The 54,388-nt window shown below is 74.6% G+C and carries 55 protein-coding genes and 1 riboswitch (1 of these 56 cut by a window edge); of the genes, 20 read left to right on the top strand and 35 right to left on the bottom strand.

Translation table 11 applies throughout. The features are described from left to right. The 5 genes from AB0C87_RS40500 to AB0C87_RS40480 form a co-directional block, all read right to left on the bottom strand. Positions 1–1,147, bottom strand: the 5' portion of a protein-coding gene (locus tag AB0C87_RS40500; RefSeq protein ID WP_360581841.1) for an MFS transporter. It extends 278 nt beyond the left edge of the window; only the first 1,147 of its 1,425 coding nucleotides appear in the window; its start codon is at positions 1,145–1,147; its stop codon lies off the left edge, out of view. A 169-nt stretch (positions 1,148–1,316) separates the two neighbouring features. Then, positions 1,317–2,567: a cytochrome P450 gene (locus AB0C87_RS40495; protein ID WP_360581840.1), complete on the bottom strand. Its 1,251-nt coding sequence runs from the start codon at positions 2,565–2,567 to the stop codon at positions 1,317–1,319. Between the two features lie 119 nt (positions 2,568–2,686). After that, the gene (locus AB0C87_RS40490; RefSeq protein WP_353835307.1) at positions 2,687–3,874 is read right to left on the bottom strand and encodes a CoA transferase; all 1,188 of its coding nucleotides are present in this window, start codon (positions 3,872–3,874) and stop codon (positions 2,687–2,689) included. A 197-nt stretch (positions 3,875–4,071) separates the two neighbouring features. Beyond that, positions 4,072–4,575 carry an SAV_6107 family HEPN domain-containing protein gene (locus tag AB0C87_RS40485; RefSeq protein WP_089312401.1) on the bottom strand — a complete coding sequence of 168 codons (504 nt, stop codon included), beginning with the start codon at positions 4,573–4,575 and terminating at the stop codon, positions 4,072–4,074. A gap of 260 nt (positions 4,576–4,835) precedes the next feature. Next, entirely contained in the window at positions 4,836–5,627 is a 792-nt protein-coding gene (locus AB0C87_RS40480; protein ID WP_360581839.1) for a L,D-transpeptidase family protein, read from the bottom strand. A gap of 23 nt (positions 5,628–5,650) precedes the next feature. On the opposite strand from AB0C87_RS40480, the gene AB0C87_RS40475 reads away from it, so the two are divergent. The 5 genes from AB0C87_RS40475 to AB0C87_RS40455 are packed head-to-tail and all read left to right on the top strand — an operon-like array spanning position 5,651 to position 8,353. After that, positions 5,651–6,115 (top strand): YbaK/EbsC family protein, encoded by a 465-nt coding sequence (locus tag AB0C87_RS40475; protein WP_345184773.1) that lies wholly within the window; start codon positions 5,651–5,653, stop codon positions 6,113–6,115. Positions 6,116–6,146: 31 nt separating this feature from the next. After that, positions 6,147–6,497 (top strand): arsenate reductase family protein, encoded by a 351-nt coding sequence (locus tag AB0C87_RS40470; protein ID WP_345184775.1) that lies wholly within the window; start codon positions 6,147–6,149, stop codon positions 6,495–6,497. A gap of 58 nt (positions 6,498–6,555) precedes the next feature. Continuing rightward, the gene (locus AB0C87_RS40465; RefSeq protein ID WP_360581838.1) at positions 6,556–7,398 is read left to right on the top strand and encodes a hypothetical protein; all 843 of its coding nucleotides are present in this window, start codon (positions 6,556–6,558) and stop codon (positions 7,396–7,398) included. 9 nt (positions 7,399–7,407) lie between these two features. Further along, positions 7,408–7,740 (top strand): hypothetical protein, encoded by a 333-nt coding sequence (locus AB0C87_RS40460; protein WP_345184780.1) that lies wholly within the window; start codon positions 7,408–7,410, stop codon positions 7,738–7,740. A gap of 10 nt (positions 7,741–7,750) precedes the next feature. Then, on the top strand, positions 7,751–8,353 hold the full coding sequence (locus tag AB0C87_RS40455) for a GNAT family N-acetyltransferase (protein ID WP_360581837.1): 603 nt from the start codon (positions 7,751–7,753) through the stop codon (positions 8,351–8,353). Here the strand turns inward: AB0C87_RS40455 and metF are convergent. Next, a complete protein-coding gene (gene metF / locus AB0C87_RS40450; protein ID WP_345184784.1) occupies positions 8,290–9,225 on the bottom strand; it encodes a methylenetetrahydrofolate reductase [NAD(P)H] in 936 nt (311 codons plus the stop codon). The two genes, AB0C87_RS40455 and metF, sit on opposite strands and share 64 nt — an antisense overlap. A 179-nt stretch (positions 9,226–9,404) precedes the next feature. On the opposite strand from metF, the gene AB0C87_RS40445 reads away from it, so the two are divergent. From AB0C87_RS40445 to AB0C87_RS40430, 4 genes are all read left to right on the top strand, one after another. Further along, positions 9,405–10,457 (top strand): polyprenyl synthetase family protein, encoded by a 1,053-nt coding sequence (locus AB0C87_RS40445; RefSeq protein ID WP_360581836.1) that lies wholly within the window; start codon positions 9,405–9,407, stop codon positions 10,455–10,457. A gap of 93 nt (positions 10,458–10,550) precedes the next feature. Further along, positions 10,551–11,123: a carboxymuconolactone decarboxylase family protein gene (locus AB0C87_RS40440; RefSeq protein ID WP_360581835.1), complete on the top strand. Its 573-nt coding sequence runs from the start codon at positions 10,551–10,553 to the stop codon at positions 11,121–11,123. Further along, a complete protein-coding gene (locus AB0C87_RS40435) occupies positions 11,120–13,282 on the top strand; it encodes a glycoside hydrolase family 3 C-terminal domain-containing protein (RefSeq protein ID WP_360581834.1) in 2,163 nt (720 codons plus the stop codon). Before AB0C87_RS40440 ends, AB0C87_RS40435 begins: the two co-directional genes overlap by 4 nt. 91 nt (positions 13,283–13,373) lie before the next feature. Continuing rightward, the gene (locus tag AB0C87_RS40430; RefSeq protein ID WP_353834751.1) at positions 13,374–14,462 is read left to right on the top strand and encodes a protein kinase; all 1,089 of its coding nucleotides are present in this window, start codon (positions 13,374–13,376) and stop codon (positions 14,460–14,462) included. A gap of 13 nt (positions 14,463–14,475) precedes the next feature. On the opposite strand, the gene AB0C87_RS40425 is transcribed toward AB0C87_RS40430, so the two are convergent. From AB0C87_RS40425 to AB0C87_RS40410, 4 genes are all read right to left on the bottom strand, one after another. After that, positions 14,476–14,634 carry a hypothetical protein gene (locus tag AB0C87_RS40425; protein WP_345185945.1) on the bottom strand — a complete coding sequence of 53 codons (159 nt, stop codon included), beginning with the start codon at positions 14,632–14,634 and terminating at the stop codon, positions 14,476–14,478. Positions 14,635–14,681: 47 nt separating this feature from the next. Beyond that, a complete protein-coding gene (thiE, locus tag AB0C87_RS40420; protein WP_345185941.1) occupies positions 14,682–15,368 on the bottom strand; it encodes a thiamine phosphate synthase in 687 nt (228 codons plus the stop codon). 108 nt (positions 15,369–15,476) lie between these two features. Then, positions 15,477–15,851: a helix-turn-helix domain-containing protein gene (locus AB0C87_RS40415; protein ID WP_185023485.1), complete on the bottom strand. Its 375-nt coding sequence runs from the start codon at positions 15,849–15,851 to the stop codon at positions 15,477–15,479. A gap of 58 nt (positions 15,852–15,909) precedes the next feature. Then, the gene (locus tag AB0C87_RS40410) at positions 15,910–17,145 is read right to left on the bottom strand and encodes an FAD-dependent oxidoreductase (protein WP_360581833.1); all 1,236 of its coding nucleotides are present in this window, start codon (positions 17,143–17,145) and stop codon (positions 15,910–15,912) included. Between the two features lie 105 nt (positions 17,146–17,250). Next, a riboswitch (TPP riboswitch) is annotated at positions 17,251–17,364 on the top strand. Here AB0C87_RS40410 and thiO point away from each other — a divergent pair. The 6 genes from thiO to AB0C87_RS40380 all read left to right on the top strand — a co-directional run bounded on the left by thiO (position 17,354) and on the right by AB0C87_RS40380 (position 23,395). After that, positions 17,354–18,481, top strand: a complete 1,128-nt coding sequence (thiO, locus tag AB0C87_RS40405) for a glycine oxidase ThiO (protein ID WP_360581832.1) — start codon at positions 17,354–17,356, stop codon at positions 18,479–18,481. It overlaps the preceding riboswitch by 11 nt. Then, positions 18,478–18,678 (top strand): sulfur carrier protein ThiS, encoded by a 201-nt coding sequence (thiS, locus tag AB0C87_RS40400; RefSeq protein WP_345185930.1) that lies wholly within the window; start codon positions 18,478–18,480, stop codon positions 18,676–18,678. Before thiO ends, thiS begins: the two co-directional genes overlap by 4 nt. A gap of 2 nt (positions 18,679–18,680) precedes the next feature. After that, on the top strand, positions 18,681–19,457 hold the full coding sequence (locus tag AB0C87_RS40395; protein ID WP_360581831.1) for a thiazole synthase: 777 nt from the start codon (positions 18,681–18,683) through the stop codon (positions 19,455–19,457). A 135-nt stretch (positions 19,458–19,592) separates the two neighbouring features. Beyond that, positions 19,593–20,567: an EamA family transporter gene (locus AB0C87_RS40390; protein ID WP_353834747.1), complete on the top strand. Its 975-nt coding sequence runs from the start codon at positions 19,593–19,595 to the stop codon at positions 20,565–20,567. 33 nt (positions 20,568–20,600) lie between these two features. Next, on the top strand, positions 20,601–22,523 hold the full coding sequence (pknB, locus tag AB0C87_RS40385; RefSeq protein ID WP_345185920.1) for a Stk1 family PASTA domain-containing Ser/Thr kinase: 1,923 nt from the start codon (positions 20,601–20,603) through the stop codon (positions 22,521–22,523). A gap of 20 nt (positions 22,524–22,543) precedes the next feature. Continuing rightward, on the top strand, positions 22,544–23,395 hold the full coding sequence (locus AB0C87_RS40380; protein ID WP_345185917.1) for a deoxyribonuclease IV: 852 nt from the start codon (positions 22,544–22,546) through the stop codon (positions 23,393–23,395). 718 nt (positions 23,396–24,113) lie between these two features. On the opposite strand, the gene AB0C87_RS40375 is transcribed toward AB0C87_RS40380, so the two are convergent. The 5 genes from AB0C87_RS40375 to AB0C87_RS40355 form a co-directional block, all read right to left on the bottom strand. Beyond that, on the bottom strand, positions 24,114–25,817 hold the full coding sequence (locus AB0C87_RS40375; RefSeq protein WP_360581830.1) for a cation acetate symporter: 1,704 nt from the start codon (positions 25,815–25,817) through the stop codon (positions 24,114–24,116). Next, positions 25,814–26,275, bottom strand: coding sequence for a hypothetical protein (locus AB0C87_RS40370; protein WP_360581829.1), 462 nt, complete (start codon positions 26,273–26,275; stop codon positions 25,814–25,816). Before AB0C87_RS40370 ends, AB0C87_RS40375 begins: the two co-directional genes overlap by 4 nt. Then, entirely contained in the window at positions 26,272–27,063 is a 792-nt protein-coding gene (locus AB0C87_RS40365; protein WP_360581828.1) for a LytTR family DNA-binding domain-containing protein, read from the bottom strand. Before AB0C87_RS40365 ends, AB0C87_RS40370 begins: the two co-directional genes overlap by 4 nt. A 77-nt stretch (positions 27,064–27,140) precedes the next feature. Further along, positions 27,141–28,475, bottom strand: a complete 1,335-nt coding sequence (locus AB0C87_RS40360) for a histidine kinase (protein WP_360581827.1) — start codon at positions 28,473–28,475, stop codon at positions 27,141–27,143. Between the two features lie 124 nt (positions 28,476–28,599). After that, the gene (locus AB0C87_RS40355) at positions 28,600–29,223 is read right to left on the bottom strand and encodes a molybdopterin-dependent oxidoreductase (RefSeq protein WP_353834743.1); all 624 of its coding nucleotides are present in this window, start codon (positions 29,221–29,223) and stop codon (positions 28,600–28,602) included. 257 nt (positions 29,224–29,480) lie between these two features. Between AB0C87_RS40355 and aroF the strand changes: the two genes are divergently transcribed. The 3 genes from aroF to AB0C87_RS40340 all read left to right on the top strand — a co-directional run bounded on the left by aroF (position 29,481) and on the right by AB0C87_RS40340 (position 32,686). Next, complete coding sequence (gene aroF / locus AB0C87_RS40350; RefSeq protein WP_360581843.1) at positions 29,481–30,527, top strand: 3-deoxy-7-phosphoheptulonate synthase; 1,047 nt, start codon at positions 29,481–29,483, stop codon at positions 30,525–30,527. A gap of 226 nt (positions 30,528–30,753) precedes the next feature. Next, complete coding sequence (locus AB0C87_RS40345) at positions 30,754–31,743, top strand: EamA family transporter (protein WP_345185899.1); 990 nt, start codon at positions 30,754–30,756, stop codon at positions 31,741–31,743. Positions 31,744–31,783: 40 nt separating this feature from the next. Then, a complete protein-coding gene (locus tag AB0C87_RS40340) occupies positions 31,784–32,686 on the top strand; it encodes a DUF5954 family protein (RefSeq protein WP_345185896.1) in 903 nt (300 codons plus the stop codon). 29 nt (positions 32,687–32,715) lie between these two features. On the opposite strand, the gene thiI is transcribed toward AB0C87_RS40340, so the two are convergent. The 8 genes from thiI to AB0C87_RS40300 form a co-directional block, all read right to left on the bottom strand. Next, on the bottom strand, positions 32,716–33,960 hold the full coding sequence (thiI, locus tag AB0C87_RS40335) for a tRNA uracil 4-sulfurtransferase ThiI (protein WP_345185894.1): 1,245 nt from the start codon (positions 33,958–33,960) through the stop codon (positions 32,716–32,718). A 104-nt stretch (positions 33,961–34,064) separates the two neighbouring features. Next, positions 34,065–35,090 carry a 6-phosphofructokinase gene (locus AB0C87_RS40330; RefSeq protein ID WP_345185891.1) on the bottom strand — a complete coding sequence of 342 codons (1,026 nt, stop codon included), beginning with the start codon at positions 35,088–35,090 and terminating at the stop codon, positions 34,065–34,067. A gap of 167 nt (positions 35,091–35,257) precedes the next feature. Next, entirely contained in the window at positions 35,258–35,752 is a 495-nt protein-coding gene (locus tag AB0C87_RS40325) for a hypothetical protein (protein ID WP_360581826.1), read from the bottom strand. Between the two features lie 11 nt (positions 35,753–35,763). Then, entirely contained in the window at positions 35,764–36,573 is an 810-nt protein-coding gene (locus AB0C87_RS40320; RefSeq protein ID WP_353834741.1) for a DUF692 family multinuclear iron-containing protein, read from the bottom strand. Position 36,574: 1 nt separating this feature from the next. After that, complete coding sequence (locus AB0C87_RS40315) at positions 36,575–37,561, bottom strand: TIGR04222 domain-containing membrane protein (RefSeq protein WP_360581825.1); 987 nt, start codon at positions 37,559–37,561, stop codon at positions 36,575–36,577. A gap of 69 nt (positions 37,562–37,630) precedes the next feature. Next, on the bottom strand, positions 37,631–38,269 hold the full coding sequence (locus tag AB0C87_RS40310; RefSeq protein ID WP_345185954.1) for a response regulator transcription factor: 639 nt from the start codon (positions 38,267–38,269) through the stop codon (positions 37,631–37,633). A gap of 35 nt (positions 38,270–38,304) precedes the next feature. Beyond that, positions 38,305–39,486: a DUF5931 domain-containing protein gene (locus AB0C87_RS40305; protein WP_360581824.1), complete on the bottom strand. Its 1,182-nt coding sequence runs from the start codon at positions 39,484–39,486 to the stop codon at positions 38,305–38,307. Next, complete coding sequence (locus AB0C87_RS40300) at positions 39,473–40,210, bottom strand: lysophospholipid acyltransferase family protein (RefSeq protein ID WP_345185877.1); 738 nt, start codon at positions 40,208–40,210, stop codon at positions 39,473–39,475. The genes AB0C87_RS40305 and AB0C87_RS40300 overlap by 14 nt, the downstream gene beginning before the upstream one ends. 368 nt (positions 40,211–40,578) lie before the next feature. Here AB0C87_RS40300 and AB0C87_RS40295 point away from each other — a divergent pair, with 368 nt between their 5' ends. Then, positions 40,579–41,454: a hypothetical protein gene (locus AB0C87_RS40295; RefSeq protein ID WP_345185876.1), complete on the top strand. Its 876-nt coding sequence runs from the start codon at positions 40,579–40,581 to the stop codon at positions 41,452–41,454. Here the strand turns inward: AB0C87_RS40295 and AB0C87_RS40290 are convergent. The 6 genes from AB0C87_RS40290 to AB0C87_RS40265 form a co-directional block, all read right to left on the bottom strand. Continuing rightward, complete coding sequence (locus tag AB0C87_RS40290; RefSeq protein ID WP_345185875.1) at positions 41,451–42,146, bottom strand: endonuclease/exonuclease/phosphatase family protein; 696 nt, start codon at positions 42,144–42,146, stop codon at positions 41,451–41,453. The two genes, AB0C87_RS40295 and AB0C87_RS40290, sit on opposite strands and share 4 nt — an antisense overlap. A 2-nt stretch (positions 42,147–42,148) precedes the next feature. After that, positions 42,149–43,117 carry an ROK family glucokinase gene (locus AB0C87_RS40285; protein WP_179842911.1) on the bottom strand — a complete coding sequence of 323 codons (969 nt, stop codon included), beginning with the start codon at positions 43,115–43,117 and terminating at the stop codon, positions 42,149–42,151. Positions 43,118–43,166: 49 nt separating this feature from the next. Continuing rightward, on the bottom strand, positions 43,167–43,673 hold the full coding sequence (locus AB0C87_RS40280) for a hypothetical protein (RefSeq protein WP_345185872.1): 507 nt from the start codon (positions 43,671–43,673) through the stop codon (positions 43,167–43,169). 76 nt (positions 43,674–43,749) lie between these two features. After that, positions 43,750–44,184: an SRPBCC family protein gene (locus AB0C87_RS40275; protein WP_345185869.1), complete on the bottom strand. Its 435-nt coding sequence runs from the start codon at positions 44,182–44,184 to the stop codon at positions 43,750–43,752. Positions 44,185–44,246: 62 nt separating this feature from the next. Then, complete coding sequence (locus AB0C87_RS40270; RefSeq protein WP_345185865.1) at positions 44,247–45,014, bottom strand: metallophosphoesterase; 768 nt, start codon at positions 45,012–45,014, stop codon at positions 44,247–44,249. Between the two features lie 99 nt (positions 45,015–45,113). After that, complete coding sequence (locus AB0C87_RS40265) at positions 45,114–45,809, bottom strand: copper homeostasis protein CutC (protein ID WP_353835503.1); 696 nt, start codon at positions 45,807–45,809, stop codon at positions 45,114–45,116. A gap of 235 nt (positions 45,810–46,044) precedes the next feature. Between AB0C87_RS40265 and AB0C87_RS40260 the strand changes: the two genes are divergently transcribed. Beyond that, positions 46,045–47,835: a long-chain fatty acid--CoA ligase gene (locus AB0C87_RS40260; protein WP_360581823.1), complete on the top strand. Its 1,791-nt coding sequence runs from the start codon at positions 46,045–46,047 to the stop codon at positions 47,833–47,835. Between the two features lie 19 nt (positions 47,836–47,854). Here AB0C87_RS40260 and AB0C87_RS40255 read toward each other — a convergent pair whose 3' ends face one another. The 6 genes from AB0C87_RS40255 to AB0C87_RS40230 all read right to left on the bottom strand — a co-directional run. After that, the gene (locus tag AB0C87_RS40255; protein ID WP_360581822.1) at positions 47,855–48,541 is read right to left on the bottom strand and encodes an NAD(P)H-binding protein; all 687 of its coding nucleotides are present in this window, start codon (positions 48,539–48,541) and stop codon (positions 47,855–47,857) included. 70 nt (positions 48,542–48,611) lie between these two features. Then, on the bottom strand, positions 48,612–49,913 hold the full coding sequence (locus AB0C87_RS40250) for a DUF1996 domain-containing protein (protein ID WP_360581821.1): 1,302 nt from the start codon (positions 49,911–49,913) through the stop codon (positions 48,612–48,614). Positions 49,914–49,943: 30 nt separating this feature from the next. Beyond that, the gene (locus tag AB0C87_RS40245) at positions 49,944–50,576 is read right to left on the bottom strand and encodes a DUF4142 domain-containing protein (protein ID WP_345185837.1); all 633 of its coding nucleotides are present in this window, start codon (positions 50,574–50,576) and stop codon (positions 49,944–49,946) included. 127 nt (positions 50,577–50,703) lie between these two features. Continuing rightward, positions 50,704–52,215, bottom strand: coding sequence for a ferredoxin (locus tag AB0C87_RS40240; RefSeq protein WP_360581820.1), 1,512 nt, complete (start codon positions 52,213–52,215; stop codon positions 50,704–50,706). Next, positions 52,212–53,078: a hypothetical protein gene (locus AB0C87_RS40235; protein ID WP_360581819.1), complete on the bottom strand. Its 867-nt coding sequence runs from the start codon at positions 53,076–53,078 to the stop codon at positions 52,212–52,214. The genes AB0C87_RS40240 and AB0C87_RS40235 overlap by 4 nt, the downstream gene beginning before the upstream one ends. 46 nt (positions 53,079–53,124) lie before the next feature. Beyond that, positions 53,125–54,388: hypothetical protein (locus AB0C87_RS40230; RefSeq protein WP_360581818.1), on the bottom strand; the 1,264-nt coding region annotated here is incomplete at its 5' end.

Here is a 54,388-nt window from a genome sequence, read left to right as displayed (position 1 = left end):
TCGCCACGGCGGCGTAGGCGAAGCCGAGGCCGATGCCCCGCGCCAGGCCGCCCACGTAGAGCTGCCACATGGCGCCGTGCTCGACCGCCACGAACGCGTAGCCGAGGCCGGTCGTCGCCGCGCCGCCGAGCAGCACCGCGCGGGAGCCGACGCGCCGGTCGAGCAGGCCCGCCGTCATGCCCGCGACGGTCATGCCGACGCTGGCGGGGAGCTGGAGCAGCGCCGCCTGCGTGGCCGTCCCGCCGAAGCCGTACCCGGTGCCCTCCGGGAGCTGGACGAGCAGGGGGAACAGCAGCCCGCCCGCCATCAGGGCGTAGCCGGACAGGAGCGAGGCGGCGTTCGCCGTCCACACCCCGCGCACCCGCATGAGGCGCAGGTCGATCAGGGGCTCGCGGACGCGGCCCTCCACCCACAGCCAGGCGCCGGCCGCCGCGAGCGCGAGCGCGAGGAGCCCGAGGACGCCGGGGGACGTCCAGCCCCAGTCCATCCCCTCGGTGAGGGCGGTGAGCGCGGCCACCAGCCAGGCGGCGAAGAGGGCGGCGCCCCACCAGTCGACCCGCGCCGCCGGGCGCGGGCCCTCGCCGCGGTGCCCGGCCGGAACGATCCACCAGGCCAGGACGACGCCGGGCACCAGCCCGACGACCGGCACCCACAGCAGCCAGCGCCAGCCGAGCAGGTCGATGATCGGCCCTGCCAGGCACCACGACACGGCGCCGCCGAGGCCGAGCATGGACGACATGAGCCCGACGGCCGGGGCCCGCCGGGCGGGCGGCAGGACGTCCCGGATGATCGTGTACGCCAGCGGGAAGACGCCGCCGCCGACGCCGGACAGGACGCGCCCGGCGAGCATGACCGGCACCGTCCCGGCCAGCGCCGCGACGAGCGTCCCGGCGGTGGCGACGGCGAGCACGGCGAGCAGCACGCGCCGCGCCCCGTACAGGTCGCCGAGCCGCCCGACCACCGGCGTGGCCACGGCCGCGGACAGCGTCATCGCCGTGAGCGCCCACGCCGCGCCCGCCGGGGTCGTGTGCAGGCCGTGCTGGATCTGCGGCAGCGCGGGCGTCACCACGGCCATCGAGAGCGAGTAGGCCATCACACCGAGGAAGGCCAGCAGGGGGACCAGCCCGCGCCCGCCCCGCCCCGTCACCGCGTCCTCCCGAAGTTCGCCCCCCTAACAATCTCATAGTGGGACGAACCACCCCGCTCCCCCCTGCGGGGATCCGGTTCGGTCACGGAAGGGAAGGCGGCCGCCTCCAGGACGGACACGATCGTTCGCATGCCCGCCCTCCACCGCCGTGCCGGACGCGGGAAGGCCGTCAGTCCGCGGGCGAGGACCAGGCGACCGGGAGGGCGGAGGGCCCGTTGATGACGTGGCCCGGCTTGCGGGTGATCTCGTCCGACGGCACCGCCAGCCGCAGGGACGGCAGCTCGCGGGTGAGCAGCGCGACGGCCGTCTCCACCTCCATGTGCCCGAGGTGGCGCCCGATGCAGTGGTGCGGGCCGTAGCCGAAGGACAGGTGCCGGTTCGGGGTGCGGCCGAAGTCCATGCGGTGCGGGTCGGTGAAGACGCGCGGGTCGCAGTTCGCGGCGTCGTGGGACGGAATGACCAGGTCTCCGGGCGCGAGCCGCTCGCCGCTCGGCAGCGTCACCTCGCGGGTGACCCGGCGCGGCAGGTCGTCCGCCGCGGTCGTGGAGAACAGGCGCTCCAGCTCGGTGACCGCGCCGGGGACGGCCTCGGGATGCGCGCTGAGGTAGCCGTAGGCGGTCTCGTGGTCCTCGTAGGGGTGGGTGAGCAGGACGTGGATCTGCGTGCCGATGCTGCTCGCCACGGTCTCCCAGCCGCCGAGCACCAGCGTCATCGGCAGCTTGACCTGGCGGTCGAACGGCAGGCCCGCGGCGCCCTCGGCGACCTGGGACAGCAGATCCTCGGACGGGTCGCGCCGCCGCTCCTCCACGAGGCCGCTGAGGTAGCCGACCATCGCCGTCTGCGCCTCGGCCGCGTCGACGCGGGTCTGGGCGCTCGTGCCGAGGAACGCGTCGCCCCAGGCGTGGAAGCGCAGCCGGTCCTCCTTGGGCAGCCCCATCATGTCGCAGATCAGGTCGAGCGAGAACGGCAGCGCGAAGGCCGTGACGAGGTCGGCGGGCTCCTCGCCCGCGAGCATCGCCGTCAGCTGCGCGGCCGCCCGCTCCTGCGCCTTGCGCCGCAGCCGCTCGGTGGCCTGCGGCGAGAACCAGTCCTTGACGGCGCCGCGGACGGCCGCGTGGTTCTCCATGTCCAGGCCCAGCATCGTCCCTTCGAGGTCGACGGCGTCGGCGTCGAGGGCCGCCTCCCGGGAGAACGCCTCCTGGTTGCGCAGCACCTGCTCGACGTCGTGGTAGCGGGTGACGAGCTTGGCCGTGGTGCCGTCGTGGCGCCGCACCTCGGCGACGCCGGTGCCGGTCTCGCGGATCTCGTGGTAGCGCGGGTTCTTGTGCAGCCCCGGCCGGTTGACGCCGTCGGCGTCGCTGTCGAGCGGATGCGGGATGCGGGCGGGTGCGGACTGCTCCGGGGCGGCGTCGAGGGCCATCCGGCGGATCCCTTCGTCGTACGGACGCGGCGGGGCTCGATGGCCGGACCGTCAACGGCAGGCCAGCCGAAACCCACGGTTCGGAATGCCTGCCAGAAGGATTTCCACGATCGTCCGCGTCACAAACCCATGATCGTCCCGTTGCCGCGCAGGGCCTCGACGCGCTCGGGGGGCAGGCCCAGGACGTCCCGGAGCACCTCGTCCGTGTGCTCGCCGAGGGTGGGCGCGGGAACCGGCGGCGGCGAGGACCCACCGAACCGCACGGGCGAGCCCGGGGCCAGGTGGAGGCCCACGCCCGGCTGGTCGAGCGGCGCCATGAGCGGCTCGTCGCGCAGTCCGGCGGCCACCTCCGCGAAGTCGCGGTAGCGGGACCACAGGACGGACGTGCGCTCCAGCCCGTCCGCGACCTGCTCGCAGGTGCGGGAGGCGAACCACGACGCGAGCACGCCTCCCAGCGCCTCGCGGTGGCCGTAGCGGTCGCCGGCGCGGCGGAAGTCGGCGCCCAGGGCGCGTTCGAGGGCTCCGACCACCTCGCCGAGGCCGGTCGCCTCGACCAGGTCGCGCCAGTGCCGGGCCGTGAGGACCGCCACCATGACCCGTCCGTCGGCCGTGGCGAAGTCGCGCCCGAAGTCGCCGAAGAGGTGGTTGCCGAGCCGCGCCCGGGGCTCGCCGAGCTGGGCCTCCGCGAGGTACCCGAGGTTCCCCGCGGTGGCCAGGGCGACGTCCCGCAACGCGACCCGGATCTGCCGGCCCTCGCCGGTGCGCAGCCGGTGCCGCTCCGCCGCCAGCAGCCCGACGGCCATGTAGAGGCCGCACGCCACGTCCCACGCGGGCAGCGCGTGGTTGACGGGGGCCTCCTGACCGGCCGGACCCGTGATCGACGGGAAGCCCGTGGCGGCGTTCACCGTGTAGTCGACGGCGTTGCCGCCCTCCCGGGTCCCCTGCAGCCGGACGTGGATCAGGTCGGGCCGCGCGGCCCTCAGCTCCTCGTAGGACAGCCCCGGCCGCGGCGGCGCGTTGGTCAGGACCGCCCCGCCGTGCGCGACGAGTCCGGCGACCAGCTCGCGGCCCTCGGGCGAGCGCAGGTCGACGGCGACCGACCGCTTGCCCTTGTTCAGCCCGGCCCAGTACAGGCTGCGGCCGGACGGCGCGAGCGGCCACCGGTCGATGTCGGGCCCGCCGCCGATCTGGTCGACGCGGATGACGTCCGCGCCGAGCTGCGCCAGGGTCATCCCGCCCAGCGGCGTCGCGACGAAGCTGGACAGCTCGATGACGCGCATCCCGTCCAGCGGCAGTAGGTCGGACATCCGGCCATGTCTACCAACCGCCCTCCGCCGTGCCGCGACCGGGGTGAGACCGCGCCGGAGGGGCCGGCTCGGGGGTTGCGGACCCTCCGGCGCGATCGGTCCGGCCGCCGGAGGGGGGACGCGGCCTCCCATGGCGGGGCGGCGCCCCCGGCCTCCGGCGGGGCCGGCCCGGGGAGGGGGACGGCCTCCGGGGTGGCTCAGCCGGCCTCGGGGACGGGCAGCGTGGGCTGCCCGTCGACGCCGAGGGTGTCCTCGACGAGGGTGACGAAGACCTCGGCGTCGTGCAGCAGCTCCTCCGCGTCGCGCGGGGTGACGGCGCGCGGCAGGCCCGCCTCGGCGGCGGCGCGCTTGTCGGCGCCGGCGGCGAAGAAGGCGGCCCACTCCCGCAGCGCGGGCTCGGCCTCGGGCAGCAGCACCCAGACGCTGCGCGGACGGCCGCGGCGATGGGTCTCCAGAGGCTCCTTGGACGCCAGGACCGCGGCGGCCGCGCGCAGCGCCGCCAGGTGGGCGCACACGTAGCGGACGGCCGGCGAGGTGGCCTCGGCCGCCTCGGCGAGGCCCATGCGGGCGGCGTGCAACTGCCCGACGGCCGTGTGCGCCGGGCGCGGCGCGGGCATCGGGCGGTGGCGTGGGCGAGGACTGGGGGACGGGACGGACTGGGCTGCGGAGTGGACTCCGCGTGCGGTCATCGTTCCGGACATCTCTGCCTCCTTCCGGGGCTCGGGCCGGCCGGGCGGAGAGCTTCCCCTCTCTCCGCCCGGCCGTCGGCCCCGCCGAAACACCGCGATCGGCGGGACGTCGCCCTGGCGCGGGCCGCGAGTCCCGCACCACATCGAACATAAGTTCGATGCGCTTCACAGTAAACCGCCCTGACGGCGATTCGTCAACGTGTTCGAACGCGTGTCGTATCCCGCAGGTCAGCGGGGTTGACAGCGGCCCGGACGCGGCGCTCGCGGGGAGGCTAGCGAGCCCGCCTGACGTGCACGGGGACGCCCGTGCCGACGAGGTCGGGGAAGTACTCGGCGATGTGCATCGGCATGCGGACGCAGCCGTGCGAGGCGGGGTGCAGGGGCACGTCCAGGGCGCCGTGGAAGGCGATGCCGCCGTTGAAGTAGATGGGGTTGTAGAGCTGCCCCAGGGGCGAGGTCTCCCAGCCGGAGGCACGGCGTCCGGTCCGGAAGTCGCCCGTGCCGGTCGTGGCGTAGCGGCAGCGCGCGACGGTGGCGCCCCGGTCCTTGGCACAGTAGTACTCCCCCGACCCTGACGACACGTGCGTGATGAGCCGCGGCCTTCCGTCCTTGTAGAGGACGAGGTACTGGCGCTTCAGATCCACGTCGACGCGGTTCCTCTCACGCTTCTTGGCAACCGGCCGAGGCTCCTTGGGGGCGTCCAGGGCCTTCCAGAACGAGGCGGAGAGCGTGCTCTTCTGCTTGAGGCGGTTCACCGCCTGGAACGCCCACACGGCCGTCTGCGTGGACGGCCCGTACCTCCCGTCGGCCTTTCCCGGGTCGTAGTGCAGTGCCTTGAGGCGCTGCTGGAGCGCCTTGACGTCGGGCCCCTTGGCACCCGGTTTCAGCTTGCGGTGCGTGGGACTCGGTTTGGGCGTCGCCGGCGCCTTCGACGGCGTCGCCTTCGTCTTCGTCCCCTCCGACGGGGCGGGAGCCGCCGCGTCGATGTCGTCGCAGCCCGTCAGGACGACGGCCGCGATCAGCAGAACCGCGCTCTTCCGCACGTCGATCGCTCTCCCTCGCATGCGCTGACCTTAAAGTTCTACCCATGCATCCGAATGCCGAAATCGTCGCGAAGGCTCTGCTCGACCTGGGCGCGACGGGAGCGATCGTCGAACTGCCCGACTCCGCGAGGACGGCGCAGGCCGCGGCGGAGCAGCTGGGCTGCGAGGTCGGCGCGATCGCCAACAGCCTGGTGTTCGACGCCGACGGGTCCCCGCTGCTGGTGATGACCAGCGGCGCGCACCGCGTCGACACGGTGAAGGTCGCGGCGCTGGTGGGCGCGGCGAAGGTGCGGCGGGCGTCGCCGGAGTTCGTCCGGGAGGCGACCGGCCAGCCGATCGGGGGCGTCGCGCCGGTCGGCCATCCGGAGCCGATCCGCACGCTGGTGGACGTCTGGCTGGACAGGCACGACGAGGTGTGGGCGGCGGGCGGGCACCCGCACACCGTCTTCCCGACGTCGTACGGCGAACTGCTGAGGATCACCGGCGGGACCCCCGCCGAGGTCGAGTGACGGCAGGCGAGGCAGGGGAAGGGGTGGAGTGATGGAACTGTGGCACAACCCGCGCTGCTCGAAGAGCCGCGCCGCCAAGACCGCGCTGGACGAGGCGGGCGTGGAGTACACCGAGCGCCGCTACCTGGACGAGCCGCCCACGGCGCGGGAGCTGGACGAGGTCCTCGCCCGCATCGGCGCCGAGCCGTGGGACGTGGCGCGGCTGAACGAGCCCGTCGCCAGGGAGCTCGGGCTCAAGGACCTCGCACGCGACCGGGCCCGCTGGATCGAGATCATGGTCGCGAACCCGGTGCTGATCCAGCGTCCGATCGTCGTGACGGACGCGAGCGCCGTCGTGGCGCGCGATGCCGAATCGGTGCGCAAGGCCCTCGACAGCCAGTGACACTGGTGTGATTCTGGGGAGTCGGGAAACGGCGCAGGGGCCGAGCACCGGAGGGGTGATGGCGACGCAGATGCGGACGGGTCCGGCGGCGCGCGACCCGCAGTTCCGGGGAATCGACCCGCCCGCGCTCAACCAGGTCATCAGGCAGCTCCAGGACGCGCAGAACGCGATCCAGGGGTGGCTGAACGGCCATCGCCCGCCGCCCGGCGTCTCCGCGGCCGGGTACCGGCAGGCCGACGAGGTGGCGCGGTGGGCCGCCGAGCAGCTCGGGATGCTGACGCGCCGGTACAACTTCGCGGTCACCCATCCCTCCCCCGGCGGAGGCATCGACATTCCGCCGGCGCCCACCCCGGCCCCGGTGCCGCGGAAGACCGGCGGCGGCCCGGCGGGGGCGCCGCGGCCGGTGAAGGCGCCGCCGCACCGGTCCCCGCCCGCGAAGGCGGCCCCGCAGCCGACCCCGCACGGCGCCGGCGACATCGGCAACTTCCCCGACCGGCCCGCCGCCGCCCGGGCCGCCAGGGCCGACGCGCTGGCCATGGCCGCGTCCGTCCAGCACGGCCGTCCCGTCCCGGACACGGTCTGGAAGCACCTGGAGGCCAACGCCGGCGACCCCGACTACACCGAGAAGCTGTACGAGCGGCTCGGCCCGGCGGCCGCCGCGGAGCTGCTGAAGGCCGCCCAGGGCGACAGGGCGCGGCTGGCGGCCGTGCGGCAGTCCCTCGGCACGTCCAGCCACCATCTGACGATGGACGTGAAGTGGCTGCGCGCCTTCCTGGCCGAGGCCGACCGCGCCGGGGTCCGTCCCGTCGCCGTCCAGGTGCTCCTGGGCGCCGACATGAGCGGCCGCACGCGCGAGGCCCTCGCCCGGCTCGACCTGCACCCGTCCACCGCCACCGCCTGAGAGGTCGCCATGGCCGCTCCACCGCCTCCCGGCAGCCTGCCCCCGCCGATCACGGGCGCCGCGTCGGCCCGGCTGTCGCCCGCCGAGCAGCCCAACCCGGAGTACCAGCAGCTCTACCAGGCGTACTCGGACGCCTACGGCAGCATCGACCGGCTCCGGCAGGCGCTGGACGGGCCCGTGAAGACCCTCGGCGGCACGGACGCGTGGCTCGGCCCGGAGGCGCGCGAGTGGGGCGGGCAGCTCGACGCCAACCGCGGCACGCTGCGGAAGGCCGCCGACCGGATCCTCTGGGACCTCTACGATCGGCTCTCCGCGACCCAGCGGACCATCGCGCGGGTCTAGTCTCTGTCGGGTGAGGGACCCGAAGCTGCGCGAGATCGACGAACGCGCCTTCCTACGCAGGCTGAGCCCCATGCTGGACGTGTACGCGGCCGCGATGGAACCGCCGAACGAGCAGCTCCCGGGCCGGCACACCATCATGGAGCGCCATTCCTCGTATCCGGGGTTCCGCGCGTTCGTGGTCGAGCGGCGCGGGGCGCTGCCCGTCATGCCGGCGCCCGTCCAGGGGTTCGCCTACGGTTTCCACGGGGCGCGCGGCCAGTGGTGGCACGACGTCGTCTACCAGGCGCTGTCGGACCGCGAGGGGCCCGAGCACGCCGACGCGTGGCTGGAGGACGCCTTCGAGGTCGCCGAACTGCACGTCCATCCGCAGGTGCAGGGCAGGGGTCTCGGCCGGGGGCTGCTCAACGCGCTGTGCGACGGGCGGCCGGAGCGGACGGTCGTGCTGTCGACGCTCGACAGGACGCCGGACACCCCGGCGCGCCACCTCTACCGTTCGGTCGGCCTGGTCGACCTGCTGGCCGACTTCGAGTTCCCGGGCGGCGGGCCCCGCTACGCGGTGATGGGCGGGCGGCTGCCCCTCGCGCCGTACCCGGCGCCGTCCAGCAGCGAGTAGACCTCGCGCGTCGCCGTCGACTTGTTGAACGTGATGAAGTGGATGCCCGGCGCGTCCTGCTCCAGCAGCTCGCCGCACAGCTCGGCGGCGTGCTCGATGCCGAGCCGGCGGACGGCCTCCGGGTCGCCCGCGACGGCCTCGAAGCGGGCCCTGACCTCGGGCGGGAACGGCGCGCCCGACAGCTGCTCGGACCGCTCGATCGTGCTGAGCTGAGTGACCGGCATGATGCCGGGCAGGATCGGCACGTCGCAGCCGGCCGCCTCGACGCGGTCGCGCAGCCGGAAGTAGTCCTCGGCGCGGAAGAACATCTGGGTGATCGCGTAGTCGGCGCCGGCGCGGCACTTGTCCACGAAGTGGCGGGTGTCGCTCTCGATGTCGCGCGAGCGCGGGTGCTTGTAGGGGAACGCGGCCACGCCGACGCAGAAGTCGCCGTAGGAGCGGATCATCCGGACCAGCTCGGCGGCGTACTCGACGCCCTCCGGGTGCTTGACCCACTCCCCCATCGGGTCGCCGGGCGGGTCGCCGCGCAGCGCCAGGACGTTGCGGACGCCGGCTGCGGCGAACCGGCCGATCAGGTTGCGCAGCTCCGCCTGGGAGTGGTTCACGGCGGTGAAGTGCGCGACCGGCGTGAGGGTGGTGTCGGTGGCGATGCGCTCGACGATGTCGACGGTCGTGTCGCGGGTGCCGCCGCCCGCGCCGTAGGTGACCGACACGAACGTCGGGTGCAGGGACTCCAGCTCGCGGATCGTACGCCACAGGTTCCGCGCGCCCTTGTCGGTCTTGGGCGGGAAGAACTCGAACGAGAACGAGCGCTCGCCCGAGGCGAGCAGTTCTCGGACGGTCGGGGGCCTGTGGGGGCGTACGGGTCGCATTCCCCAAGCCTACAGAAGCGCGCCGGAGGGGACCGGCCCGGCGGGGAAGGGCGGCCGGCCGCCGATCCGCGTGATGCTCGCCACACCCGGCATGCGTTATGTACGCATTTCCGAAGATCTTATGACATCTCACGTTCGCGATGGAGGGTGGAAAGCACCCAGGTGGATACGATCTCGGCATGTCGACCACCCGGATCCGCAAGGAGGTCGACGAGGCGCTGCTGGCCTTCGTCGACCGCCGGCGCCCCGCGCTGCGCGCCATCAGCGAGGACCTCGCACCGCTGCTGTCGGCCCTGGACGCCCTGCTCGGCGGCGGCAAGCGGCTGCGTCCCGCCTTCTGCTACTGGGGGTGGCGCGCGGCGGGCGGCGAGGACGGGCCCGGCATCGTGGCCGCCGCCGCGTCCCTGGAGCTGCTCCAGGCGAGCGCGCTGATCCACGACGACGTGATGGACTCCAGCGACACCCGGCGCGGCCAGCCGTCCGCCCACCGGCGGTTCGAGGCGCTGCACCGCGCCCAGGCGTGGCCGGGCGACGCCGAGGCCTTCGGCGGCGGCGCCGCCATCCTGCTCGGCGACCTGTGCCTGGCCTGGTCGGGCGAGATGTTCGAGACCTCCGGGCTGGACGGTGCGAGCAGGTCGCGCGGCCGGGAGGTCTACGACCTGATGCGCACCGAGGTCATGTGCGGCCAGTACCTCGACATGCTGGAGGGCGCGCGCCGCCAGGCGAACGTCGCGACGGCGCTGCGCGTGGTGGAGTACAAGAGCGCCAAGTACACGATCGAGCGCCCGCTGCACCTCGGCGCGGCCCTGGCCGGAGCCCGCCCCGACGTGGCGGCCGCGCTCACCGGCTACGGCCTGCCGCTCGGCATCGCCTTCCAGCTCCGCGACGACGTGCTCGGCGTGTTCGGCGACCCGGCCGAGACCGGCAAGCCCGCGGGCGACGACCTGCGCGAGGGCAAGCGGACCGTCCTGGTCGCGCTCGCCCTGGAACGCGCCTCCGCGAGCCAGGCCGCGGCGCTGGAGCGCCGTCTCGGCGACCCGGAGCTGGACCGTCCCGGCGTGGACGAGCTGCGCGCCGTCATCGAGGAGACCGGGGGCCTCGCCGCGTGCGAGGCCATGATCGAGCGCTACCTGCGCGAGGCGGAGCAGGCCCTGGAGACGGCCCCGATCACCGACGGCGCCCGGGAGGCGCTGGCGGAGCTCGCGGTGGCGGCCACCACGCGCAACACCTGACCCGCCCGGCTCCCGCGTCCCCCGTGACACGATCCGGCCAAGTTTTCCCGGCGCACTAGAACTTTCCCACTGATCGGTGGCAGAAATGTCGCCATGTGCGCCGACACCCCAGGAGACCGCGTCCCGCGCTTCGACCCGCTCCCGGAGGAGGAGTGGGACGACGTCGTCCGGGCCGTGACCGACACGATCGGGCCCCTGAACGTCATCACCACGCTCGCCCGGCACCCGGAGCTGTTCCGGTCGTGGATCGGGTTCGGCTCCATGCTGCTGATGAACGGGACGCTGGGCGCCCGCGACCGCGAGCTGGCGATCCTGCGCACGGCGCACCACCGGTCGTGCGCGTACGAGTGGGACCACCACCGGCGGGTCGCGCTCGACGCGGGGCTCACCGAGGAGGAGATCGCCGCGCTCCGCGAGGACCCGGACCGGCACGGCTGGAGCGACGACGACCGCATGGTCCTGGCCGCCGCGGACGAGCTGCACGAGCGCGGCACGATCAGCGACGCCGCGTGGACGGAGCTGGCCACGCGCTTCGGGGAGCGCGAGCTGATCGAGCTGGTGATGCTCATCGGCCACTACCACATGGTCGCCTTCGCCCTGAACACCCTGCGGGTCCAGAACGAGGACGGAGATCACGGCGCCCGGGGGGAAGGGGCGGGCGGATGAGGCCGGGACGCGGGCCGGCGGGGGCGCTCGCGGCCGTCTCCGCGCTGGCGCTGACGGCGGCGCCGGCGACCGTGCTCGCGGCGTCCGCGCCCGGCGAGGCGCGGGCGGCGGCGGGGCGCTGCGGCGATCCGGCCCTGCGCCCCTGGTGCGACGCCGCGCTCGCGCCCGACCGGCGCGCGGCGCTGCTGCTGCCGCGCATGACGGTCGACGAGAAGATCTCGATGCTGGCGTCGGACGATCCGTTCGGCGGGCCGCTCGGCGGCTTCTCCGAGAACGCGCACGCCGACACCGCCGACGGGATCGAGCGGCTCGGCATCCCCCCGGTCCGCATGGCCGACGGCCCGGCCGGCGTCCGGCAGGGCAGGGCGACGGCGCTGCCCGCGCCGATCGCGCTCGCGGCCGCCTTCGACCCGCGGGCGGCCCGGCTGTACGGCGGGACGGTCGCGTGGGAGGCCAGGCACCGCGGGAACGACCTGGTCTTCGGCCCGACCGTGGACGTCCTGCGCACGCCCCGCAACGGCCGGACGTTCGAGGGCTTCGGCGAAGACCCCTACCTGTCGGCGACCCTCGGCGTGCCGTGGATCCAGGGTGCCCAGGCGCAGGGCGTGATGACCTCGGTCAAGCACATGGCCGTCTACACGCAGGAGACCGACCGGCTGTCGCTCGGCATGAACGTCGACCCGCGCACGCTCCGCGAGATCTACCTGCCGCCGTTCGAGGCCGCGGTGAAGGACGCGGGCGCCGCGACGGTGATGTGCGGGTTCGGCAGGCTGAACGGCCGGTGGGCCTGCCAGGACGGCGCCGTCCTCAACGGGATCCTGCGGTCGGAGTGGGGGTTCACGGGGTTCGTCCCGTCCGACCACACCGCCGCGCAGGACGCCGCCGGCGCCGCCGAAGGCGGGCTGGACATGGAGCTGCCCTTCGGCATGAAGTACAACGCCTTCCTGCTGAAGGCCGCCCTCGCCCAGAAGAAGGTCTCGCCGGCCGCCGTCGACGCGCACGTGCGCAACATCCTGCGGACGATGTTCAGGTTCGGGGTGTTCGACCGGCAGGCCTACCCCAACGACCTCAGCCGCGCCGACCGGACGGCGAGCCGCGACGCCGCCCGGGTCATCGAGGAGGGCGGGATCACGCTGCTGAAGAACGACGGCGTCCTCCCGCTCCGGGCCCCGAGGTCGATCGCGCTGATCGGGCGGGCCGCCCGGCAGAGCCCGAGCGGCTTCGGCTCGGCGAAGGTCGTCCCGTTCGCGACCGTGAGCGCGCAGGACGGCCTCTCCCGCCGCGCGGGCTCCGGAACCCAGGTGACGTACCACGACGGCGACGACCACGCGGGCGCCGCCGCCACGGCCCGCGCCGCCGACCTCGCCATCGTGTTCGCGACCGACAGCCAGGGCGAGTTCTTCGACAAGTCGTGCCTGACGCTGCGCTGCGGCGAGCCGCTCAGAGGCGATCAGGACGGGCTGATCTCCGAGGTCGCCAAGGCCAACCCCAACACGGTCGTCGTGCTGAACACGGGCGGACCCGTGCTGACGCCCTGGGCCGGGCAGGTGAGGGGCATTCTCGAAGCCTGGTACCCCGGCCAGGAGGGAGGGGACGCCCTGGCGCGCGTCCTGTACGGGGACGTGGATCCCGGCGGACGGCTTCCGGTGACGTTCCCCGTCGACGAGAACGACGCGCCCGCGTCCGGGAACCCGGTGCAGTACCCCGGCCTCAACGGGAGCACCACGTTCTCCGAAGGGGTCATGGTCGGCTACCGGCATTACGACGCGAAGGGCATCGCGCCCCGTTTCCCGTTCGGGCACGGCCTGTCCTACACCACGTTCGCCTACAGCGGACTGGTCGCGACCAGCAAGTCCGTGCGGGTGACGGTCACCAACACCGGGCGCCGCGCCGGCGTGGCCGTGCCGCAGCTGTACATCGGCATGCCGTCGCCGGGCGCGGAGGTCCCGCAACCGCCCAGGCAGCTCAAGGGATACGCCAAGGTCGCCCTCGCTCCCGGGCGGAGCGCGAAGGTGACGTTCCCGCTGTCGTCGCGCTCCTTCGCCTACTGGAACCAGAAGGCGAAGGCCTGGAAGGTCGCCGACGGCTGCTACAAGATCATGGTGGGCGAGTCGTCCCGGCGGATCGCCGGCTCCACCGCGCTCGGGACGTGCCGCTGACGGCGAAGATCGCAGTTCCCCTGCCCCTCGTCCCGATTACACGGTACAAAGGGGGAGATCTTCGTCCGCCCCCGCCGAGTCGGAGTCCTCAGTGCCGCACGACACCTCCCGCGGGAGGACGGATCCCCATCCCCCGCGTTCCTCCTCGAACCGCCCCGCCCGCGCCGCCCGCGCCGGGCAGCCCCACGGCGCCCACGCCGGCCGCCCGGCCAAGCCGCACCCCGGGCCGGGCCGCGTCCCGGCCCGTCCCGCGCACGGCCGCGACCACCGGTCCGGCGCCCCGCTCGGCCCCGACGACCCGCGCGGCCTCGGCGGCTACACGCTGGTCGGGCGGCTCGGCGAGGGCGGCCAGGGCGTCGTCTACCTCGGCCGCGACGGCGACGGGGAGCTCGTCACCGTCAAGCTGCTGCGCGGCGGCGTGGCGGCCGGGCAGCGGGCGCGCAGCCGCTTCGCCAAGGAGGCGGACGCGGCCCTGCGGGTGTCCGGGCGGCACACCGCGCGCGTCCTGGACGCCGACATGACCGGCGACCGCCCCTACATCGTCAGCGAGTTCGTCGAGGGGCCCTCGCTCCAGCACGTCGTCGCCGACCGCGGCCCGCTCTCCGCGCCGCGGCTCCGCAAGCTCGCGCTGCGCACCGCCGCCGCGCTGGCGGCGATCCACCGCGCCGGGATCGTGCACCGCGACTTCAAGCCCGGCAACGTGCTGCTCGGCCCGGACGGCGCCAAGGTCATCGACTTCGGCATCGCCCGCACCGCCGACGCGACCCCGCTGACCACCGGCCCGGTCGGGACGCCCGCCTACATGGCGCCCGAGCAGATCGAGGACGAGCCGGTCGGGCCGCCCGCCGACGTGTTCGCGTGGGGCGCCTCGATGGTGTTCGCCGCGACGGGGCGCCCGCCGTTCGGCACGGGGCCGAGCGCGGCCGTCATGCGGCGCGTGACGTCGCGCAAGCCCGACCTCGGCGACATGGAGGGCCCGCTGCGCGACCTCGCGGCCCGCTGCCTGGACAAGAACCCCGCCGCGCGCCCGACCGCGTCGCAGATCGTCCGGGCGCTGCGCGAGGGCCAGGCCCCGGCGCCGAAGCCGCGCCCGACGCGGATCCCGCGCTACCGGTGGCGGATGATGGTCGCGCTCGGCGGCGTCGTGGCCGCCGGGTTCCTCCTCGGCGTCCTCACCTGACCCGCACCGCCGCTCACCAGTGCGGCGGGCGGTCCTCCAGCAGGCGCGCGTCGTCGTCGCCGGCGCGCCACTCGCCCCACCCGGTGTCGGTGTCGTCGGACGTCTGGTCCGGCAGGACGTCGAGGTCGTCGTCGAGGTCGACCACGCGGTCGTCGTCGGGTCCCACGTTCATGGTCTCCATTGTCGGCGACGGGACGGCGGACCGCACCGTGATCCGCGTCAAACCGCGCCGAGCGGCCGGGCCGCCAGGCGCCGCGCGAACCGCGCGGCGGCGGCGCCCGGGTCGTCGGCCTCGGTGATCGCCCGGACCACCACGACGCGTTCCGCGCCCGCCGCGAGGACCTCGTCCAGGTTGCCGAGGTCGATGCCGCCGATCGCGAACCACGGCCGCGCGACGCGCTGCGCCGCGACGTACTCCAGCAGCTTCGGGCCGGGGGCGGCCCGGCCGGGCTTGGTCGGCGTGGGCCACACCGGGCCCGCGCAGAAGTAGTCGGCGCCGGGCTCGGCGGCCGCCGCCGACGCCTGCTCGCCCGAGTGCGTCGACCGGCCGATCAGCATGTCGCCGCCCACGATCGCGCGGGCGGCGGGCACCGGCAGGTCGTCCTGGCCGAGGTGCAGCACGTCGGCGCCGACCGCGTGCGCGATGTCGGCCCGGTCGTTGACGGCCAGCAGCGCCCCGTGCCGCTCGCACGCCGCCCGGAACACCTCCAGGTAGGCGGTCTCCTGGCGGGCCTCCAGGCCCTTCTGGCGGAGCTGGACGATGTCGACTCCGCCCGCGAGCACGGCGTCGAGGAAGGCCGGCAGGTCTCCCTGGCGCTCCCGCGCGTCCGTGCAGAGGTAGAGGCGGGCGCGGCTCAGCCGGGCGCGCAGCGCGACGGCGCGCTCGGTGGGGAGGTGCCTGGACACGGCCGGGGAACGTCCTTTCCACAGATGATCACGAAATCGCGCGCGCGGTCACCCGCCGCGCGCGACCCCGCGATCGTGTCACGTGCGTCTCACGCCGCCGGCGGCGGCCTAGAAGGCGAGCGCCTGGGCGCGGCGGCGGACCTCGGTCCCCCGGTTCTCGGTGAGCGCGTCCACGGGCGTTCCCGGCAGCGTGTCGTCGGCCGTGAACAGCCACCGGATGGTCTCGGCGTCGTCGAAGCCGGCGTCCGACAGGAGCGTCAGCGTGCCGGGCAGTCCCTTGATGACCTGGCCGTCCTTGATGAAGGCCGCGGGCACCATCGGCTCCCCGCCCCGGCGCACCGCGAGGATGCGGTGCTCGTGGATGAGCTGCTTGATCCGGTTGGGCTTGATCCCGAGCCTGTCGGCGGTCTCCCGGAGGGTGAGCCACTCGCCGGCCAGGGCGTCGGTGCGGGGGTCCAGTGCGCTGTCAACGGTTGCGTGCATCTGCGTCACGCCCCCTTGCTACCACGCCTTCGGAAGACTCAAACCCGCTGCGCAGCCGTTACGTCCCCTCTGATCGCTCTGCGCGAACAGCCTGCCGCACGGGGACGTCCGGGTCGGCGATCGCCTCCGGATCCACCGGCGTCCCCGCGGCGATCACGCGCCTCGCCTGTACCAGGTCGCGGGGCCGGCCGACGGTGAGGATCGCGTCGAGGCGGTCTCCGGTCAGCCACGCCACCGCCCACCTGGGATCGGACGGGTCGCCCCTGCGCACGAGCCGCTCGGACGCGGAGTGGTCGCCCGCGTACTGGACCATGCGCCCGAACTGCTCCGACCAGAAGTACGGGGCGGCGTCGTACACGGCGTCCTGCCCGAGGAGAGCCGCGGCGGCGACCTCGGGGGCGTTCAGCGCGGCGTCCCAGTGCTCGACGAGCAGCCTGCGCCCGTAGCGGTGCGACCACCAGGCGGCGCAGTCGCCGACCGCCACGACGTCGGGCCGCAGCGCGCCCGGGATCTCCTCTCCCATGTAGGTCCGGAAGGAGCCGTCGGTGACGACCCCGCGCTCCAGCAGCAGCCCGGAGCCCTCCAGCCACGACAGGACGGGCCGGACCCCGACGCCGACGACCACCTCGTCGGCGTCGACGCGGCCGCCCCCGGCGAGGACGAGGCCGCCGTCGCGCACCTCCGCGACCTTCACCCCGGTCCGCAGCTCGACGCCGGCCTCGGCGTACCAGGGGGCGGTGAGCGCGCCGACCTCGGGCCCGATCGCGCCCGCCAGCGGGGTGTCGGCCGCCTCCACGACGGTGACCGCGCAGCCCCGGCGGGCCGCGGCGGTCGCGACCTCGGCGCCGATCCAGCCCGCGCCGACGATCACGATCCGGGCGCCCGCGGTGAGCCGGGCGCGCAGGTCGCGGGCCTCGTCGATGGTGCGCAGCACGTGCTGCCGCCCCTCCCCGGGCAGCGTGATCGGAGCGGCGCCGGTCGCGATCACCAGCCCGTCGAAGGGCAGGTCGCCCGCCGTGGACGCCACCGTTCCGCCGCGTCCGGGCCCGTCCAGCCGCAGGCCGGTGGCGCGCTCGCCGAGCAGCAGCTCGCAGCGCAGCGCGTCCCAGTCGGCGTCGACGGTCGTGTCGTCGGACTCGCCCGCGAGGACGGCCTTCGACAGCGGCGGCCGGTCGTAGGGCCGGTGCCGCTCCGCCGACACGAGGGTCAGCGCGCCCTCGTACCCCTTGCTCCGCAGGGCCTCCACGGCGCGCACGCCGGCCAGCCCGCCACCCACGACGATGACCCTCTCCATGAAGGTCACCCTAACGGGCGGCGTTCCGCGGATGGACAGGTGTCCAGGCAGTTGCCCGGTTCGCCGAGGTCGTAAGGTGGGGGCAGCGGAACGGCACAGCAGAACAGCACAGAGCGCGGGAGTCCGGTGCGACCGGGCTGAGAGGGCGGCTGAACGGGCCGCCGACCGCCACGACCTGATCCGGATCATGCCGGCGAAGGGAGCGCGCATGCAGATCGTCATCATCGGCGCCGGGGTGATCGGCCTCGCCACCGCCTGGCGCACCGCCGCCGGCGGCGCCGCCGTCACCCTCGTCGACCCCGCGCCCGCCTCCGGGGCCTCCTCCGTGGCGGCGGGCATGCTCACCCCGGTCAGCGAGCTGAGCTACGGCGAGGAGCCGCTGCTGCGGCTCGGCCTCGCCTCCCGCGACCGGTACGGCGCGTTCGTCGCCGAGCTGGAGGAGCTGACCGGCCTGGAGACCGGCTACCGCACCGAAGGGATCATCGAGGTCGCGTTCGACTCCGACGACCTGCGGCACCTGGACGACCTGCGCCGGTTCCAGGAGAGCCTGGGCATCCCCGCCGAGGCGCTCACCGGCCGCGAGTGCCGGCGGCTGGAGCCGATGCTCGCGCCCGGCGTGCGCGGCGGCCTGCTCGCCCCCGAGGACGGCTCGGTCGACCCCCGCAGGCTCGCCCCGGCGCTGCTGGCGGCGTGCGAGCGGCTGGGCGTCCGGCTCGTCCGGCGGCGGGCCGAACGGGTCGTCGTCGAGAACGACGCCGCCGCCGGCGTGGGGCTGGACGACGGCACCGTGATCCCCGCGGACCGGGTGCTGCTGGCCGCCGGGCCGTGGTCGGGCGACCTCGGCGGCCTGCCTCCCGGGACCGTTCCACCCGTCCGCCCGGTCAAGGGCCAGGTGCTCCGGCTGCGCACCCGCGCGCCGTTCCTGCGGCGGCCGACCCGCGGCCTCGTCCGGGGATCGTCGGTCTACCTGGTGCCGCGCGCCGACGGAGAGATCGTCGTCGGCGCCACGCAGGAGGAGCTGGGCTTCGACACGCGGGTCACCGCCGGCGGGCTGTGGGAGCTGCTGCGCGACGCCCGCGAGCTGCTCCCCGGCATCACCGAGCTGGAGTTCGCGGAGGTCACCGCCGGGCTGCGGCCCGGCTCGCCCGACAACGCGCCCGTGATGGGGCCGACCGCGCTGCCCGGCCTGCTGGTGGGCACCGGGCACTTCCGCAACGGCATCCTGCTCACGCCCGTGAGCGCCGACATCCTGTCCGCGATGCTGCTGGACGGGCCCGTCCCCGAGGTCGCCGGGCCGTTCGCCCCCGACCGCTTCTCCCCCGAGGTGAGCGCATGAAGGTGATCGTCAACGGTGAGCCGCGCGAGCTGCCCGACGGCGCGAGCGTGGCCGAGGTCGTCGCGTCCGTCACCGCGGCCGCGACGGGCGTCGCCGCGGCGCTGAACGACGAGGTCGTCCGGCGCGCGGAGTGGGCGGCCACGCCCCTGCGGGACGCCGACCGCGTCGAAGTGCTGACCGCCGTCCAGGGAGGATGAGGATGAACGACACCGACGGGCTGGTCATCGCGGGCGAGGAGCTGGGCTCGCGGCTGATCATGGGGACGGGCGGGGCGCCGAGCATGGCGGTGCTGCGCGAGGCGCTGACCGCGTCCGGGACGGAGCTCACCACGGTCGCGATGCGCAGGGTGGACCCGTCCGCGCGCGGCTCGGTGCTGGAAGTGCTGACCGAGTGCGGCATCCGGGTGCTGCCCAACACCGCGGGCTGCTTCACCGCGGGCGAGGCCGTCCTGACGGCCAAGCTCGCCCGGGAGGCGCTCGGGACGAACTGGGTCAAGCTGGAGGTGATCGCCGACGAGCGCACGCTGCTGCCCGACCCGATCGAACTGGTCGAGGCCGCCGAGCAACTCGTCGACGACGGCTTCGTCGTCCTGCCCTACACCAGCGACGACCCGGTCCTCGCGCACCGGCTGGAGCAGATCGGCTGCGCGGCCGTGATGCCGCTCGGCTCGCCGATCGGGTCGGGGCTCGGCATCCGCAACCCGCACAACATCGAGCTGATCGTGGAGCGCGCGACCGTCCCGGTGATCCTGGACGCGGGGCTCGGCACGGCGTCGGACGCGGCCCTGGCCATGGAGCTCGGCTGCGACGCCGTGCTCCTCGCGACTGCCGTCACCCGTGCGCAGTCCCCGGCGCGGATGGCCGCCGCGATGCGGCACGCGGTCGAGGGCGGGCGGCTCGCGCGGCTCGCCGGGCGCATCCCCAAGCGCCGCTACGCCCAGGCGTCCTCCCCGTTCGACGGGCTCGCGACTTCGTAGCGAAGCTAAAGCCACACATGTAGAAATACTCGCTGGACCTGCACATTCGCGCGCCACCAGACTGGACACACCGGGGCGCAACCGCACACATCGCTTCGGTGTCGATGGAAGCGTCCCCTCCCTAAGGTGCGTGACATGCAGCAGAACAGCGGTGCACGCGCGAACAAGCTCGCGGTGGCGGCGGCGACGGTCACGGTGGTCTTCTGGGCCTCGGCCTTCGTCGCCATCCGCAGCGCGGGCGACGAGTACAGCCCCGGCGCCCTCGCCCTCGGCCGCCTCCTGTCCGGGACGGTCGTGCTGGGAGTGATCTGGCTCGTCCGGCGCGAGGGCCTGCCGCCCAAGGCCGCCTGGCCCGGCATCGTCACCGCCGGCCTCCTGTGGTTCGGCGCCTACATGGTCGTCCTGAACTGGGGCGAGCAGCTGGTGGACGCCGGCACCGCCGCCCTCGTCGTCAACATCGGGCCGATCCTCATCGCGCTCCTCGGCGGCTGGCTGCTGAAGGAGGGCCTGTCGTCCCGGCTGCTGCTCGGCATGGCCGTGTCGTTCACCGGCGCCGCCGTCGTCGGGCTGTCGATGTCCGGCGACGGCCGCGCGTCCGTCGGCGGGGTGCTGCTCTGCCTGGCCGCCGCCGTCACCTACGCGGCGGGCGTCGTCGCCCAGAAGCCCGCGCTGAGGCACGCGTCGGCGCTGCAGTTCACCACGTTCGCCTGCGCGATCGGCGCGCTCGCCTGCCTGCCGTTCTCCGGGCAGCTCGTCTCGCAGGCCGCGCACGCCCCCGCGGGCGCCACCCTCAACATGGTCTACCTGGGCGTCTTCCCGACCGCGGTCGCCTTCACGACCTGGGGATACGCCCTCGCCCGCACGACCGCCGGGAAGATGGGCGCCACCACCTACGCCGCGCCCGCCCTGGTGGTGCTGATGTCGTGGCTGTTCCTCGACGAGGTCCCCGGCCCGGTCACCCTCGGCGGCGGCCTGCTGTGCCTCGCCGGCGTGGCCGTCTCCCGCAGCACGCGGTCGCTGCGCCGCCGCGTCCCGCCCGTCACACCGGAACCGGGCGCCCCGGGGGCGTCACCCTCCGGGCTCATCGATGCTCATACTCGCGACGGATGAGATCCACGCGGATTCGCCCGTAAACTCGCACCGATGGACGCGACGGTTGCTGATCCACTCGTCGGGCGGGTGCTCGACGGGCGGTACCGCATTGAGTCCCGTATCGCGCGCGGCGGCATGGCCACGGTCTACCTCGCGCGCGACCTCAGGCTCGACCGGGTCATCGCGATCAAGGTGATGCACGCCGGACTCGCCTCGGACGAGGACTTCGTCGCCCGCTTCATCGGCGAGGCCAAGGCCGCCGCGGCGCTGTCCCACCCGAACGTCGTCGCCGTCTACGACCAGCGCACCGACGGCGAGCACGTCTTCCTGGTGATGGAATACGTCGCCGGCCGCACCCTGCGCGACGCGCTGAACTCCCTCGGGAGGCTCGGCCCCCGCGCCGCCCTGGAGATCATGCAGCCGGTGCTGGCCGCGCTCGGCGCCGCGCACCGGGCCGGGCTCGTGCACCGCGACGTCAAGCCCGAGAACGTGCTGATCACCGAGGACGGCCAGGTCAAGGTCGCCGACTTCGGCCTCGCGCGGGCCGAGACCGCCAGCAAGATGACCAAGACCGGCATGATCATCGGAACGGTCGGCTACCTGGCGCCCGAGCAGGTGCTGTCCGGCAACGCCGACTTCCGCTCCGACGTCTACGCCGCCGGGATCATGCTGTTCGAGCTGATGACCGGGCGGCTGCCGCACCAGGGCGACACCCCCCTCGCCGTGGCCTACAAGCACGTGAACGAGACGGTGCCGCCGCCCTCCAGCGTCGTCCCCGGCATCCCCCCGCGGGTGGACGCCCTGGTCACCGACGCCACGAGCCACGACCCGGCGCGCCGCCCGCAGGACGCGAACCAGTACCTGGCCGAGGTCGCCGAGGTGTTCGGCGGCCTCCCCCGCGATTTCGACCGCCGCGTCGAGGAGGCGTCCCGCAACGCGACGAGCGTCCTGGAGGCCCCGCCCGCCCACGGCCGCACCGCCGTCATGGACGCCGAGACCCTGGCCCCCCGGCACGACGTCCGCCCCACGAGGACCGACCGCGCCCTCGGCGCGCTGACCGGCCGCTACGTCCTGATCGCCATCGGCCTGGTCGCGGCGGTCATCCTCGGCTGGGCCGTGTGGTACCAGACGTCCGGCCAGTACGAGCACGTCCCCTCCTCGATCATCGGGATGAAGGTCGCCGAGGCCCGCGACCAGCTGGAGTCCGACGGCATGGACGTGCGCACCGCCAAGGCGGTCTACAGCGACCGCGTCCACAAGGGCGGCGTCGCCAAGTCCGACCCGCCCGCCGGGGCCCGCGTCGCCAAGGGCCAGACGGTCACCCTCACCCCGTCCCGGGGCATCACGCCCCGCGAGGTCCCCGACGTCGGAGGCAAGTCCCTCGCCGACGCCAAGAAGACCCTGGAGGACAAGGGCTTCACCGTCGGCCGGACGAGCAGCACCCCCTCGCAGACCGTCTCCAAGGGCGACGTCATCAGCACCGACCCGGACGCCGGCGAGAAGCAGTCCCCCGACGTGCCCGTCTCCATCGTCGTCTCCACGGGCATGTCGATGCCCGGCCTCCTCGGCCAGAACGGCGACTCCGCCGCCAACCAGCTGCGCTCCATGGGCCTGGACGTCACCGTCCAGAAGAAGCAGGTGAACGGCAAGGACCCCGACACGGTGGTCAGCCAGGACCCGTCCGAGGGCACCGGCGTCTCCCGCGGCGACAAGGTCACCATCGTCGTCAACAAGCGCGACTGCATCGTCGACGCGGGCCCGTTCCAGTTCGGCTGCGACGACGGCGACGGCAACCAGAACGTCCCCGTCCCCGACCTGACCGGCCGCCGGGTCAACGAGGCCAAGAAGGCGCTGGAGGACTCCGGCTTCCAGGTCAACGTGACGGGCTTCGGCGGCAACGTCGTCCGCTTCCAGTCGCCCAGCAGCGGCGAGGCCCCGCGCGGCTCCACCGTCACGATCGTCCGGGGCCCCTGACCGGCTAGTCTGAACGGGCCATGACCTCACCCATCAGCCCCGTCGGGGCCCACGTTCCCGTGTCCGGCGGCCTCGCCACCGGCGGCCTGAAGTACGCCGCCGAGATCGGCGCCGAGGCGGTCCAGGTCTTCGTCTCCAACCCTCGCGGCTGGGCCCTCCCCGAGGGCAAGCCCGCCGAGGACGCCAGGCTCCGGGACGAGGGCATCCCCGTCTACGTCCACACCCCGTACCTGGTCAACCTCGGCTCCCCCACCCCGGAGACGCTCGAGAAGTCGCTCGCGGCCGTCCGCCACTCCCTGACCCGGGGCCGCGCCATCGGCGCCCGCGGCGTCGTGGTCCACACCGGCTCCGCCGTCACCCGGACCTACGACGAGGCCATGGCCCAGGTCCGCGAGCACGTCCTCCCGCTCCTCGACGAGATCCCCGAGGACGGCCCCGACCTGCTCCTGGAGCCCATGGCGGGCCAGAACAACATGCTCTGCGCCAAGGTCCAGGAACTGGCCCCGTTCTTCGAGCGCCTCGACCACCACCCGAAGCTCGGCGTCTGCTTCGACACCTGCCACGCCTTCGCCGCCGGCCACGACCTGGCGGCCCCGGGCGGCGCCAAGGACACCCTCGACGCCCTGGTCGCCGCAGTGGGCGAGGGCCGCCTGAAGCTGGTCCACGCCAACGACTCCAAGGACGCCTGCGCCTCGGCCAAGGACCGCCACGAGAACATCGGCGCCGGCCGGATAGGCGAGTCCCCCTTCGCCGACCTCTTCCGCCACCCCGCCACGGCCGGCGTCCCCTTCATCATCGAGACCCCAGGCCGAGCCCCCGCCCCCCACGCAGAAGACATCAAAACCCTGAAGCGCCTAAGAGACGCCCCCTGACGTCACGCGCTCCGTCGCCATAAGGGCCCACGGACGCCGGTGCCGGGGCGCGATCGCGTCCAAAGGACGTTTCGAGCCTGCAAGAAACTGACACGTAGCGAGCCGCTAGGCGAGCCCTCACGCCGACCCGCACCCGCTACTGCGACAACCTCAGCCACCACAGCAACCCCGCGACAACCTGACGGTCGCGATCGCGTCCGAAGGCAGATTCAAGCGAAGCAAGAATCTGATCGCGCAGCGAGCCGCCAGGCGAGCCGGAGCGATGCCAGCGATCGCAAGCTTTTATCGACGATGGAGGGCCGCCAGGCCCGAAGGAGGAGAAAAAAGCAATAAAAAACGACTCGGGCGTCGCTGAACAACCCCCCGACTGTTCAGCGACGCCCGAGCCACAGGTCGCGGGATCCCACCCCCCCGGTACGGGATCCTGCGACTCACGATCCGGCGTGTGTCGCCGGATCTCCGGATTTGCTCTTGTGGGAGGGTTCGCGGCCGGGGGCCGCCCGCCCCTCCTCGGGCGGTGTGACGTGTGGTGCCACTGAGAACATTAGAGGGGGTTCGCCACCTGTGGACAGCGGGACGACGCGCCTCTCGATGAACGGTGTGTAGTCATAGTTGTACGGAGCGTAGTCGTCGGATGAGCGGTCCGTGGAGCGGGACGAGCGGTCCGGGGCGGGGGCGCGGCGGGCCGCGCGGCGCCGTAAGCGGTTCATAACGGGGCTCAACGGGCGAACACGTCCTCGGGGAGGTGCAGTTTCGTCAGGGCGCGGTCGGCGCGGCGGGGGACGCGGCGGCGGGTCAGGAGCGAGACCGCGACCATGACGGCGAACGCGGCGGGGGCGATGAGGGCCGCGGGTTCGGCCACGGCGGCGGCGGGCCAGCCCGTCAGGGGGAGCTCGTACAGGTGCAGGACGCCGGAGGCGACGGCGAGGCCGGTGCCGACGATGAGGCCGGCGGCGGCGCCGGCCGCGGTCAGGCCGCGCCACCAGATGGCGAGCAGCAGGAGCGGGCACAGGGAGCACGCCGAGACGCAGAGGGCCAGGGCGACGAGGCCGGCGGCGCTCTGCGTGCCGATCCTCGGGAGTAGGGCGAGCGGGACGAGGAGCGCGAACACGGTGGCGATGCGGAAGGACGCGACGCCGCTGCGGCGAGCGCACTGCGTGACCGTGCCGGCGATGGTGACGACGAGGCCGCAGGAGGTGGAGATGAACGCGGCGAAGGCGCCGAGGGTGATGAGACCGGTGAGGAGCGCGCCGGCCGGTCCGGGGATGCGCTGGGGCAGCAGCAGGACGGTGGCGTCGGTGTCGCCGGTCATCAGCAGTTCGGGCGCGTAGAGGCGCCCCATGGACGCGTAGACGGTCGGGAAGACGTAGAAGAGCGCGAGGAGCACGGGGACCAGGGCGGCGGTTCGGCGGGCGGTGCTTCCGCTCGGGTTGGTGTAGAAGCGGATGAGGACGTGGGGCAGCCCCATGGTGCCGAGCAGGATGCCCAGGAGCGCCGAGTACGTGCGGTAGAAGCCGTGCTCCTCTCCGCGGCCGAAGGGCGTGGCCCAGGTCTCGCCGCTCTGGACGGGCAGGCGTTCGGCATGGGGCACCGGCGCCCCGGCCGGGAAGACCACCTCGGCGGCGGGGCCGATGGTGTGCCGGCCCGCGGCGAGGGTCATCGCCCCGCCGCCGTGGCGGACGCCGTCCACGGGTCCCCGGGCGGTGACGAGGACGGCGGCGGGCGCGGTGACCGCGACCTCGGTGCTCACGTGGACCCGGGTGGTGTGCGCGAACCGCGCGGGCCCGCCGCCGACGGGGTCGGGGCGGCCGTCCATCTGCCACATGACCAGCAGCGCCGCGGCGGGCACGGCGAAGGCGACCAGTTTCACCCAGAACTGGAGGCTCTGGACGGCGGTGATGCTGCACATCCCCCCGGAGGCGACGAGCAGCAGGGTGACCGCGACCACGACGGCCCAGCCCGCCCACACCGGGGCGCCGGTCATCACGCGCAGGGTCACGCCGGCGCCCTGGAACTGCGGCAGCAGGTAGAACCAGCCGATGAAGCAGACGCAGCAGGTGACGATGCGCCGCACGGCCGGGGAGCCGAGCCGCCACTCGGCGAAGTCGGAGACGGTGTAGGCGCCGGAGCGGCGCAGCGGGGCGGTGACGAACGCCAGGAGCAGGACGTGCCCGGCGGTCGCCGCGACCGGCAGCCACAGCATGTCGGCGCCGTAGGCGAGCACCAGCCCGGCGGTGCCGAGGAACGCGGCGGCGGAGAGGTACTCGCCGCTGATCGCCGAGGCGTTCCGCCAGGGGGTGACGCCCCGGGAGGCGACCAGGAGGTCGGAGGCGGTGCAGGCGGAGCGGCGGTCGCAGGCGCCGAACGCGGCGGTCGCCACCAGCAGCGCCAGGAGCGCCGCCGCCACCGCCACGGCGGTCATCGCCTCTCCGCCGGTCTCGTGAGGTCGCGTTCGGCGCGCTCGGCGCGGCCGAGCTGGCGGAACGACGCGGCGACCCAGACCGGCTGGATGCCGAAGGCCAGGACGAGCCAGGGCAGCGGGACGCCGTGCACGCGGGCCTGCGCCACCGCCGGGACGATCGCCATCAGCGCCGGGAGCACCGTCACCACGGTCATGACGAGCGCGCCGGTGCCGAGGGCGGTGCGCAGCTGGGCGCGGATGAGCCGGCGGGTCTCGGCGGGTCCGATCGGGGGACCGCAGACGAGCGGGGGCGGGTCGGTATCGGGCGGGTCGGGATCGGCCGGGCCCGGCGCGGGCGCCGCGGCCTCGGCGGTCTGGGCCGCGCCCGGCGTCGCGCCGCCCGGCAGCGCACCGGTCGGCAGCCCGCGGGGGCGGACGGCCGCCGCGCCCGCCGTCGCGTCGCGGCGTTCATCGGTCATCGCGGGCCTCCCCCGGGCTCTCCGGCGCCCTCGTCCGGCTGGTGGAACTTGCGGACGAGCAGGTCCCGGACCTCGCGGGTGTGGCGGCGGCTGACCTGCAGCAGCTCGTCCCCGATCTGGACGGCGGCCCGGCCGCCGTCGAAGCGCAGCTCGGTGATGTGCGCGGCCGCGACGAGGGTGCTGCGGTGGATCCGGATGAACCCCGCGCCCTCCCACCGCTTGGAGAGCGCCGACAGCGGCATGCGGACCAGGTAGCCGCCGTCGGCGGTGTGCAGCCGCACGTAGTCGCCCTTCGCCTCGACGTGGGTCACGGCCCGGCGGGACACCAGCCGCGTCCGCCCGCCGAGCTCGACGGGGATCATCTCGTCGTCGGGGTCGGGGGAGGTCTCCCCGGCGGGCGGCGACGGCCGGCGCACGGCCGCCGCCACGCGCCGGACGGACTCGGCCAGCCGCTCCGGCCGGACGGGCTTCAGCAGGTAGTCGAGCGCGCCGAGCTCGTAGGCGGTCACGGCGCAGTCGTCGTGCGCGGTCACGAACACCACGTGCGGGGGCGCGGCGAACCCGGTCAGCAGCCGGGTGAAGTCGAGCCCGTCGAGGCCCGGCATGCGGATGTCGAGGAACACGGCGTCGAGGCGCTCGCCCTCGACGAGCATCCGGCTCAGGTCGCGGAGCGCGGCCGAGGCGTCCGCGGCCCCGGTGACCCGCCCGATCCGCGGGTCCTTGCTGAGCAGGTAGGTCAGCTCCTCCAGGGCCGGGCGTTCATCGTCGACGGCGAGGACGTGCAGCATGAGGGCGACTTTGCCGCGATTACCGTCTGTCCGCAATCGGTTCCGAAAAGTGAGTGGCGTGTCGCCCGGATCGCCCCTCAGTCGGGAAAGACGCCCGGACGGTACTTCGGGACGCGCAATTTGACCTTGGTTCCGGCGCCGAGCGCTGTCTCGACGGTGAGGCCGTACTCGTCCCCGTAGACCTGGCGCATGCGCGCGTCGACGTTCGCGAGGCCGATGCCGGGCCCGCTCTCCGGCCGGTCGTGGGTGGCGACGCTCCCCCAGCCGGTGGGCCCGGGCCGGCCGAGGGGCGCCGAGAGGATCTCTTCGAGCCGCTCGGGGTCCATGCCGATCCCGTCGTCCTCGACGCTGATCGCGGCCTCGGCGCCCGAGTCGCGGGCCACGATGGAGATGTGGAACGCGCGGCGGCCCCCGGCCATGCCGTGCCGGACGGCGTTCTCGACGAGCGGCTGGAGCGCGAGGAACGGGACGGCGACCGGCAGCACCTCGGGCGCGACCTCGACGTTGCACTGGAGCCGCTCGCCGAATCTGGCGCGCTCCAGAAGCAGGTAGCGGTCGATCGAGCGCAGCTCGTCGGCGAGCGTGGTGAAGTCGCGCGGGTTGCGGAACGAGTAGCGGGCGAAGTCGGCGAAGTCCAGCAGCAGGCCGCGGGCCCGCTCGGGGTCGGTGCGGACGAACGAGGCGATCGTGGTCAGCGAGTTGTAGACGAAGTGCGGCGAGATCTGCGCGCGCAGCGCGCGCAGCTCGGCCTCGGCGAGGCGGACGCGGACCGAGTCGAGCCCGGCCAGTTCGAGCTGCCCGGTGACGAGCCGGGCCGCCTCCCCCACCGCGCGGACCCGCGCGGTGGACGGGCTCGGCCAGTACGCGCTCAGCGTGCCCTCGACGCGGCCCTCGACGGCGAGGGGGGCGATCATGGCCACCTGGACGCCGCACTGGGGGTCGCCGCAGGCGAGCGGCTCCGGCGTGACGACCCGGGGCCTGCCGGAGGTCAGGACGGGCAGCGCGTGCGCGACGGCCTCGCCCGCGTGGGCGCCGCGGCCCGCACCCTCCCAGGCCAGCAGCCGCGGCGCGGCGGAGGCGTCGTCACCGGCGCCGTCGGGGCCCTTGGGGGCGTCGGGGGCGTCGGCGCCGTCCGGGTCGCCGGGCGGGCGCACCGCGACGATCGCGACCGCCTCGGCGCCGAGCAGCGAGCGCAGCAGCCGGGTCGCCCTGCGCGCCGCGTCGCCGGTGAGCCCGGCCCGCAGCGGGGGCGCGGCGTGCGCGATCAGGTGCAGGGCGGCGAGGGCGGCCGCCTCCGCCGGATCGGCGTGCCCGCGCCGCGGCAGGAGGCACCACCGGCGCGGCGCCCAGACCCCGCTGGCCCCGGCTGCCGCGGCGTACACCACGACATCTGTGACGGACGGTAGGTCCATGGAAACTTACGGTAATGGCTATCATCGCCGCGGGTGCGCCTGTTGCCGATTTACCGAGGTCTCGAATGGGACACGTTCGGCCGACCGGAAGTCCCGCGCCGGCGGACCAATCGCGCGGATCCGATCACAGCGGGGGCGACTCGCCCTCGTCCTCCTGGTACGAGTAGCGCTGCTCCCGCCACGGGTCGGCGACGTTGTGGTACCCGCGCTCCTCCCAGAAGCCCCGGCGGTCCTTCACCAGGTACTCCACGCCCCGGACCCATTTCACGCTCTTCCACGCGTACAGGTGCGGGATGACGATGCGGACGGGGAAGCCGTGGTCGGGGGTGAGGCGCTCGCCGTCGCGGTGGGTGGCGAACATCGTCCCGTCGGCGAGGAAGTCGCTCATCCGGATGTTGGCGCTGTAGCCGTACTCGGCCCAGACCATGACGTGCGTGACGTCCGGCGCGGGCGGCGCCAGCTCGATGATCGCCGTGCCGGGGACGCCCCGCCACTCGTTGTCCGGGATGGTGAACTTGGTGACGCAGTGGAAGTCGGCGACCGAGGCGGCCTTCGGCAGCGCGTCGAACTCGTCCCAGGTCCAGCGGTGCTGCTCCCCCGACTCGGTGGCGCCGAAGACCCGGAAATCCCAGTCCTTGGGACGGAACTTCGGGACGGGGCCGTAGTGCAGGACGGGCCAGCCCCGGGGGACGTACTGCCCGGGCGGCAGTTCGCCCGGCTGCGGCGCGGGCTGTTCGGGGTGGGTCATGACGCGGCCATCCTGCCATCCGGAGTGAGCTGAGCCATATCCGGGGTCCGCGGGGGGCCGCGGGTCCCGACATCGGCTAGGCTTTCCCCGTGCGCAACGTCGTGTATTTCTTTTGGCCCGACCAGCCCGGACGGCTGGTCTGCCAGACGCTGCGCTGACAGACCACGAAGGCGAAAGCCCCGGGCCGGCCGGCCCGGGGCTTTCGTCGTTCCGGGGACCGGCCGGCCTCCCGGGGCATGAACGAGAGGCAGCAACCCATGGTCGTCGTCATGGCCCCGGAGGCCAGCGAAGCGGACGTCAGAGCCGTCGTCTCACTGGTCGAGACGGCAGGAGGCGACGCCTTCGTCAGCCGCGGAGTGGAGCGGACCATCGTCGGGCTGGTGGGCGACGTCCAGCAGTTCGGCTCGCTGAACCTGCGCGGGATGCGCGGCGTCAGCGACGTCATCCGCATCTCGGCGCCCTACAAGCTGGTGAGCCGCGAGAACCACGCCGAGCGGACGGTCGTCCGGGTCGGCGGGGTGCCGATCGGCCCCGGCACCATGACGCTGATCGCCGGCCCGTGCGCGGTGGAGACCCCCGAGCAGACCCTCGGCGCGGCGCAGATGGCGCAGGCCGCGGGCGCGACGCTGCTGCGCGGCGGCGCGTTCAAGCCGCGCACGTCGCCGTACGCGTTCCAGGGCCTCGGCGAGGCCGGGCTGCGCATCCTCGCGGACGTGCGCGAGGAGACCGGCATGCCGATCGTCACCGAGGTCGTGGACGCCGCCGACGTCGAGCTCGTCGCCTCCTACGCCGACATGCTGCAGATCGGCACCCGCAACGCGCAGAACTTCGCGCTCCTGCAGGCCGCCGGCGAGGCGGGCAAGCCGGTCATGCTGAAGCGCGGCATGAACGGGACGATCGAGGAGTGGCTGATGGCCGCCGAGTACGTCGCGCAGCGCGGCAACCTCGACATCGTGCTCTGCGAGCGGGGCATCCGCACGTTCGAGCGGGCGACCCGCAACACCCTCGACATCTCCGCGGTGCCGGTGGCGCAGCGCCTCTCCCACCTGCCGGTCATCGTGGACCCGTCGCACTCGGGCGGCAGCCGCGACCTGGTCCTGCCGCTGACCCGCGCGGCGATCGCGATCGGCGCCGACGGTGTGATCATCGACGTGCACCCGCACCCGGAGACCGCCCTGTGCGACGGCCCGCAGGCCCTGGTCGACGGCGACCTGCGCGAGCTCGCCAAGCTCGTCCGCGACCTGCCCCCGATCGTCGGCCGCTCCCTCACCAGGAGCGAGGACCCCGACGCCGTGCCCGCCTGATCCGCCCGCCCCGCCCGGCCGTCCGGCGGGGACGCCGAGCGGGTATCGTCCTGAACCATGGCTTACTGGGCACCTGATTGCGGACCGCCGCGCTCCTGACGGGGCGCGGCGACCGCATTCCTGCTGATCACGACACGGCCCGGCGCGACCACGCGCCCCGGCCGTGCCGTCCTGCGCCCCGAATCCGGATCCTCCCTTCCGATTCGAGCCCAGGAGCCCTTCTCCCGTGTCACAGAACACCTCTCTTCGGCGCGCGTCCGAAAAGCCCTCTCGGTCCAGTGCCCGGCGCGGCGGCGCCGACGTCCTGCTCGCGGCGTCCCTGTGGGGGACGACCGGCACCGTCCGCACGTTCGCGGACGGCGCGTCCCCGTACTCGGTCGCCGCGATCCGCATCATCATCGGCGGGCTCGTCCTGCTGGCCCTCGCCGCGTGCACGCGCCGCGGCGCGGGGCTGCGCCGCCTGCTGACGGACCGCCGCAACCTGCCGCTCGTGGCCCTCGGAGCGGCCGCCGTCACCGTCTACCAGACGGCGTTCTTCGTCGCCGCCGGGCGCACGGGCGTCGCGGTCGGCACCGTCGTCACGATCGGCAGCGCGCCGGTGTTCGCCGGCGTGATCGGGCTGCTGGCGCGCGGCGCCGCGCCCACCGGACGGTGGGCGCTCGCCACGGCGGGGGCCGTCGCGGGCTGCGCGCTGCTCGTCGGCGGCGGCCGGGACGCGGGCGCGGAGCCGCTCGGCATCGGGCTGGCCCTGCTGTCCGGGCTGTCGTACGCGGTGTACGCGACGGTGGCGTCCGTCCTCATCACCCGGGGCGAGGAGGACCGGGCCGTCGCCGCGGCGCTGTTCGGCGCGGCGGCCCTTCCGCTGGTCCCCGTGCTGCTCGCCGGGCCGACGGGCTGGCTGCTCACCGGGAGCGGCGCGCTCATCGCGCTCTACCTCGGCGTGATCACCACGGGCGGCGGCTACCTGCTGTTCGCCCGGGGCCTGCGCACCACGCCCGCGACGACGGCGACGACGCTGACGCTCGCGGAGCCGGCGGTGGCGGCGGCGCTCGGCACGGTGCTGCTGGGCGAGCGGCTCGGCGGCCCGGCGCTCGGCGGCCTCGCGCTGCTGGCGGCGAGCCTGGTGGTCCTCGTGGCGCCCGTCCGCCGGCGCGGCTCCGGCGACGGCGCACGGGGCCGCGGCGAAGGCGCACAGGGCGGTAACGAATTGGTCTGAACCATTGGCCGGGCACGGCGCGGCGAGGATGATGACCGGCATGACGACGGGAGATGGTGACGCCGGGGGGCGGCTCTTCCCGGAGAACCTGGACGGCGTCGATCCGGTCGCCGCCGTGCTGCTGGCGGACGCGCGCCGCGCCCTGGCCGCCTACCCGGAGCTCGTGGCCCTCGGCGCCGTGTTCACCGCCGCCGAGCGGGTTCCGGGCGGCTGGCAGGTCGTGTGCCCGTTCGACCCGCTGCCGCAGGGCGCGCGCGAGATCCTCGCCGACCACCTGGAGGACCGCGCCGCGGCGGACTACGGAGCCCGGGCGCGCGACCTGGCGGCCGCGGCCCGGACGCTGCGGCGCGAGCCGGCCGACGAGGTGACCGCGGGCGGGCGGCGGTTCCGCATCGCGCGGATCGAGCAGCTGGCCCGCACCGGGCCGGACGGGCCCGAGCCGCCCCGCCCGACCGACCTGGATCCGCTGCCGTCGTGCGGCCGCGTCCCGCCCGTCCGGCCGCACGAGCTGCTGCCCGACGACGGCCCGGCGTCCGACCTCGCGACCGCCGAGCTGCTGTGCCAGGTGCTGGACGCCGCGGCGGCCAGGGGGAACGAGCCGTCCGGCGCGTTCCTCACCCCGGTCGCGCTGGCGCCCGCGTTCACTGTCGCCGAGCGCGGCGAGCGGCGCTGGCGGCCCGTGGGGCGCCTGTACGACGCGCCGCAGCAGGCCCGCGACTCGCTGGCCACCTACTTCAGGCACGTGGTGCCCGCGGTGGAGAGCCCCGCCGAGGACGACGTCGCCCGGTTCGCCGAGGCCGCGGAGCTGCTGGAGGACGACAGCCGCCGCAACGGCATCGCCGTCGCGGGCCGCCGCTTCCGCATCGTCCGCATCGAGCGGATCACCCTGATGGGCCCGGACGGGCCCGAGCCGCCCCGCCCGACGGACTTCGACGCCCGCTAGCCGCGGGCCTCGGACGCCGGGCGGGCGGGTCAGACGGCCGGGTCGCCGTAGGCGGGCCGGTGCTCCTGGACGGACGCGGCGAGCTGGTCGGCGAGCTCGCCGACGTCGAGGCGCTTCTCGATCTGCCGCAGGTCGTCGATCTTGGCCCGGGTCTCGGCGCGGCGGGGCGCGAGCAGGGTGCAGCAGTCCTCGTCGGGCAGCTCGGAGATCGTCAGGGTGCGGATGCGGCGCGCCTGGTCCATGATCTCGACCTTGTCCATGCCGACGAGGGGCCGCAGGATGGGCAGCTCGACGGCGTCGTCCAGCGCGGTGATGTTGGCGAGGGTCTGGCTGGACACCTGCCCGAGCGCGTCGCCGGTGATCAGCGCGGAGCCGCGCAGCCGCCGGGCGAGGACCTCCCCGGTGCGCAGCATCAGCCGCCGCTGCGCGATCACCGCGAGCCGGTCGGCGCCGGACGACTTGATCTGCTGCTGCGCCTTGCCGAACGGCACGACGAACAGCCGGGACCCGGTCTGGAACTTGTCCAGCTCGCGGACCAGCGCGTACGCCTTGTAGATCGACTCGGGGCCGGTGAACGGCATCCCGGAGAAGTGCAGGTAGTCGACGCGCAGGCCGCGGCGCATCATCCGGTACGCGGCGACGGGCGAGTCGATGCCGCCCGACATCAGCACGAGGCCGCGGCCGCTCATCCCGACGGGCAGGCCGCCCTGCCCGGCGAGGCCGCCGGAGTAGACGAACACCTCGTCGCGGTCGACCTCGATCGACAGGGTGTGGTCGGGGTTCTTGAGCCGGACGGGCTGGCCGTAGCGGGCGGTGACGAGCGTGCCGATGTGCCGGTCGAGCTCGGTGGAGGTCATCGGGAACCGCTTGTCGCGGCGCCGGGACCGGACGGCGAACGTGCCGGTCCGCCCGTCCATGAGCTCCAGGGCGGCGCGCTCGACGCTGGCGAGGTCCTTGCCGACCCGCCAGGCGCGGTGCGCCCAGACGATGCCCATGACGTCGGTGATCCGCTGCGCGACCCGCTCCATGGTGGCCAGGTCGGCATCGTGTTTGCGGACGATGAAGACGCCGTGCCGGCGGACGACGTCCACCCGGGCGATCGGCCGGACGGCGGTGCGCACGTTGTCGGCGAGGCGGCGCTCGAACTGCTCGCGGTTCTTGCCCTTGAGGACGATCTCGCCCAGTTTGAGCAGCACGCACGGCTCACCGTCGACCGGCGACTGCTCCCGGACGTCCGCCGCCGCGGTGCCGGGCGCGGTGTCGAGCGTGGTCATGCGTGATCCTCCTGGCGGGAACAGGGTAAAGAGGGGACCTCCAGTGTGGCCCAGAGAGGCCAACACCGCGACCCGCATTCCCTGTTCCCGCCCGGGCGGGACGATCAGCCGAAGAAGACCTCGGCCTCGGAGTAGCGCTCCAGCGGGACGGTCTTGAGCTCCTTCGTCGCCTCGTCGAGGCCGACGCGGATGATGTCGGTGCCCTGGAGGGCGACCATCTTGCCGTAGTCGCCGTCCTTGACGGCGTCGATCGCCTGGAGGCCGAAGCGGGTGGCGAGGACGCGGTCGAACGCGGTGGGGGTGCCGCCGCGCTGGATGTGCCCGAGCACGGTGGCGCGGGCCTCCTTGCCGGTGCGCTTCTCGATCTCGTCGGCGAGGGCCTGCCCGATGCCGCCGAGCCGGACGTGCCCGAACGCGTCCCGCTCACCGGTCTGCAGCTGCATCTGCCCGTCGATGGGGTGCGCGCCCTCCGACACCACGATGATCGGGGCGTAGCGGGTCTTGAACCGGCTCTCCACGTACTGGCAGACCTTCTCGATGTCGAAGGGCCGCTCGGGGATGAGGATGACGTTGGCGCCGGCGGCCATGCCGACGTGCAGCGCGATCCAGCCCGCGTGCCGGCCCATGACCTCGCAGATCAGCGCGCGGTGGTGGCTCTCGGCGGTGGTGTGCAGCCGGTCGACGGCCTCCATGCCGATGTTCACCGCGGTGTCGAACCCGAAGGTGTAGTCGGTCGCGTTCAGGTCGTTGTCGATCGTCTTCGGGACGCCGACGACGTTGACCCCGTTGGCGTACAGCTCGCGCGCGACGCCGAGGGTGTCCTCGCCGCCGATGGCGATCAGCGCGTCCACGCCGAGGCCCGCGAGGTTGTCCTTGATCCGCTCGACGCCGCCCTCGACCTTGACCGGGTTGGTCCGCGACGAGCCGAGGATCGTCCCGCCGCGCGGCAGGATCCCGCGCACGGCCTGGACGTCGAGGGCCACGGTGTCGCCTTCGAGGGGCCCGCGCCAGCCGGCCCGGAACCCGACGAACTCGTAGCCGTAGACCTGGACGCCCTTGCGGACGACCGCGCGGATCACCGCGTTCAGGCCGGGGCAGTCTCCGCCTCCGGTCAGCACTCCGACGCGCATGCCGTCACCTTCTCCCGCCACCGGGCTCCTCCCTCGGTCCACGTTCTCAGCCTAGTCGTCGCACGCGGCGGCGCAGGCCTCCGCCGGATGCCCCGGCGCGCCGCCAATGGTCTAGACCATAGCCCGTGCCAGGGCCCCGCGGCACTTCGTTCGCGGCGACGGCGCCCTCAGCCGGACGGGTCCCGGCCGAAGACGCGGACCCGGCCGCGGAAGGCCGCCGCCACTCCCCCGGTCACGCGCCGCGCCGCGACCCCGCGCGGGCGCGGCGGGGCCTGCCCGTCATAGGACCACCGCACCTCCGCCAGCGCGAGTTCCCGCGCCGCGTCGCCCGCGAGACGGTCCCGGTTCGCGCGCGCGAAGTCCCAGCCGTCCCGGAAGGAGCCGCGCGTCGGGCGCTCGGCGGCCCACGCCGCGAAGACCGCCTTCCAGGACGTCCCGTACGAGGCGGACAGGGCCGGCCATGCGCGGGCGACCTCGCCCGCCCGCTTCAGCAGGATCCCGTGCGCGGCGGCCCGCACCGCGTCGGCGTCGAACCCCTCCGGCATCGGCCCGCCCGCCGTCATGGCCCGGACGAGCGCCTCCTGCGCCGCCGCCAGCCCGGCGTCGAATCCGCTCGTGTCGGATCCGCTCGTGTCGGATCCGCTCGTGTCGGATCCGCTCATGTCGGATCCGCTCATGTGACGGGCTCCAGTCCGGAGGCGGCGGCGACGGCGTCGAGCTCGGCGCGCAGCTCCGCGGCGGGCGGGTAGCGGCCGTCGCGCTCCAGCAGGAGGCCGGGCGGGCGGCGCCGCGCGCACAGCTCCGCGACCAGCTCCAGCACCTCGGCGGGAACGGCGGCGGCGTGCGTGTCGTGGTACCGCCCGCCCTCCTCCGAGCCGCCCGCGACGTGGCAGTAGGCGACGCGGTCCAGCGGGAGGCGGTCGAGGAGGTCCGCGGGGTCCTCGCCGCGGTTGCGCGCGTTGGCGTACACGTTGGCGACGTCCAGCAGCAGGAGTGCGCCGGTGCGCTCCAGCAGCTCGGTGAGGAAGTCGGCCTCGGAGTACTCGGCGTCCGGCCAGTCGAAGAGGGCGGCGATGGGCTCGACGGCCAGCGGGACGGGCAGCTCCGCCTGCGTCCGGCGGATGTTGGCGGTCAGCGCGTCCAGCGCGGCCCGGGTGCGCGGCACCGGCAGCAGGTGCCCGGCCTCGACGCCGCCCGCGCGGACGAACGCGACGTGCTCGCTCGCCAGCGGCGCGCCGAGCGCCTCGGCGCAGGCGGCCAGGTGCGCGACGCGCTCGGCGGCCACGGGCTCGGCGCCGCCCAACGACAGCCGCACCCCGTGCGGGACGATCGCCGCGCCGCGGTCGCGCAGCGCGAGCAGCTCCGGGGCGGGCTCCGCCGGATGCACCGACTCGGCGATCACCTCGGTGAAGCGCAGCCCCGGCAGCGCCCCGACGAACCCGGCGATCTCGGGACGCCAGCCGATCCCCACGCCCAGCCGCATCTCAGCCCCCTCCGCCGCAACCACCGCCCCCTCCGCACCCACCGCCCCCGCCGCAGCCGCTCCCGCCGCCGCAGCCGCTCCCGCCCCCGCACGAGCCGCCGCCTCCGCAGGAGGAGGACGAGCACACCAAGGCGGTCGAGGAGCAGGAGGAGCCCGAGTGGCCGCCGGAGGCGGCCGCGACCCCGGCCATCTCCAGGTACCGGCCGAGCCCCACGGTCTGGGCGAACACCGGGTCGAGCGCCAGGAGCGCGGCCGTGCCGAACAGCGCCACGCCCATGAGCGCGTCGGGCGCCGGCAGCCCGGCGTAGGACGGCTCGTTCGCCGGGTCCAGGGCGGAACGGGACTCCTTGATCCGCTCGACGGCCAGCTCGCCCTCCCGCGTCCGCTCGGCGCCCGAGGCGAGGCCGAGGGCTCCGAAACCGAGACCGATCAGCTCGGCGATCGGCACGAGCTTCGCCGGGAACCCGCCGAAGGCGTCGGGCATGACGAAGGCGACGAAGCCCAGCATCATCCACCCGAACATGACCGCCTGGAGGTTGCGCAGCCGGCGGCGCCCGGCCGGCGCGAGCACCATCCCCTGCGCCGCGAGCCCGTCGCGGAGCCGGTCGAGCTCCGCGCGCACGCCCGGCTCGGCGGTGAGCTCGGCGAGCGTTCCGGCCCGCAGGTGCGCGACCGCCCCGAAGACCGCCGCGTCCAGCGGCGTCCCGGCCGCGCGCGGCCCCGCGGCTGACGGCTCGGTGGCCAGCAGCCTGCCGTCGGCGTAGGCGTCGACCGCGCCGTCCAGCCGCAGCGCCGTGAGCGAGGCGGCGATCGCGTGGCGCCCTCCGCCCCGCAGGTAGGCGACCTCGTAGGGATGCAGATCGCGCGCCGGAGGCCTGCCCCGCCGCATCACGGCGCGCACCCTCCGCAGGACCGCCAGCAGCACGAGCCCGACCAGGAGGTGGGCCGCGAGGAACCCCAGCGCGGGCCCCAGGATCTCGTCCGTCATGACGCGCTCCCGTCGCTCTTCGCCTTCTGGCGTTGAGACGCAGGCGCCGCCGCGGCGGTTCGCCCCGCGCTACTCCTCCTCGTCGAGGCCCTTCTCGATGGCGTAGCGGACGAGTTCGACGCGGTTGTGGAGCTGGAGCTTGCCGAGGGTGTTCTGCACGTGGTTCTGCACCGTCCGGTGGGACAGGACGAGGCGCTGCGCGATCTGCTTGTAGGTCAGCCCCTTCGCGACGAGGCGCAGCACCTCGGTCTCGCGGTCGGTCAGCCGCGGCGCGTCGTCGTCCTCGCGGGCCGGGGCGGCGGCGAGGCGGCGGTACTCGCCGAGGACGAGCCCGGCGAGCCCCGGGGTGAAGACGGCGTCGCCCTCGCCCGTCCGCCGGACGGCGTCCAGGAACTCCTCGCGGGCGGCGGACTTGAGCAGGTAGCCGGTCGCGCCCGCCTTCACCGCCTCCAGGACGTCCTGCTGCTCGCCGCTGGCCGACAGCACCAGCACGCGGACGGGCGGGTCGGCGGCGGCGAGGCGCCGGGTCACCTCGACCCCGCTGAGGTCGGGCAGCTGGAGGTCGACCACCGCCACCTGCGGGCGGGCGGCGGCGGCGATGCGGACGGCGGCGCGGCCCTCCCCGGCGGTCGCGACCACGTCGTGCCCGACCTCGCCGAGGTCGCGGGCCACCGCCTCGCGCCACATCGGATGGTCGTCCACGACCATGACCCGCAGAGGCCGGAGGGGAACGTCGCTCACGGTCACACCCTAGCCCGCGGCACGGTCATCTCGACCTCGGTCCCGTCGCCCTCCGCGGAGACGATCGACACGGTTCCGCCGAGGTCGGCGATGCGGCCGCGGATGGACTGGGCGACGCCGAGCCGCCCGTCCGCCGCGGCCCGGTCCAGCCGCCCGGGAGGCATGCCGGGGCCGTCGTCGCGGACGCTGACGGTCACCTCGCCCTCGCCGTCCTCCAGCAGGACCCACGCGCGGGCCCCCTCGCCGCAGTGCCGCCGGACGTTGTCGAGCGCCGCCGCCACCGCCGCCCCGACCTCCCCGGCGGCGTGGGCGGGCAGCCGCACCTCCGTGGCGGGCGTCGACACCGTCACGGAGGTGGAGGCGTGCCCGGTCAGCAGCGCCCGCAGGTCCGTGCCGCCGCCGGAGGCGTCCGGGGGCGGCGCCGCCGGGCCCGCGCCGACGAGGGCGCGCAGCGCCGCCTCCTGCTCGCCCGCGAGGCGGCCCAGCTCGGCCGCCTCGCCGCCGAGCTCGCCGCCGCGCCGCTGCACCATCGCCAGCACCTGCAGCACCGAGTCGTGGATGCGCCGCGCCAGCCGCTCCCGCTCCCGGGTCGCCGCCTCCAGCTCGACGGCCCGCGCCAGCCGCGCCTCCGCCTCCCGCGCGAGACGCACGACGTGCCCGACGACGAGTCCCGCGAAGAACAGCAGCACGATGCCGTTGAACGTCGTGCCGCCGATGCCGCTCGTCCCGGCGGCCGCGTGCACCAGCAGGTTCGCGGCGGCCAGGACGGCCGCGGCGGCGACGCCCGCCCGCCGCCCGCCCGCGACCGCCCACGCCAGCACCGCGGCCGCCACCCACGACACCGGCAGCGTCGGGCGCCCGGCGGAGATGTTCCCGGCCTCCTCCACCCACGCCGTCGCGAGCACGCACCCCGCCGCGACGGCGAGGTCGGCGGCCAGCAGCGGCCGGCCGCGGCGCGCCCGGCCGCTGCCGGCGAAGGCGGCGGGGCCGAAGGCGAACGACGCGTAGCCGGTCCATCCGGCCATGAGGGCGAGGACGGCCCATCCGCCGAAGGGGTGGGCGTAGCCGCCGTGGTTCATGGCGATCACGACCGCGGCGTAGCACAGGGCGAGCCCGCGGTAGACGGCCACGGCCCGCCACAGCGCGGTCTCCAGGCCCGTCCCGCGCGGCTCAGCCGCGGTCACTCAGCCCTCCGTCGTCGTCCTCGACCGGACGCACCTCCTTGCCGGCCAGCTCCGCCTTCACCTCGGCGGAGTACCGGTCGACGTACTCCTGCCCGGACAGCCGCTGGATCGCCATCATGATCTCGTCGGTGATCTCGCGGAGCACCTCGTGGTCGTCCTCGCGCCCGTAGTAGCGGGAGAAGTCCATGGGCTCGCCGAACCGCACGCCCGGCCGGATCCCGAGCCGCGGGTACGGCCTGCCGGGCGGCATCAGCTCGAACGTGTTGACCATCGCCATCGGGATCACCGGCACCCGCGACTTCAGCGCCAGCCGCGCGACCCCCGTCTTGCCGCGGTACAGCCGGTTGTCGGGCGCCCGGGTGCCCTCAGGGTAGATGCCGAGCAGCTTGCCCTCGCCGAGGATGCGCAGCCCCGTCTGCAGCGCCGCCTCGGCGGCCGAGCCGCCGGTCCGGTCGACCGGCACCACCCCGACGCCGGTGAAGAACCCCTTGCTGATCAGCCCCTTGATCCCCCGGCCGGTGAAGTACTCCTCCTTGCCGATGAAGAAGATCGGGCGCATCAGCGGCAGCGGGCCGAAGAAGTGGTCGGCGAACGACAGGTGGTTGCTCACCATCAGCGCCGGCCCGCGCTTCGGGACGTTGCGCGCCCCCCGGTTCCGCGGCCACCACAGCAGGTACATGACCGGGGAGAGGACGATCCTCAGCAGGATCCAGAACCAGAGCATCGTATGCGGGTACCTTTCCCTCGGACCGGACGCCCCCGCGCGGGCGTGCCCCGGTCCTGGCCGACGGGAGATGATGGGACATCCTCCCACTCTCCGTCCCACCGATCTACCGGCCGGTACCCGTCACCGGGACCCGGTCGCCCCGGCGGCGGGCCGGGAATAACCGTAGGCTCGAAGCGGTAAATCTCAATCGAGTGCGCCGGAGGGCTTGTCCCGGGCGGCGCAGCGAATACCGTGGGACACACGTTTCGGGGTGTCCGGGAGTGCCTCCACGCGGGGGCGACCGGGCACCACATGTCAATGGGGGGAGCGGAGGCCGCCATGCCGGTGCTGTCGGTCACGCCGGAGTCGTCGAAGGAGCCGGCCCCGTGAATCGCCGTGGCAATGGACTGTCAGCGGAGACCTACGCCCCACTGGTCGACCTCGCGCCGCATCTCGCGGACGCGATGCTGTCGGCGCTCGGCGAGGCGGGCGTCGCGGCCTACGCGGCGTCCCCGTCCGGCCTGCCGGAGATCGCCGAGGCGGCGGCGGAGCCGGTCGCCGGCGACGTCCTCGACCGGCTGTACGTGGACGTCGACATGAAGCCGGCCGCCGAGGGCATCCTGCGCGTGCACCTCGCCCGGCTCCGCGAGGCCTCGGCCCGCGGCTCCGACGGCGACCGCGACGGCTCCGAGCTCGCCGACGCCGACCTGCCGGGCCCCGAACGCGCGGACGCCGAGCGCCTCGACGCCGCGGAGCGCGCCGGGACCGGCCTCGCCGACCCGGGCGCCGGCCAGGCGGGCGCCGCCGCCGAGCGCGACGAGGACGCCATCTGGGCCGAGATCGTCGCCGGGTACGACACCGTCCCCGAGGGCGACGAGGTCCCGTGGCCCGACGAGGAGAACATCCGCGAGCCCGCCGACCCCCCGGGCGAGGGCGAGGACCGCACCGGGCGGCTGCCCCGCGCCCGCGTGATCAAGCCGGCCGAGGAGGCGGCGTTCCCGGCCGGCGACGACGATGACGACGAGGGGCACTACGTCCCGCCCCCTCCCCCGCCGCTGCCGAGCGCCGACCCGCTCACCAAGGGCGCCTGGATCGCGCTGATCGGCGGCCCCGTCTACCTGCTGGTCACCGTCATCCTCGACTGGGAGGTCCCCGGCTGGGCGGCCTTCCTCGCCGTCGCCGCGTTCATCGGGGGCTTCGTCACCCTCGTCCTGCGCATGGGCGACGAGCCCCGCGACCCCGACGACGGGGCCGTCGTCTAGGGCGGCCCCAGCTCGGCCAGCACGGGCCGGTGGTCGGTGGCCAGGGCATGGTCGCCGGCGTCGTCGGGCGGCACCCCGCACGCGGTGATCCGCACGGCGGGGTCGGCGAAGACGCCGTCGATGCGGCGCTTCGGGTCGCGCGCGGTGAAGGTGAGCTCCCCGCCCGCCGGAGCGGCCGCGTACGCGTCCTGGAACCGGTCGGCCAGCAGCGACCAGGACGGGCCGCCCGGCTCCTCGTTGACGTCGCCCGCGAGCACGACCGGGGCGCCGTGGCGCTCACGGGCGCGGTCGAGGTGGGCGAGGATCTCGTGGACGTGCCGCAGGCGCGGGCCCTCCGCCAGGTCCAGATGGGTGCTCGCGGCGATCAGGCGGGCGCCGCCGACCTCCAGGACGGCGATCGCGAGGGCGCGGCGGTGCAGGCCCGGGTCCGGCGAGAGCAGGTGGAACTCGCGGGCCACGCGGCGCACGTGCGGCGCGGCGAGGACGGCGAGCCCGCAGGCCCGCCGCCCCGCCGCGATCCGCAGGCCGCAGTCCCGCGCCAGGCGGCGGCGCCGCAGCCGCCACCCCCAGAAGCGCGGGACCTCCTGCAGGCACACCACGTCCGGGGCGTTCGCGCGGACGACGCGGGCCACGGCGGCCGGGTCGTCGCGCAGCGACCGGACGTTGTAGGAGAGCAGCCGGACGGCGGCCACGCCTAGACGATCACGTCCTGGAACGGGCGGACGCGCGCCAGGTCGGCGGCCCCGACGATGCCCGCCGCGGAGCCCAGCTCCGCGATCCGGATGTCGGGAAGCGGGCGGTGGCCGCGACCGGTCAGGGCGTCCTCGAACGCGGAGCGGATCGGGTCGAGCAGCAGGTCGCCGGCGTCCGACAGGCCGCCGCCGATGATGAAGGCGCCCGGGTCGAGGATCGCGCTGAGATCGGCCAGACCCTGGCCCGCCCAGTGCGCGATCGTCCGGAAGCACTCCAGCGCCGCCTTGTCGCCCTCCCGGGCCGCCTGCGACACCTCCGGGCCGCTGATGCCCTCGGGCCGCCCGCCGCCGAGCTCCAGCAGCCGCCCCGCCATCGCGGGCGCCACCCGGGCCAGGTCGCGCGCCTCGTGCACGAGGGCGTTGCCGCTGGCGTACTGCTCCCAGCAGCCGCGGTTGCCGCAGCCGCAGCGGCGCCCGTCCGGGACGACCCGGAAGTGCCCCATCTCCGCGCCGATGCCGAACCGGCCCCGGTACAGCTCGCCGTTGATGATGATGCCGCCGCCGATGCCGGTGCCGAGGGCCACCAGGACGAGGAAGTTCTCGCCGCGCCCGGCGCCGAACCGGGCCTCGCCCCACGCGGTGGCGTTGCCGTCGTTCTCCACGACCACCGGCAGCCCGACGAGGCTCTCCACCTTCTCCTTGATCGGCTCGTCGCGCCAGGCGAGGTTCGGCGCGAACAGCACGGTGGAGCGGGTCTCGTCGACGAAGCCCGCGGTGCCGAGCCCGACCGCCGCGACCTCCTCGTACTTGCCCTTCAGCAGGTCGACGACCTCGGCGATGGTCTCGGCGGTCTCCTTGGGGTTGGTCGAGGGAGTCGGCCGGCGGACCTTCTCCAGAATCGTCCCCCGGTCGTCGACGACCCCCGCGGCCACCTTCGTGCCGCCCACATCCACGCCGATGGTCAGGGCCATGTAACCCTTCCTCCTCCTCGCGTCGCCCCTGGCTGGAGCCACTCCCGCTCTACCCGATGTCGATGGGGCCGCCGGTGGCGGCCGACCACGGGTCGCCCGGATCGGGACGTTCCGACCGATCGGACGTACCCGCCCGCGCGCCCTCCGACGCCTCCGGCGGCCCGGTCCGGTCGGACCCGCGCGTCCGGGGGGACCCCTGCGCCCGGTCGGGCGCGCGGGTCCGGTCGAACGCCGCCGCCACGTCCAGCGCGGCGGCGACCAGGGACCGCCCGGCCTCGCGCAGGTGCCGTCCCACGTCGCCGCCGGACTCCCGCTTGATCGCGATGGCCCGGCAGACCGGGCAGTCGCGGCACTCGGGGGCGCCGGTGGCGATGTGCGGCCCGCGGGCGCGCCCGCCCGGCCCGCCCGCCGGCTCGTCGGCGATGGCACGGTCCCACACGTCCCCGGCCGGCTCGTCCCGGCCCGCGCGCTCGTCCCGGCCGCCGCCCATCCGCCTGATCAACGCGTCGACGAGCTTGGCCGCCTCGTCCAGGACGTCGCCCGGCTGGTCGCTCATGTCTCCATCTTCCATCCGTCGTCGGCGTGAACGGTATCGCCTCCGCGCCGTGTTCAGGCCACCGCCCGCGGCGGGATCAGCCCTCCACGTGGCGCCTGAGGCCCTTGAGGGCGGAGTCGATGATCCGCTTCTCGCCCTTGCGCTTCACCATGCCGATCATGGGGATGCGGACGTCCACGGCCAGCTCGTAGGTGACCTCGGTGGCGCCGCCCTCCTCCGCGAGGACGTAGGAGCCGTGCAGCCCCGTGACGACCGTGCCCGGCTCCACCAGCTCCCACGTCACCCGGTCGTCGCCCTCCCAGGTGTAGGCGAGCCCGACGGTGTCGCTGAACGGGCCGCCGTCGAACGTGAGCCGGGCGCGGGCGGCCCGGCCGTCCTCGCCCGTCTCCTGCACGGTGAACTCGCGGATGCCGCTCGCCCACCGCGGGTACGCCTCCAGATCGGCGATCACCGCCATGATCTCGGCCTTCCCGGCCTTGACCGTGATGGAGGAACTCGTGCGGTCCGCCATCTGCGTCTCCCTCCGGCTCGCCCCGAACCCCTGCGGGCCCGCTGTCCCTAGAGAAGTATGGTTCACACCGTCAGGACGTAGGGCACACCGCGCGCGCGGAAGTGCCCGACGTTCACGCATTCGGTGCGGCCGATGCGGATCCGGCTCGCGAGCGGCTGATGGACGTGCCCGAACAGCACGTACCTCGGCTGCGTGCGGTGGACGGCCTCGAGGACGGCCTCGCTCCCGCGCTCGAACCTGCGCGCCACGGTGTCGTACAGCAGCTCGGGGACGGCGGGCGGGATGTGGCAGCACAGCACGTCCACCTCGCCGACCGCCTCGACCTTGGCCGCGTAGGCCTCCTCGTCCAGCTCGTAGGGGGTGCGGTACTCGGTGCGCAGGCCGCCGCCGACGAACCCGAACCGCAGCCCGCCGATCTCGGTGGTCTGGCCGTCCAGGACGTGGTGGCCATCGCGCAGGTGCGCGTCCCACAGCCGGGGGACGTCGACGTTGCCGTAGGTCAGGTACGCCGGGGCGGGCATGGCCGCGAAAAGCTCGGCGTACTGGCGGTTCACGGCCCGCTCGATGTGCGGCCGGGCGTCCCCGTCCAGCGAGGCCCACAGGCCCCGGGAGAACTCGCGGGCCTCGTCGAAGCGCTTCTCGGTGCGCAGCCCGATGAAGCGGTCGGCGTTGTCCTGGCCGAACAGGTCGGCGAAGATCCCCTGCCCGTGGTCGTGGTAGTCGATGAACAGGATCAGATCGCCCAGGCAGATGAGCGCGTCCGCGCCGTCCGCCGCGCCCGCCAGCGCGTCCGCGCGGCCGTGGACGTCGCTCACCACATGGATCCTCATGAACCGAATGTAATAGCGCCGACCGCCGGAGTGAACGGGCGGGTCATGACGTTCGGCGCGACGTGGGCCGTTCGCAAAGGCTCGGTCGGCGGAGGGCCGTCAGCCGGCGGCGGCCGCCACGAGCGTGCGCCACTCGCGCACGAGCACGGGGTCGACCGTCGCGTCCCAGTCGCCGTCGGGACGCACGGCCGTCCCCACGTGGAAGGCGGTGACGCCTGCCGCGGCGAGAACGGCGACGTGCTTGCGGCGCAGCCCGCCCCCGGCCATGATCATCTTGGCCGCGGCGGGGTCCCCGACCGCGCGCCGCACGAGGACGTCGACCCCGGCGTCCACGCCGCGGGACGAGCCCGCCGTCAGCACCGTGTCGAGGCGGCCGCCGAACGCGCGGACGACGCCCCACGCCTGGGCGGGGTCGGCGGCGTGGTCCAGCGCCCGGTGGAAGGTCCAGGGCAGCGGGTCGGTGTCGGCGGCGAGCTTGCCGGTGGCGCCCGCGTCGACGTGCCCCGAGGAGTCGAGGAAGCCGAGCACGAACCCGTCGGCGCCCGCGTCGGCGAGGCCCGCCGCGGCGCGCCGCAGCCGGTCCAGCTCGGCCCCGGTGGTGCGGAACCCCGCGTTGGCGCGCAGCATCACCCGCATCGGCACGGACGTGGCCGCCCGGATCGCCGCGACGAGATCGGGGTCGGGGGTGAGCCCGTCCGCGGCCATGTCGGCGACGACCTCGACGCGGTCGGCGCCGCCCTCCTGCGCCGCGCTCGCGTCGTCAACGGTCAGCGCGATCACTTCGAGCAGCGACATGGCGACCCCCGGAACCCGTTGGCGGTGTGCGACCGGGTCAAGGGTAGGCGACCCGGCGGCGCGCTCCGGGGGCCGCCGGGCGGTCTTTGCCGTGCCGTTAACAGCCGCCGTTCGCGGCGGTGTTGCTACTCGTGGGTATCATGCGGCAACGGAGGAGTTCACGCGCCGCCGGCCGGACGGCCCGGCGCGCCCGGGGCTCCCCGCCGTCCTCGAAGACCGACGACAGGAGTGGGCCGTGCGCGAGTTCAGCGTCCCCGCGATGGTGGAGGTCCCCGACTCCGCCACTCTGACCGACGCGCCCTTCACCCGGGCCGTCGAGGAGCCGGGCCGGATCGTGCTGCGGCGCAAGAGCGGCGACGCGTGGAGCGCCGTCACCGCGGCGGAGTTCGCCGCCGAGACGGCGGGGATCGCCAAGGGCCTGGCCGCCGCCGGCGTCGAGCCCGGCGACCGCGTGTGCCTGCTGTCGCGGACCCGCTACGAGTGGACGCTCCTGGACTACGCGATCTGGGCGGCGGGCGCGATCTCCGTCCCGATCTACGAGACGTCCTCCGCCGAGCAGATCGAGTGGATCGTCGGCGACTCCGGGGCCAGGGCCGTGTTCGCCGAGACCGACGAGCACGTGGCGACCGTCGCGGGGCTCCGGGACCGGCTCCCCGGGCTGGCGCACGTGTGGGGCATCGACGCGGGCGGCGTCGCGGAGGTCGCCCGGCTCGGCGCGGACGTCGGCGACGACGTCGTCGAGGAGCGCCGCCGCTCCCGCTCCGCCGCGGACGTCGCCACGCTCGTCTACACCTCCGGCACCACCGGGCGCCCCAAGGGCTGCGAGATCACCCACGGGAACCTGGTGTCGACCGCCCGCAACGCCGTGCAGGGGGCGATCGCCGAGGTCGCCGTCGAGGGCAGCTCCACGCTGCTGTTCCTTCCGCTGGCCCACGTGTTCGCCCGGCTGATCGAGGTCGCCACCATCGAGGGCGGCATCGTGCTCGGGCACAGCGACGTCCCGAACCTGCTGCCGGACCTGGCCTCGTTCCGGCCGACGTTCCTGCTGGCCGTCCCCCGCGTGTTCGAGAAGGTCTACAACGGCGCCGAGCAGAAGGCCGCGGCCGACGGCAAGGGCAAGATCTTCAAGACGGCGGCCGACACCGCGGTCGCCTACAGCCGGGCGCTGGACGGCGGCGGCCCCGGGCTCGGGCTGAAGGCCCGGCACAAGGTCTTCGACGTGCTCGTGTACCGCAAGCTGCGCGCCGCGGTCGGCGGACGGGTGCAGTACGCGGTGTCCGGCGGCGCCGCGCTCGGCGAGCGGCTCGGGCACTTCTTCCGCGGCGTCGGGATCACGATCCTGGAGGGCTACGGCCTCACCGAGACGACCGCGCCCGCCGCCGTCAACCGGCCCTCCGCCCTCAGGATCGGCACGGTGGGCCCGCCGATCCCCGGCGTCGACGTGCGCATCGCCGAGGACGGCGAGGTCCTCGTGCGCGGCGTCAACGTCATGCGCGGCTACTGGAACAACGAGGCCGCCACCAAGGAGGCCCTGGAGGACGGCTGGTTCCACACCGGCGACCTCGGCTCCCTCGACGAGGAGGGCTTCCTGCGGATCACCGGCCGCAAGAAGGAGATCCTCGTCACCGCCGCGGGCAAGAACGTGGCGCCCGCGCCGCTGGAGGACCGGCTCCGCGCGCACCCGCTGATCAGCCAGTGCCTCGTCGTCGGCGACGGCCGCAAGTTCATCAGCGCGCTCGTCACCCTGGACGAGGAGGCGCTCGGCCCGTGGAAGGCCCGGCACGGCAAGCCCGAGGCGATGACGGTGGACGAGCTGCGCCGCGACCCCGACCTCGTCGCCGAGATCGAGGCCGCGGTCGCCGACGCCAACAAGTCGGTCAGCCACGCTGAGGCGATCAAGAAGCACGTCGTCCTCGGCGTCGACTTCACCGAGGAGGCCGGGCACATGACGCCGAGCCTGAAGGTGAAGCGCAACGTGGTGATGAAGGACTTCGCCGACGAGATCGACGCCCTCTACACCGGCTGAGCCGGGGCGGCCCGCGCGGTCAGGCGCCCGGCACGCCGCCGGACGCGGGACGCAGGGCCGCGACGGCGTCCCCGATCGGGGTGGAGCCGTTGAGCAGGTCCAGCGTGAGGCGGCGGACGTCGCCGGCGTCCAGCAGCGCCGCGATGACCGCCGCCACGTCGTCGCGGGTGACCGCGCCGTGCCCGATCGGCGGCTCGGCCAGCGCCACCAGCCCGGTGGGCGGGTCGTCGGTGAGGCGGCCCGGCCGCAGGATCAGCCAGTCCAGGGCGTCGCGGCGCCGCAGGTCGTCCTCGGCCGCGCCCTTGGCCCTGATGTAGGCCTCCCAGACCTCGTCGCGCCCGGGCGCGGGCGGCTCCCCGGCGCCCATCGCGGAGATCTGCACGAAGCCGCGGACGCCCGCGCGCTCGGCCGCGTCCGCCGCCAGCACCGCCGCGCCGCGGTCGACGGTGTCCTTGCGCGCCACGCCGCTGCCCGGGCCCGCCCCGGCGGCGAACACGACGGCGTCCGCGCCGGTCAGGTGGTCGGCCACCTCGTCGAGGGTCGCCGACTCCAGGTCGCACACGACCGGTCCCGCGCCGGTGTCCCGGACGTCCCCGGCGTGGCCGGGATTGCGGATGATGCTCAGCACGGTGTCCCCCCGTGCGGCCAGCAGCCGGGACAGCCGCAGTGCGATCTGCCCGTGCCCGCCCGCGATCACGATGTTCATGCCGCGATCGTAGGACGCGGCGGGCCCGGACGCGCGGACGCGCGCCCGGGCCCCCGCGGACCGGTTCCGCTCAGCGGCGGGGCTTGATCCGCGTCCCTGCCCGGGAGCCGTTGATCGCCTTGACGGCCTTGGCCATCAGCTGGTCGTCCATCACGTTGATGAGGTCGCCGTGGTCGGTGACCGGGTCGTGGCCCGACTCGGGGAAGCTGTCCAGCGCGAACGCCAGCGGCTTGGCCGGCAGGTTGTAGGCCAGGGTCATGCGCAGCTGCGGCACGGCCTTCGTGCCCTGCGGGCACTGCCCCGTCCGCGGGTCCGCGAACCGGATGTGGTCGCGGTGGTTGGCGCTGTCGGTGTTCTGGCCGTCCCAGCAGCTCGGGAAGTTCAGCACGCGCTCCACCTTGCTGCCGCGCGGGCACAGCGGGTACCTGTCGGTGAACGCCCGGTTCTCGAACCCGCTGCACGTCCAGCTCGCGTGCGCGTTCTTCAGGCCGTTCGTCACGGCCTTGGCGTCACCGGCGACGACGCGGATGAACCGCGGCATCGCGGTCACCTTGGCGCGCGGGTTGCCGAGGTACTGGATCCTGACGCTCGACGGGGTGACGATGCTGCCGACGTTGCCGTCCGCCTGGCTCTGCTGCGCCCGGTCCGAGGTGTCCTGACCGGCGCGGAGCCGGATCACCGGCCAGAAGTAGGCCGACTTGTCGCCGTTGGTGCACGTCGTCCCGGCGGCGGCGAACGTCTCGTCGGTGGAGAACGCGTTCGTGTCGAGATTGCCGACGTAGTCGTGGATGTGGTGCGCGCCGTTCACGACGCCCGGGGCGGCGAGCACGTTGTCGGGGTTGCTGTGGGCCTGGCCCTTGTTCACGCCGCAGCTGGACGCGAACACGCCGGTCGAGGCCTGGCGGCCGCGGCGGGGCTGCCGCACGCGCGGCGCCTTGCGGATGTCGACGAACTGGTCCGCGCGCAGGCTCGGATTCGCCGGAGCCTGCCCGCCGTTCTGGCCACCGTTCTGGCCGCCATTTTGGCCGCCATTTTGGCCGCCGTTCTGGCCACCGTTCTGGCCACCGTTCTGGCCGCCGCCGGGCTGCTGGCCGCCCTGCGGGTCGGCAGGCGGAGTCGTCTGGCCGCCGTCGATCGGGCCGCCGTCACCCATCTGACCGCCGTCGCCCATCTGACCGCCGTCACCCATCTGGCCGCCGTCGCCCATCTGGCCACCGTTCTGCTGGCCGCCCTGGGGGGCGGTCGGCTGCGCGGCGGGGTCGGTCGGCTGGGCGGTCGGGTCCGCCGCCGCGGCGGGGATCCCCTGGTAGACCGTCGCGACCAGGGTCAGCGCCGGGATCAACGCGGCGAAGGCTTTCTTCTTTCGTCCCATCGAAAAACTGCTCCCTTTGCGGGGTCTCCGTCAGTGCAGAGCGCGCCTGGGAACCAGGCCCGTGCTCTCCAGCAGCGACATGTGCGTGTTGACGAATTTCAGGCACCGTTCGGCGAACGCGCGGATCTCGGTGTTCTCGGTCGCGGCGCGCACCTTGGCGATGACCGTGAAGACCTGCCCGTGGGCGGCACGCAACCGCAGCACGAACGTCTTGTCATAGTCGGCGCCGTATTTTCCCGACATCTCCCTCAGCCAGCTCTTCTGGCTGCCGTTGGGCTCGTTGGGAAGCAGCACGCCCAGTTTCTGCGCCTCGGCGCGGGTGTCGGCGTCCAGCTGCATGTGCTGGCGCATGATGATCTCGCCGACCTCCTTCACCCGGGGGCTGGAGGCGCGCTGCGCGGCCTGCTGCCCCGCGGGCATCTCCCAGAGGCCGGCCTGCCGGACCTTCACCAGGAGCTGCCTGTCCAGAGTGCTGAGCCGGCCCCAGCGGGTGTTGACGGTGCCACCGAGGTTCGCCGCGCCGCTCGCGGGCGTGCCGACCGGGCTCATGACGACCGCGAAGGCCGCCACGACGGCGGCCGCGGCCGCCAGCACCAGCAGCAGGCGCCCCTTGCCGAGGCGCGGGAGCGTCCGCTTTCCGGCGATTCCGTAGGATTTCCTCAAGGGCTCTCGTCCCTCCTTCCAAGGATCTCTCGACGGACCCGGCGCGGGTTCGTCCGGAGATACGCAGCGGAACACCCCGGGGGTTCAACGATGTCCACCTGTTGTCATTTCTTTCTGCGCCCGGAATTCAACGCCGCGAGGGCGCCCCGGGGACTCCGCCGACGACGCGAAGCGCCAATGCGGGGCACATCGCGACCGCCTTCTGAACGTCCTTCTCCATCCACGACGGAATGTCGGTGCCGAGCACGACGGGAAAGCCGTACCGGTCGAGCTGGATAAGCTCGGGCACGAGGTAGGCGCACAGGCCGTGCCCGTCGCACCGGCTCCAGTCGATCGCGACCCGCCCCTCCGTGCCGTCCGGCACCGGCAGCGGCAGCACCCCGTAGGTCGACTGGCCGCACCCGCCTCCCCACCGGTGCGCGTCGATGTCGGCGGTGAAGGCCTCCATCGCCGACAGGACGAACCTGGCCGTCCCGTCGGGGTGGGTGCAGGCGCCGCGGCCCCGGCCGACGCCGGCGGCGCGGCGCACGCCGTCCACCGTCCCGGCCCCCTCGGTGAGCGCCATCAGGGACCGGACGACGTCGGGCAGCCCGAGCCGGCACGGCCCGCACTGCCCGGCGGACTGCGCCGCGAGGTAGGAGGCGATCCGGGTCACCTCTCCGAGGGGGCAGGTGCCCTGGGTGAGCGGCAGGATGATCCCCGCGCCCACCGTCCCGCCGACGCGGCGCATCCCCGCGCGCGACAGGACCGCCCGCGACACCGCGGCCGGGTCGAGCCACATGCCGTGGTAGCCGCCGACGAGCACGCCCGGCGACGCCGGCACCCCGCAGTGGTCGAGGACGGCCCGCAGCGGCGTGCCGAGCGGCGCCTCCACGACCTGCGTCCCGCCGATCGTCAGCAGCGTGGTGCCCGGCTCGTCCTCCGTCCCGGCCGAGGCGTACAGGTCGGGGCCGAGGGAGACGAGCACCGCGAGCTGCGCGAACGTCTCGGTGTTGGACAGCAGGGTCGGGAAGCCGTCCACCCCCGAGTCGGACGCGCGGACCTTGACGCCCGGCGGGATCGGCGTCTCCCCGTTGATCGCGCGGATCACCGCGCCGCTCTCCCCGGAGATGAACCGCTCGGTCAGCCGCACCACCCGGACCGGCATCCGCCGCTCGCTGATCGCGGCGCGGACCGACCGGGCGGCCTCGTCGCTCTCGACGGCCAGCACGATCCGCTGGGTCCCGAGCGCGCTCGCCGCGATCTGCGCGCCGTCGAGCACCAGGTGCGGCGCCCTGCCGAGCAGCACCTTGTCCTTGGCGCTGCCGGGCTCGCCCTCGGCGCCGTTGACCACCACGACGACGTCCTCGCTGGACCCGCGCTCGTCGCCCCTCTCGCCGGGCAGCAGCGCGGTCCGGTCGGCGGTCGGGTGGTCGACCCGCGCCGCGACCGCCATCAGCTTGCGGGCGAACGGGAACCCCGCCCCGCCGCGTCCCCTCAGGTCGACCTGCTCGGCCATGCGCACCAGGTCGTCCAGCGCCGGCGCGCGGAGCCTGCCGTGCACCGCGAGGTGCCGGTCGAGGTCCAGCCGGTCGAACCGGTCGAACCCGAGCGTCAGCCGCGGCCCGCCGATATTGGAGACGGTGACGGTCGAGGTCATCGGAGGACCTCGGTGTCGCGGTCCGGTCCGGTGACGGGCATGCCGCGCGGGTCCGCGACGGTCTGCCGGGAGTCCGCGAAGTCGCGCGGGTCGCCGAGGTCGCGCGGATCGTCGAACGGGTCCTCCGCCGCCCGGGCGCGGGCCCTCGCGGCGGCCCGCCCCTCCTCGTGCTCGCGCGCCGCCATGGCGCGCCGGTCGCGGCGGCGGCCCGCGCCGTCCGGCAGCGAGAACGCCTCGACGTCCTCGCCGGCCCGGTGGACGTCCCGCGGCCTGATCACCACGACCATGCGGGTGACCAGGGCGAGGACGACGAACACCACGCTCATCACGTAGCTCAGCACGACCCACGGCGCCGCGGCCCGTCCGGTGATCAGGCCGTGCACGATCGCGAGCGGCCAGGACACGTAGGCGACGGCGTGCATCGACCGCCACACCCAGGCCTTGCCGCGGAACGCGAACCGCGCCCGCAGCAGCCCGGTGACCACGATGAGGAGCATCAGGTCGGAGGCCAGGGTGCCGAGGCCGATCGCGCCGGCGTCCGGCACCACGACCTGCACCGGCAGCGCGAGGCCGCTCATCACCTTCACCGTGACGTGCGCGACCAGCATCGCCGTCGCGACGACGGCGGAGGCGCGGTGCACCGCCTGGGCGAGCACCCGGTGCCGGATCTTCAGGATGAGGCGCTCGGTGGCCAGCAGCCCGCTCATCACCGCGGTGGTCAGCGCGACCAGCGCGAAGACGCCGGCGTAGAAGCTGAGGAAGTACTGCACGTTCGCGACCGCGACGGCACCCTGCGGGGTCGCCGCGCCGACCAGCACCAGCACCGCGCCGGCGAGCACCACGCGCAGCGCCCAGGTGGGCACCGCGGGATCATCACTGTTGCGAATTCGCACCGCTCGGACTCCTGTTCTAGGTGGCGGCCGGCGCCGGGGCGCCGGCCGGTCCGGCGCCGTCCTTCTCCGGCTTCTTGCCGGGGGACGGCGTTGACGACGGAGAGTCGTCCGCGGCGGGGACCGGGCCGAGGTTGGCCAGCAGGCCCCCGGGAAGCACCTGGAGGACGCCGCGTTCGGCGAAGCCGAGGAGCGGCTTGGCGCGCTCGCGGAACGTCCAGCCGCCGATCTCGGCGCCGTCGAGCGGGACCGCACCGCCGCCGCGGCGCAGCCCGAACGCGACCTCGGCGCGGGGCGCGGCCGCCCCGCCGCAGGGCCGCCCGGAGCCGGTGCGGCCGAGCGCGTCGCCCTGCTCGACGACGCTGCCGTCGCGCAGCTCGGTCACGCCCCGCATCCCGTAGTAGGTGGACGCGAGGCCGCTCGGGTGGATCACCATGACCACCGCGCCGGCCTGGCTGGAGCAGAACCGGTAGAGGCGCCCGCCGCCGGCGGCGAGGACACGGCCGTCGCCGCCGGAGAACGCCAGCGACGCCAGCGGGCGCGCCGCCACGGCGTCGTCGGAGGTCGTCATCGACCACGCCTGGCCGGTCTTCCACGGCAGCATCAGCCGGTCGCCCGCCCGCGTCCCGTTGACGAGCGTGGCGGCCTGCGCGGCGCTCAGCGCGCCGTACCTGCGCAGGAGCCTCGACTCCGCCGGCGACATGAGGTCCGCGGGGGCGGCTCCGAGGAGCGAGGCGAACGCCGTCGCGCCGGACAGCCCGACCTGCCACTGGCGGCCCGTCCAGTGGGCGGCGTAGAAGGCGAGCTCGGGGCCGGCCGCGCTGGCCTCGGGAACCGGGATCGCACTGGTGCCGAAGACCCAGGTGCGGTCGGCGCTCTGGCGGGTGGCGCCCACGAACGGCTGCCGTGTCAGCGCCGCCCCGTAGGCCTGCCGCGCCGCGGCGCCCCGCTGCGCCAGCGTCAGCCGGCGGACCTGCGTGGCGAGGACCCCGAGATCGGGCCCCGCCGGAGCGGTGGCCGTGCCGCCGCCGGCCACCGGCCGCCGCTGCGGCTGCTGGGGCCGCGCGGGCGTGCCGGCGCCGGGCCTGGACGGCTTGATCGCGCGCTCCGAGCCGACCGGGCCGGAGGACCCGCCGACGGGGCCGCCGTCGAGCAGGGCCCGCTCGGCGATGCCCAGCAGGGACAGCCCGACCGCGGTGGACAGGACGATCGCGCCGATGCTCAGCCGGTCGGCGGGCCGCCTGCCGCGGCGCGGCGTCGCCTTCGGCCCGGGACGCGGCGGC

Origin of the sequence: Actinomadura sp. NPDC048021 (genome assembly GCF_040653135.1) — a bacterium.
GTDB classification, from domain to species: Bacteria; Actinomycetota; Actinomycetes; order Streptosporangiales; family Streptosporangiaceae; genus Spirillospora; species Spirillospora verrucosospora.
Note: the sequence above shows the minus strand (reverse complement) of the source record. Positions and strands in the feature narration are given on the sequence as shown.

Excerpts from the sequence above, each read along its gene's own strand:
- AB0C87_RS40495 (WP_360581840.1), bottom strand. The coding sequence starts at position 2,567 with ATGGCCCTCGACGCCGCCCCGGAGCAGTCCGCACCCGCCCGCATCCCG.
- AB0C87_RS40490 (WP_353835307.1), bottom strand. The coding sequence starts at position 3,874 with ATGTCCGACCTACTGCCGCTGGACGGGATGCGCGTCATCGAGCTGTCC.
- AB0C87_RS40485 (WP_089312401.1), bottom strand. The coding sequence starts at position 4,575 with ATGTCCGGAACGATGACCGCACGCGGAGTCCACTCCGCAGCCCAGTCC.
- AB0C87_RS40480 (WP_360581839.1), bottom strand. The coding sequence starts at position 5,627 with ATGCGAGGGAGAGCGATCGACGTGCGGAAGAGCGCGGTTCTGCTGATC.
- AB0C87_RS40475 (WP_345184773.1), top strand. The coding sequence starts at position 5,651 with ATGCATCCGAATGCCGAAATCGTCGCGAAGGCTCTGCTCGACCTGGGC.
- AB0C87_RS40470 (WP_345184775.1), top strand. The coding sequence starts at position 6,147 with ATGGAACTGTGGCACAACCCGCGCTGCTCGAAGAGCCGCGCCGCCAAG.
- AB0C87_RS40465 (WP_360581838.1), top strand. The coding sequence starts at position 6,556 with ATGGCGACGCAGATGCGGACGGGTCCGGCGGCGCGCGACCCGCAGTTC.
- AB0C87_RS40460 (WP_345184780.1), top strand. The coding sequence starts at position 7,408 with ATGGCCGCTCCACCGCCTCCCGGCAGCCTGCCCCCGCCGATCACGGGC.
- metF (WP_345184784.1), bottom strand. The coding sequence starts at position 9,225 with ATGCGACCCGTACGCCCCCACAGGCCCCCGACCGTCCGAGAACTGCTC.
- AB0C87_RS40445 (WP_360581836.1), top strand. The coding sequence starts at position 9,405 with ATGTCGACCACCCGGATCCGCAAGGAGGTCGACGAGGCGCTGCTGGCC.
- AB0C87_RS40440 (WP_360581835.1), top strand. The coding sequence starts at position 10,551 with ATGTGCGCCGACACCCCAGGAGACCGCGTCCCGCGCTTCGACCCGCTC.
- AB0C87_RS40435 (WP_360581834.1), top strand. The coding sequence starts at position 11,120 with ATGAGGCCGGGACGCGGGCCGGCGGGGGCGCTCGCGGCCGTCTCCGCG.
- AB0C87_RS40425 (WP_345185945.1), bottom strand. The coding sequence starts at position 14,634 with ATGAACGTGGGACCCGACGACGACCGCGTGGTCGACCTCGACGACGAC.
- AB0C87_RS40415 (WP_185023485.1), bottom strand. The coding sequence starts at position 15,851 with ATGCACGCAACCGTTGACAGCGCACTGGACCCCCGCACCGACGCCCTG.
- AB0C87_RS40410 (WP_360581833.1), bottom strand. The coding sequence starts at position 17,145 with ATGGAGAGGGTCATCGTCGTGGGTGGCGGGCTGGCCGGCGTGCGCGCC.
- thiO (WP_360581832.1), top strand. The coding sequence starts at position 17,354 with ATGCAGATCGTCATCATCGGCGCCGGGGTGATCGGCCTCGCCACCGCC.
- thiS (WP_345185930.1), top strand. The coding sequence starts at position 18,478 with ATGAAGGTGATCGTCAACGGTGAGCCGCGCGAGCTGCCCGACGGCGCG.
- AB0C87_RS40395 (WP_360581831.1), top strand. The coding sequence starts at position 18,681 with ATGAACGACACCGACGGGCTGGTCATCGCGGGCGAGGAGCTGGGCTCG.
- AB0C87_RS40390 (WP_353834747.1), top strand. The coding sequence starts at position 19,593 with ATGCAGCAGAACAGCGGTGCACGCGCGAACAAGCTCGCGGTGGCGGCG.
- pknB (WP_345185920.1), top strand. The coding sequence starts at position 20,601 with ATGGACGCGACGGTTGCTGATCCACTCGTCGGGCGGGTGCTCGACGGG.
- AB0C87_RS40380 (WP_345185917.1), top strand. The coding sequence starts at position 22,544 with ATGACCTCACCCATCAGCCCCGTCGGGGCCCACGTTCCCGTGTCCGGC.
- AB0C87_RS40375 (WP_360581830.1), bottom strand. The coding sequence starts at position 25,817 with ATGACCGCCGTGGCGGTGGCGGCGGCGCTCCTGGCGCTGCTGGTGGCG.
- AB0C87_RS40370 (WP_360581829.1), bottom strand. The coding sequence starts at position 26,275 with ATGACCGATGAACGCCGCGACGCGACGGCGGGCGCGGCGGCCGTCCGC.
- AB0C87_RS40365 (WP_360581828.1), bottom strand. The coding sequence starts at position 27,063 with ATGCTGCACGTCCTCGCCGTCGACGATGAACGCCCGGCCCTGGAGGAG.
- AB0C87_RS40360 (WP_360581827.1), bottom strand. The coding sequence starts at position 28,475 with ATGGACCTACCGTCCGTCACAGATGTCGTGGTGTACGCCGCGGCAGCC.
- AB0C87_RS40355 (WP_353834743.1), bottom strand. The coding sequence starts at position 29,223 with ATGACCCACCCCGAACAGCCCGCGCCGCAGCCGGGCGAACTGCCGCCC.
- aroF (WP_360581843.1), top strand. The coding sequence starts at position 29,481 with ATGGTCGTCGTCATGGCCCCGGAGGCCAGCGAAGCGGACGTCAGAGCC.
- AB0C87_RS40340 (WP_345185896.1), top strand. The coding sequence starts at position 31,784 with ATGACGACGGGAGATGGTGACGCCGGGGGGCGGCTCTTCCCGGAGAAC.
- thiI (WP_345185894.1), bottom strand. The coding sequence starts at position 33,960 with ATGACCACGCTCGACACCGCGCCCGGCACCGCGGCGGCGGACGTCCGG.
- AB0C87_RS40330 (WP_345185891.1), bottom strand. The coding sequence starts at position 35,090 with ATGCGCGTCGGAGTGCTGACCGGAGGCGGAGACTGCCCCGGCCTGAAC.
- AB0C87_RS40325 (WP_360581826.1), bottom strand. The coding sequence starts at position 35,752 with ATGAGCGGATCCGACACGAGCGGATCCGACACGAGCGGATCCGACACG.
- AB0C87_RS40320 (WP_353834741.1), bottom strand. The coding sequence starts at position 36,573 with ATGCGGCTGGGCGTGGGGATCGGCTGGCGTCCCGAGATCGCCGGGTTC.
- AB0C87_RS40315 (WP_360581825.1), bottom strand. The coding sequence starts at position 37,561 with ATGACGGACGAGATCCTGGGGCCCGCGCTGGGGTTCCTCGCGGCCCAC.
- AB0C87_RS40310 (WP_345185954.1), bottom strand. The coding sequence starts at position 38,269 with ATGGTCGTGGACGACCATCCGATGTGGCGCGAGGCGGTGGCCCGCGAC.
- AB0C87_RS40300 (WP_345185877.1), bottom strand. The coding sequence starts at position 40,210 with ATGCTCTGGTTCTGGATCCTGCTGAGGATCGTCCTCTCCCCGGTCATG.
- AB0C87_RS40285 (WP_179842911.1), bottom strand. The coding sequence starts at position 43,117 with ATGGCCCTGACCATCGGCGTGGATGTGGGCGGCACGAAGGTGGCCGCG.
- AB0C87_RS40280 (WP_345185872.1), bottom strand. The coding sequence starts at position 43,673 with ATGAGCGACCAGCCGGGCGACGTCCTGGACGAGGCGGCCAAGCTCGTC.
- AB0C87_RS40275 (WP_345185869.1), bottom strand. The coding sequence starts at position 44,184 with ATGGCGGACCGCACGAGTTCCTCCATCACGGTCAAGGCCGGGAAGGCC.
- AB0C87_RS40270 (WP_345185865.1), bottom strand. The coding sequence starts at position 45,014 with ATGAGGATCCATGTGGTGAGCGACGTCCACGGCCGCGCGGACGCGCTG.
- AB0C87_RS40265 (WP_353835503.1), bottom strand. The coding sequence starts at position 45,809 with ATGTCGCTGCTCGAAGTGATCGCGCTGACCGTTGACGACGCGAGCGCG.
- AB0C87_RS40255 (WP_360581822.1), bottom strand. The coding sequence starts at position 48,541 with ATGAACATCGTGATCGCGGGCGGGCACGGGCAGATCGCACTGCGGCTG.
- AB0C87_RS40250 (WP_360581821.1), bottom strand. The coding sequence starts at position 49,913 with ATGGGACGAAAGAAGAAAGCCTTCGCCGCGTTGATCCCGGCGCTGACC.
- AB0C87_RS40240 (WP_360581820.1), bottom strand. The coding sequence starts at position 52,215 with ATGACCTCGACCGTCACCGTCTCCAATATCGGCGGGCCGCGGCTGACG.